Raw genomic sequence first — 55961 nt, 5'->3', positions numbered from 1 at the left:
TCGACGTCGCAGCCGATCGCCTCGGCGGCGCTCTCCAAGTTGAACCGCGTGTTGCGCCGCAGGTAGAGCAGCCACAGCGCGGTGCGCTCACGCGGGTCGAGCTCCTGGTAGTTGAGGTCGAAGCTGGGATAGATGTTGAAGTCGGTGGAGTTCAGCTCCTGCAGCCGCAGCTCCGGGTTGGCCAGCCTGCCGGCCAGGGTCCGCAGTGACAGCGTCGGCGACGCGGTCAGCCGTGCTCCGGCCGCGCGTACCGCCAGGGGCAGGCCCTCGCAGAAGCGCACCACGCTCTCGGCGTCGTTCCGCTCCTGTTCGACCCGTTGTTTGCCGGCCATCGCGCCCAGCAGCCGCACTCCTTCCTCTACGGACAACGGCGTCAGGTCGACTCGCTTGCGGCAGGAGAAGCCGTACAGGCCGGACCTGCTGGTGATGATCGTCGTACAGTGCTCGCTGCCGGGGAGCAGCGGGGCGATCTGGCCGGCCGAGGCGGCGTCGTCCAGGACGATCAGCACGCGGTGCGCCGAACACCAGCTCCGGAACAGCTTCGAGCGCTCTTCCGCGCTGTTCGGCAGCTTCTTGGGGTACATGTCGGTCGCGATCAGCCAGTTGTACAGGACCTCGCCCGGGTCCAGGGGCTCGCCGTCGCAGCCCCGCAGCCGGCAGTAGAGCTGCCCGTCGGGGAAGTGCTGCTTGATCAGGTGCGCGAGATGCACCGCCAGCGCGGTCTTGCCCACGCCGGGCATGCCGGTGATGAGCACGGTGGGCGGCGTGGTGGCCGACGGCTCGGTCATGGTGGCCGCGGCCACCAGGTCCTTGATGCCGGCCTGGCGTCCGGTGAAATCCCAGATGTCAGGGGGGAGCTGGGCAGGGACGAGGGTCCTGCTGAAGTTCCTCGGCCGCTCGGCGACGACCGTGTCCTGCCGGTCGGCGTGGGAAGGCGGCTCCGCCTTGGGCGGACGCGCGGAGGTCTCCTCGGACAGCAGCGACTGGTGCAGCCGCTGGGTCTCCGTGGACGGCTCGATGCCGACCTCCTCCACCAGGGTCGCCCGCAGCCGCTGGTAGACCTCCAGCGCCTCCCAGCGGCGGCCCGACCGGTGCAGCGCGTTCATGAGCTGGGCGTAGAAGGCCTCGTGGAGCGGATGCACCGAGACCAGGTGCTTGAGCTCGCCGACCACCTCGCGGTGCCGGCCCAGCCGCAGATCACTCTCGATGCGCAGCTCCAGCGCGCGCAGCCGGCTCTCCTCCAGGGAGGCCACATAGGCCGACAGCAGGCTTCCCGCCGCCACGTCGGCCAGTGCCAGGCCGCGCCACAGTGACAGCGCCTCGGCCAGGCTCTTCGCCGCCTTCTCGGTCTCGTTCCTCTTCAGTGCCGCGACCCCTTCGCTGAGCAGGCGCTCGAACTGGTTGAGATCGAGGTCGTCGTGCTCGACGGTCAGCATGTATCCCCACGACTGCGTCTGGAGGATCTCCTCCAGGGAGTCGACTCTGTCGTGGGAGAGGATCTTGCGGAGTTTGTAGATGTAGGTCTGCAGAGTGGACAGTGCGCTGCTGGGTGGGTTCTCACCCCAGAGTTCGTCGATGAGCTCGGTCGTTTGGACGATGTTGTTGCGCCGAAGCAAGAGAAACGTCAGTACTTGTCGCAATTTCGGCGCGGTTGGTGTAACTTCCCGGCCGCCGTCGAGTACTCTCAGGGTCCCAAGGACGCAGAATTTCATCTCGATCCCCAAACGTTAAGGCGAGGTCGATAACGCGGGCGCCGCAGGCACGGGGTCACCGTGCGATCGGCGAGGGTGTCTCGGGCATCGCGGTAGGGGGAGGACGGCCTCATGCGGCCGTCAGTGTCTCACCCCTTGAATTCACCGAACGTTGTGGGATTATGTGCGGAAGGAACTGTCCAGCGTGCTTCTCTCGGCATTTTTACCCCCGTTGTCGCGCCGTCTCTCGCGACTACGCGCCTTGTCTTGAACAAAGCAAAAACTTCGCTGTATGTCACTAATCGGGATCGTTTACCACTTCGCTAGATTCTGTCTAGAGGATCGATAGAAAGGCCGGTGGCCTGCGTCTCCCGCGCGCACTGGGACGCACGGGAGGGCGAGGTCACATCAGGGCCAGCTCCTCTTCCGCGGTGGGCGCCTTGGCCGGGTCGGGCCGCTTGGCGGCGAGGCTGAGCAGCCCGGCGACGATCACCACGCCGGCGCAGACCAGGAGGGTCCAGCGCAGAGCGCCGACGAAGGCTTGGTCGAAGGCCACCTGGGCCAGGTCGCGCATCTGCTGGGCGAGTTGGCCGCTGACGTCCGACGGCAGGCGCAGGTTGGCCGCGCCCGCCTCCAGGCCGCTCGACGCCGAGCCGACGGCGTCCACGAAGTCGTCGCGGTAGGGGGCGGGAAGCTGCGCCGCCTGACGCTCCGCCTCGCCGTGCAACTCGACGGTCAGGCGGTTCTGCAGCACGGCTCCCATGGCGGCGACCGCGATCAGGAAGCCGATCTGGCGGATGGCGTTGAAGGCGCCGGAAGCGGCTCCGGCGAACTCGGTCCGCACGTCCTGCATGGCCATGGTGACAGTCGGGGCGAAGGCGGCCGCCTGGCTGACGCCGGCCAGGATGAGTGGCGCGAGCAGCGACCACTGGCCCGCGTCGGTCCTGGCCATGACGCCGATGAGCACCAGGCTCACGGGGTAGAGCGCCAGGCCGCCGAGCAGCACGTACTTCCCGCCGACCTTGTCGATCAGCAAGCCGACGACAGGGAAGGCGAACATCATGGACAGCGCCGTCGGCGCGAGGGCGAGACCCGCCTGGAGCGCGCTGAGCCCGAGCACCTGCTGCAGATAGATCGTGAGGGTCAGTGACAGTCCCATCATCCCGAACGACACCGCGACGATCACGAAGCTCATCAGTGAGAAGCCCCGGTCCTTGAAGATCCCCAGCGGGAGCAGGGGCTCACGGGTGCGGGCCTGCGACATCAGGAACACCACCAGCAGCAGCAGGCCGATGCCGAAGACCAGCGGGATGCTGAGGAAGGAGTTGATCTGCCCCCACCCGTAGCGGTCGCCCTCCAGCAGCGCGTACGTGATCGCGCCGAGCGCGGCGCTGGCGAGGATCACCCCGGGCAGGTCCAGGCGGACCCGCTTGCCCTGGCGCAGGTTCGGGATGAGGGTGAGGGCCATGATGATGGTCACGATGCCGATCGGCACGTTCACGTAGAAGACCCAGCGCCACGTGCCCTCGGCGACCAGCAGCCCGCCGAGCGTCGGTCCCGCCAGCCCCGCCACGCCGGCCGTGATGCCCCAGACCGCGCTCGGCAGCCCCCGCTTCTCGGGAGGGAAGACCGCCGTCAGGATGGTCAGGGTCTGTGGAGTGATCAACGCGGCGCCCACGCCCTGCGCGGCCCTGGCGGCGATGAGCTGCCACGGCTCCTGAGCCGCACCGCAGATCGCCGAGGCCACGGTGAAGACGATCATGCCGGCGATGAAGACCGTGCGAGGCCCCACGATGTCGCCCAGCCGGCCCGCGGTGATCACAAGGACCGCGACGGCCAGGATATAGGCGCTCATCACCCACAGCACTTCGCTGATCGTCGCATCCAGGTCCTGGAGGATGTCGGGGATCGCGATGTTGACGATCGTGGTGTCCAGGATGGTCATGAAGAACCCGATGCAGAGCGTCACCATGATGATCCACGGGTTCCCTTGGCGCTGGCTCATCCTCGCACCTCCTTGGAGGGATCAGGTCCCGGGGTGCCACCGACTGAGAGGTCATGGGCCTAGGAGCGGGTGTACCGCCAGGATGAAAGATTGTATGATTTGACTATCAATAAGTCTAAAGGATCGATATTTCGAATGTCAAAGGATATTTGGAAGGCACTTGTCGACGAAGTCCAGGTCGCGGTCATGCAGTTGCAGAACGTGTCCGACGCTGTGGACGAGGCCGCGGCCACGCGCCTGGGCATCAACCGCACGGACATGCGCTGCATGGGGTGCGTGTTCGCGATGGGTCCGCTGACGGCCGGCGAACTGGCCGCGGCCGCTCGCCTGTCCCCGAGCGCGGCCACCATCGCCATCGACCGGCTGGCCCGCGCCGGCTACGCCGAGCGGGTGCGCGACGAGCACGACCGGCGACGGGTGACCGTGGTGCCGACCCCCAAGGCCGAGTACGTCGCCCGCATGGTGTGGGGCCAGCTCAGCGAGGAGGACGAGGCCGGGCTGGCCGATTACTCCGAGGAGCAGCTCATCCTCATCCGCGACTTCCTGCGGGCGACGGTCAGCCGCCACGCCCGCCAGGCCGACCGCATCAGGCAGGGGGAGGCCCTGACCGGAACGCTCGGCGAGGAGTCCACCGCGCCGTCGGCGGGGAGCGCACAAGCGTGAACGGCGGGGAGCGCACAAGCGTGAACGGCCCGCCGCGCCCTCCGGGGGAAGGTGCGACGAGCCGTTCGACGGCGCGGGCCCGGCCGGGGCCGCGCGTCACACCGTGACGCCCATGCGCCGGGCCAGCGACGGCAGCAGGCGCAACGCGTTGTCCCGCTCGATGGCGCGGTGCAGCCGGGGCTCGATGAGCGGGTCCTGGGTCAGTTGCTCGGTGACGTACCGGGTCGCCTCGGCCGTTCTCATGCTGTAGTCCGTTCCGTACAGCAGGTGCGTGTGGTCGGCCGCGCGCAGGAGCGTCGGCGTCGCGTACGGCGAGGTGGGCATCGCGGTGTCGTAGTAGAAACGGCGCACATAGGAACGCAGCCGCACCGGGTCGATCCCCTCCTCGTCATGGGAGCGCGAGTCGATCCGCGCCGCCATGTACGGCAGGAAACCGCCACCGTGGGACAGGATGATCGACAGATCCGGGTAGCGGTCCAGCGTCCCCCCGATCATGAGGCTCAGCGCCGCCCTGGTCGTGTCCAGCAGGAAGTCGCCCATGAAGTCGGGGATCCCGGGCGGAGTGCCGCCGGGAAGGAACTGCGGGTGGACGAAGAGCACGGCACGCCGCCGGTCCAGCTCGGAGAAGAGCGGCTCGAACGACTTGTCGCCGATGTACCTGCCGTTCACGTGGGTCAGCAGCAGCACACCCTCCGCCCCCAGCGTGTCCAGGGCGTACTCGGTCTCCGCCAGCGAGGCGTCCACGTCGGTCAGCGGCAGATAGGCGAAGAAGCCGAACCGCTTCGGCTGCTCCCTCACCAGGTCCGCCAGCGACTCGTTGATGACGCGGGCACCCGTCGCGACCTGCGCGGAGTCCGCGAAGACCTCGAACGGCGCGGGCGATGACGTGACCACCGCCGCCATCCGGTTCTGCTCCATCACCTCCTCCGTGGCCGCCTGGCTCCAGCGCGCCCAGGTCGGCCACTTCGACTGGTCGGGCGGGAGGATGCCGGAGCGGACGGCCCACTCCTGCATCTTGGGCGGAACGGCGTGGTTGTGCGTGTCGATGCGCCACGCGCCGCGTCCCACCTCCGTCGCGGGCGAAGTGGCGCCGGTCACGCCGCGCGTGCCGGCCAGGCTGCTCGCCATGGCCACGGCGCCCAGGGTGCGGATCATCCGGCGGCGCACCATGACCTCCGTCCACGCCGCCTTCAGCCAATTGCCGGCCACACTGCCTCCGTTCACTGACGCGTCATGAGGAAACTGGCGAAGTACGACGACGGCGGCGGCGACGCCAGCCGCTCGATCTTGAAGACATCGCCGAAGAGGTCGTACTCCTCGCCCGGCACCAGCTTCGGGTTGAGCCGCAGGAGGATGCCCTTGAGGTTGAGCGGCAGATTCCCGTCGTGGAAGACGCACCACAGGAAGTACAGGCTGCCCGGTCCCGACAACCGTTTGATCGTCCGGGCCATGGCCTCCCGGTCGGCTCCCTGGAGGTCGTCGAGCGTGCCCAGGTCGGTGACGAGGTCGAACGGCCCCTCCACACCGGGGATCTCCGAGGCGGTCAGGTCGCCCTTGACGAACCGGCAGCGGTCGGCCACGCCGGCTCGCACCGCCGCCTCCCTGGCCTCGCTCAGCGCGACGGAGGAGAAGTCCACCCCCACCACCTCGAAGCCGCGTTTGGCGAGAAATATCGCTGCCTCGCCGCGCCCGCAGCCAAGGTCGACGACCCGGGAATGCGTTTCCGGTGATATTCGGCCGGACGTCACGAGGTCTTTGAGCTCGAGTCCGAGGCGCCCCGCCCATCGGGCCATTCCGGTCCTGTACTGAAAGCTGTACGACCATGACTTAGGCATGCGATTCCTTTTTGCTGCGCTCGCCGTTTCGGATTGAGTTTCCGCCGTCGGGAGGACGGTGCACCACGGCGATCGTGGCAGCTCCCGCTAGCACCGGGAGCTACTTTCACTGGTGCCGCGATCGACTGCGGGGAGACCTGGAACGGGGTCGCTCGCGCGTATTTCCATCGGCATATTCTTCAATGTCGGGGACCGGTTCCGCGACAGAAGGCTTGTGAAAATGCAGATCGAACCACTCGGAATCGACGGTGCTTTCCTGATCAAGCCGGAGATTTTCCCGGACCATCGCGGGGAGTTTCTGGAGGTCTTCAGCGAGCCGGCCTTCGCCGAGGCCGTCGGCCATCCGCTGAAGGTGGCACAGGTCAATTGCTCCCGCTCACTGCGCGGCACGATCCGGGGCATCCACGCCTTCGGGCTGCCGCCCGGCCAGTCCCGCTACATCACCTGCCCGCAGGGCGAGATCGTGGACATCGTGGTGGACATCAGGGTCGGCTCGCCGACGTTCGGCGAGTGGCAGGCGGTCCGGCTCAACGACCGCGACCGGCACGCTCTCTACCTGGCCGAAGGCCATGGCCACGCGTTCGCGCCGGTGACCGACGAGGCGACCGTCGTCTACCTGGTCTCCAGCACGTACGCCCCGCGGAAGGAGATCCTCATCGACCCGCTCGACCCCGACCTCGCGCTGCCCTGGCAGGACGCCGACCAGCGGCGGCTGTCCGACAAGGACAGCAAGGCGCCCAGCCTGAGCGAGGCACTGAAGAGCGGGATACTGCCCGACTACGCCGAATGCCGGGCCCGCCAGGAGGAGCTCCGCCGCGAGGCGGCCGCCCTCGCCGGGAGGCCCGCATGATCCCCCTGATGCGCGTGCAGATGTCGCAGGCGGCGCCCGCCGGTGTCAGCCGCGTGCTCGGCAGCGGCATGATCGGCCAGGGGCCGGTGGTGGACGAGTTCGAGCAGGCGCTGCGCGAGCGCATCGGCAACCCCCACGTCGCCACGGTCAACAGCGGCACCTCCGGGCTGCACCTCGCCCTCCGGCTGGTCACCGACGCGGCGGGGACGGGACGGCACGACGACGGGGGCGAGGTGCTCACCACACCGCTGACCATGGTCGCCACCAACTGGACGATCCTCGCCAACGGCCTGCGCCCGCGATGGGTGGACGTCGATCCCGCCACGCTCAACGTGGACCTCGACGACCTGGCCAGGAAGATCACCCCGGCGACCCGCGCCATCGTCGTCGTGCACTTCGCCGGCTACCCGGTCGATCTGGCCAGGCTCTCCGCCATCCTGGACGAGGCGGAGGCCGTCCACGGGGTTCGCCCCGCCGTGATCGAGGACTGCGCGCACGCCTGGGGCGCCACGTACCGCGGCCTGCCGCTGGGCAACCACGGCAACATCGCGATCTACAGCTTCCAGGCGGTCAAACACTTCACGACCGGCGACGGCGGGCTGGTGGTCCTGCCCACCGCGGAGCTGAACGAGCGGGCCAGGCGGCTGCGCTGGTTCGGGATCGATCGCGAGGTGCCGAACCGCGGCCTGACCCGCGCCGACATTCCCGAGTGGGGTTACAAGTTCCACATGAACGACATCAACGCCGCCATCGGTCTGGCCAACCTGGCCGAGACCGACGACGTGCTGCGCCGCTACCGGGACAACGCCGCCTACTACGACCGCGAACTGACCGGCGTGGACGGCGTGCGGCTGACCGAGCGGGCGCCCGACAGGGAGTCGGCGTTCTGGGTGTATCCACTGCTGGTGGCGGAGAAGGACGCGTTCGTCAAGCACATGACCGACGCCGGCGTCATGGTGAGCCAGGTGCACGAGCGCAACGACCACCACACGGCGTTGCGGCCGTACCGTGCTCTGCTGCCGGGGCTCGACCGGGCCGTCGAACAACTCGTCTGCGTCCCCGTCGGAGGGTGGGTCTCCGACGAGGACCGCCGGCACATCGTGGAAACGATCAAGCAAGGTTGGTGATCAGTCGAGGGGCCCGCGCCACCACCAGGGGTTACGCCGGGCCCACTCGACCGTCCTGGCGATGCCCTCCCGCAGCGGAACCTCGCACTGCCAGCCGAGCACCGTGCGAGCCTTGGCCGTGTCGGGAATGCGCCGCTCGATGTCCTGGTACGCCGTGCCGAAGGCGGCACCGGTGTCCAGCACGTCGTTGTCCCCGGCGAACCCGGCCGCCTCCCGCACCAGCCCGATGACCTCCCCGACCGTGGTCTCCTGATGGGAGCCGATGTTGAACGCCTCGCCGATCGCGTCAGGGTGCGCCGCCGCGCGGACCGTGCCCTCGATCGCGTCGTCGATGTAGGTGAAGCAGCGGGTCTGGCGACCGGTGTCGTACACCTCCGGCGCCTGGCCGCTCAGCACGCGCTGGACGCTGCGGCTGACGACGTACGCGGGGCGCTGGCGCGGGCCGTACACGTTGAAGAAGCGCACCACCGTGGCCCGCAGCCCGTGCTCGCGCGTGAGGGCGAACGCCATGTGCTCGGCCAGCGCCTTGCTGGTGGAGTACGTCCACCGATCGGCCGAGGTGACCCCGAGCACCCGGTCGGAGTCCTCCGACCACGGCACCTGCGGGTTCTTGCCGTAGACCTCGCTGGTGCTGGCCACCACCACCCTGGCGCCGCTGTCCAGCGCCAGGCGCAGCACGTTCCGCGTGCCCAGCACGTTGACGTCGATCACGTCGAGCGGCTGCCGGAGATAGCGGTCCACGCCGACGAGCGCCGACAGGTGGTACACCACGTCCACGGCGGGAGTGATGACGGATGCCAGGGCGGACTCGCTGGTGACGTCTCCCTTGACGTGCCGCACTCCGGGCAGGATGTGCAGCGGCAGGTCGGGCGGCGGAGGCGCGGTGTCGTAGGCGACGATCTCGTGCCCGTCACGGGCCAGCCGCTCGACGAGGTGGCTGCCGATGAACCCGTTGCCTCCGGTGACCACGATCCTGGTCATTCTCACCGTCCGATCCCGCGGTAGCCGAAGCCGAGCCGCCGTAGTTCCTCGATGGTCTCTCGCGCGTAGTACGCCCTCCCGTCGAAGACCAGGCAGGGGGAGGCGACGCGCTTGCGCAACGCCGCGAAGTCGAGCTGCTGGAACGGCTCGTGGCCGGCCAGGACGGCCAGGCAGTTCGTGCCGGCCACGGCCTCGTCCAGGCTGGCCGACGGCTCGACGCCCATGAGCGCGCGCAGCTCGGCCTGGTCGGCGAGCGGATCGTGGAGCGCCACCTCGACGCCCGCGGCGAGCAGCCCGTCCACCACAGGCTTCACGGGCGTGCTCCGCAGGTCGCCGGTGTTGTTCTTGAACGCCGCGCCGAGCACGGTCACCTTGGCGCCGGCCGGCTCGCGGCCGGCCCGCGCCAGCTCCGCGCAGATCGTCTCGTGGGCGTACTCGGGCATCCGGTCGTTGACCTCGCGGATCGTCTCGACGGTCGCCAGGCGTACGCCTCGTTCCGACGCGGCGTTCCAGGTGATCCACGGGTCCTTCGTCAGGCAGTAACCGCCCACGCCGACGCTCGGCAGCAGGATGTTGACGTGCCCGCCGCCCTTGGGCAGCGAGTTGGCGCCGTTCCGCACTTCGAGGACGTCCACGCCGAAGGCGTCGCACAGCCGGGCCAGGTCGTTCGCCATCGCGATGTTGTGGTCGATCCACCAGTTGTCGGCCAGTTTGACGATCTCCGCCACCTCCGGGGAGGTGTACTCCCACGCAGGCACGTCGAGTGCGCGCTTCCAGAACTCCGTCGCCGCGTGAGTGCTCTCCTGGTCGCAGCCGCCCACGATGATGGGCAGCTCGCGCAGCTCGGCCAGCGCGTTGCCCTCCGACAACCGTTCAGGGCAGAACACCAGGCCGAAGTCCTCGCCCTGGACCAGCCCGCCGGCCTCCAGCAGGGGCCGGACGAGATCGCGGGTGGTGCCCGGCGCGACGGTGCTCTTCAGCATCACCAGCTGGCCACGGCGCAGCCGCGGCGCCAGCGACGCGCACACCTCTTCCAGTTGCCGGGTGACGAGCGCGCGGTCCGGGCCGATCGGCGTGCCCACCGCGATGATGATGACGTCCGCGTCCTCGATGGAGTCGTACTGTGTGCTGAACGTGAGACGCGCGGTGCCGTGCAGCCTCCGCATGGCCTCGGCGAGACCAGGCTCGGCGATGTGGCAACGCCCGGCTTCCAGCTGGGCGATCAGCCGCGCGTCGCGGTCGATGCCCGTGACGTAGAGGCCGTGTTCGGCCAGCGTGACGCCGAGGCAGCAGCCGACATAGCCGAAACCGACTATCGCCACCCTCGGCTCACGCGAGCCGGGAAGAAAACGCATGGGGTCTCCCTGCGGTCTGTGCGCGTTGACTACGGGGCGCTGTCAGCCGGAGTGTCGAAGATCCTGCTCCACGGTCGCTCGAAGACTCGTGGAGCACGGGCCGCCGCCGGGCGTGCCCCCTACAGCCGTAGACGAGTGGTCCTTGAGGGCTCCAGATCAAGCTGCTGGCGTGGGTGTGCAAACGGAGGCTTCCGAAGCGGCACCGTGGATCAGTTGTCCTGAGTGCCGTGAACTCGTCTACAGCAAGCGGCTCGCACGCGACCTGGGCGTCTGCCCGGCCTGCGGGGCGTACTCCCGCCTGGACGCTTCGCAGCGCGTGGCGCAACTGGTGGACGCCGGATCGGTGGTTCCCTTCGAGCCGCCGGTCACCGTCGAGGACCCCATCGGGTTCGCCGACTCGCTCCCCTACCGCGACCGGCTGCGGAACGCGCGCGAGCGCACCGGGGCCGACGAGGCCGTCACGTGCGTCACCGCCTCGGTGACCAACCATCCGGTGATCGTGGCCGTCATGGACTTCCGATTCCTCGGCGGCAGCCTCGGCGTCGGAGTCGGCGAGCGCATCGTGCGGGCCTGCGAGACCGCGCTGCGCACGCGTACGCCGTTGCTGCTGATCACCGCCTCGGGCGGCGCGCGCATGCAGGAGGGCGCCTTCGCCCTGATGCAGATGGCCAAGACCAGCCAGGCGATGGCCGAGCTCGACGAGGCCGGCATCCTGACCCTCTCGCTGGTCACCAATCCGACCTACGGGGGCGTGGCGGCGTCGTTCGCGACGCTCACCGACGTCATCCTGGCCGAGTCGGGAGCGCGCATCGGGTTCGCCGGGCCCCGGGTGATCCGGCAGACCATTCAGCAGGAGCTGCCCCCCGGCTTCCAGAGCGCCGAGTTCATGCAGGCCAAGGGCTTCGTGGACGCCGTGGTGCCGCGCCCCGCGCTGCGGCCCGTGCTGGGCGGGCTGCTCGGCATGGTCCGCCCGGACGGCGCGCCCGCCGCGACCAAGGCCACGCGGCTCATCCGCGACCCCGCGGAGCTGCCGGAACGCGATCCATGGGAGGTCGTGCGGCTGGCCAGGCACGGCGATCGGCCCACCACGCTCGACTACGTCTACCAGTTGCTCGACGACTTCCAAGAGTTGAAGGGCGACCGGCTCTCCGGCGACTGCCCGGCCATCGTGGGCGGCATCGGCCGCCTCGACGGACGCCCGATCGTGCTCATCGGCCACCAGAAGGGCCACGACACCGCCGAACGGGTCAGCCGCAACTTCGGCATGGCACTGCCTGAGGGCTACCGCAAGGCGGCCAGGCTGATGAGGCTGGCCGAGAAGCTCGGCCTGCCGGTCGTCACGCTCGTGGACACGCCGGGCGCACACCCCGGCATCGAGGCGGAGGAGCGCGGCCAGGCGTGGGCGATCGCGGAGAACCTGCGCCTGATGTCCGGGCTCAAGGTGCCGATCGTATCCGTGATCACCGGCGAGGGCGGCAGCGGCGGCGCGCTCGCCCTGGCCACCGCCGACCGGGTGCTCGCCTTCTCCAACGCCGTGTACTCGGTCATCAGCCCCGAGGGCTGCGCCGCGATCCTGTGGAAGGACCAGGCCGAGGCCCCTCGCGCGGCCGCGGCGCTGCGGCTCGACGCCCGTGAGCTGCTCCGCCACGGCATCGTCGACGCCGTCCTTCCGGAGCCGCGAGGCGGCGCTCACGAGAACCCCGCCGGGGCGGCCGAGACCCTGCGCGCGGCGCTGGGCGCGACCTTGCCGGAGCTGACCCGACTGAACCCCCGTGAGCTGGTGGAACGGCGCCGACGGCGCTTCCGCCGGTATGGCATCGAGGACGCGAGGAACACATGACCGACGATCACACCGGCCGGCGTGGCCTGGCCGAGCTCTGCCGACACGCCGGCGAGATCCTCACCACGGCCCCCGGCCCGCTCAAACGGGTACGGGTGCAGGTCGGCGACATGAGTGTCGAACTCGAATGGCCCGAGACGCCCGTGCACGCGGCTCCCGCGCCGCAGGCCGCCGATGCACCGCCGCGGAGCACGGCCGAGCTGCGGGACTCCCCGGACGCCCGCGTGATCGGGGCGCCGCTGGTCGGCACCTTCTACCGGGCGGTCTCGCCGGAGAGCAGGCCGTTCGTCGAGATCGGCGACATCGTCGAGGCCGGTCAGCAGGTCGCGATCATCGAGGCGATGAAGCTCATGAACGCGGTCCACGCCGAGGCGTCAGGCCGCGTGGTCGAGGTCCTCGCGAAGAACGGCGACCCGGTCGAGTACGGCGAGCCGCTGTTCGTCCTCGAACCCCACGACCCGCAGAGCGGCCACTAACGAGAGGAACGTATGTTCTCGACCGTTCTCATCGCCAACCGCGGCGAGATCGCGCTGCGTATCGCCCGTACCTGCCGTGAGCTCGGCATCCGGACCGTCGCGGTCTGTTCCGACAGCGACCGTCACTCCACGGTGGCCCGCTTCGCCGACGAGGCCGTGTGCATCGGCCCCTCGGAGGCTCGGCGCAGCTACCTCAACCCCGCCGCGCTGGTCACGGCGGCGCTCCAAGTGGGGGCCGACGCGGTGCATCCGGGTTACGGCTTCCTGTCCGAGGACGCCGACTTCGCCGAGATCTGCCAGGACGCGGGCCTGACCTTCATCGGTCCCACTCCGTCGCTGCTGGCCAGGCTCGGGGACAAGGCGGAGGCCCGCAACATCGCCCGCGCCGCGGGGCTGCCGGTGCTGCCCGGCAGCTCCAAGCCGCTGGCCACGCTGGCACAGGCCCGTTCGCTGGCCGCCGAGGTCGGCTACCCGGTCATCCTGAAGGCCGTCGCCGGCGGCGGCGGCCGGGGCATGCGCGTGGTACGGGACCCGCGGGACATGGCCCGCGAATACGCCCAGGCCAGGGCCGGCGCCCAGACGGCGTTCGGCGACTCCAGGGTCTACCTGGAGAAGTATCTGGACAACGCCCGGCACATCGAGGTGCAGATCCTCGGGGACGGCCAGGGCAACGTGATCCACCTCGGCGAGCGTGACTGCTCCGTGCAACGGCGGCGGCAGAAACTGGTCGAGGAGACCCCGGCGCCAGGGCTGCCCCGCCACCTGGCCGAGCGCATCTGCTCGGCCGCGGTGCGGGCCGCCGCGGCCGTCGGCTACGCGGGAGCCGGCACCTACGAGTTCCTCGTCGACGACGAGAACGGCTTCCACGCGATGGAGGTCAACTGCCGGATCCAGGTGGAGCACCCCGTCACCGAGATGGTGACCGGCGTCGACCTCGTCCGCGAGCAGTTGCACGTGGCCGCCGGCTACGGGCTGTCCCTCAAGCAGGAGGACATCGAGGCTCGCGGGGTCGCCATCGAGTGCCGGGTCAACGCGGAGGACCCCCGGCGCGGGTTCCTGCCCACGCCGGGAGTGGTCAAGGAGTTCCTGCAGCCGGCGGGGCCGTTCGTCCGGGTCGACACCCACGGCGAGCCCGGCATGCGGGTGACGCCGGACTACGACCCGCTGATCGCCAAGGTCGCCGTCTGGGCGCCGGACCGGCGCCAGGCCATCGCGCGCGCGGACCGGGCGCTGGAGGAGTTCCACATCGAGGGTCCGGGAGTGTGCACGACCCGGGACTTCCTGCGAGAGGTGCTGGAGCACCCCGTCTACCGGGCCGCCAAGCACACCACGGCGCTGATCGACGAGATGAGCGCCGTCCCGTCCTCAGTAGATCGGGATTGGAGATCTACATGACCGCCGACGGCCGGATCATCGTCAGCATTCTGCAACAAGGCGTCTGGGACATGCCCTTCGAGTCCATGCCCCTGGCGGCCGGATACCTCAAGTCCACCGCCTACACCGACCCCCGGATCGTGGCCGGGGCGGACATCAGGATCTGCAACTACCGGGGCGCTGTGACGCTCCCCATGATGGCCGCCGACCTGTTCAAGGACAGCATGCCGGACATCCTGGCCTGCTCGGTGCTGGGCTGGAACTACCGCGCCTTCGGCACGCTGGCCGAGACGTTCAAGCAGCTCAACCCCGACGGCTGGGTCGTCTTCGGCGGCACCCACGTCGCCAACCAGGCCGACCGGGTCTTCGGCATGTTCCCCGAGGTCGACGTCATCGTCAACGGAGAGGGTGAGCTGGTCTTCCGCGACCTGCTGAACGTCTACCTCGACGGCCGCTCGCGGCACGATCTCCACGAGGTGGAGGGCATCTCCTTCCGTGATCTCGCAGGCGCCACGGTGACGACCGCGGAGCGGGAGCGGATCAGCGACCTCGACATCATTCCGTCGCCCATGCTCACGGGGGCCATCGAGCTGACCGACGCCGAAGGCCGGTTCCGCTATGACGTGGCGTTGATGGAGACCAACCGCGGCTGCCCGTACAAGTGCTCCTTCTGCTACTGGGGAGGCGCGACCGGCCAGCGGGTGCGGGCGTTCTCCCGGGAGCGGCTGCGGGCCGAACTGGAGCTGCTGGCCAAGCTCCAGGTGCACACGATCGCGTTGTGCGACGCCAACTTCGGGCTGCTGCCCATCGATGAGGAGTTCGTGGACGACCTGCTCGAGATCCGCGAGCAGTACGGATATCCCAGGGCCCTGGAGAGCTCGTGGGCCAAGAACAAGTCGAAGGTCTTCTACTCGATCGTGCGCAAGATGAAGCAGGCCGGGCTGCGCAGCTCCTTCACCCTCGCCCTGCAGACGCTGAACGACACGGCCTTGCGCGAGATGAACAGAAAGAACATGAAGGTCAACGCGTGGGAGGACCTGGTCGCCTGGCTGAGCGAGGAAGGGCTCGAGTGCTACGCCGAGCTGCTCTGGGGCGCGCCGGGGGAGACCATCGAGACCTTCTTCGAGGGCTACGACCGGCTGGCGCGCAAGGTGTCGCGCATCGCCGTGTATCCGCTCCTGCTGCTGCCCAACACGCAGTACTCCGAGAAGAAGGCGGAGTACGGCATCGTCTCCATCCGCGGCGACACGGACGACTTCGAATACGTCCTCAGCCACGACACGATGACGTTCGACGAGAACGAGCGCATGCAGCGGTTCCTGTTCTGGGCCCGGCTCATGGCGGAGTACATGGTGCTGCGCCACACGTGGGTGCCGGCGCTGCAACTGGCGGGGCTCACGCAGTCGCAGATCCTGCGCGACTGGGAGTCGTGGGTCGAGAAGTGCGACGACCCGCGCGCCGTGCCGCTGCTGACCGCCCAGACGCTGGCCGCCGCGGATCAGCAGGCGTACGGCCCCGCACTCGGCTACCTGTACGGCAGCGCGGACGCCCGCGAACTGCTGCGCCAGTGGTGGACGGAGTCGATGAGCCCCACCCTGCCCGCCGAGGTGGCTCCCGTGCTCGACGAGATCTTCCGGTACGACCTCCTCACCATGCCGATCTACCGCAAGGAGGGGGAGCGGCAGGAGGGCGCGCCGCTGCCTCTGGTGGAGGTGGACGGGGAGCAGTACCACGTGCGGGCGGGCGTCGAGCTGCTCTATCCCGTGCCGGAGATCGTCGCCGAGCTGCGCGCGGACCGGGTCCCTGACCTGTCGCCCACGCCGACCACGGTGGACCTCTACTACAAGACCGGGTTCGAGAGCTTCGCCGAGACGACGAACCACGAGGAGATCGTCTACTTCATGGGCATGCTCCTGGACCAGGTGACGGCCGTGAAGGCCGCCACGACCGACGAAGGCGCGGTGGACGACGGCGGCGACCCGGCCCTGGGCCCCACCGAGCCCAGCCGTTTGCTGCCCATCCTCCGGGAGCACGGCGGCTGCTCGTGAGCCGCTGACGCCACAAAGATCCCTTCGACGCCGCCTGGAGGGCGACATGACTGCGAAGCCGGCCTTCGGCTATCCGCGATGGTTCACGACCATCTTCCTCACCGACATCTGGGAGCGGTTCAGCTTCTACGGGATGATGGCCATCCTCACCCTGTACGCCGCCTCCGACCGCAGCGAAGGCGGCCTGGGGCTGCCCGTGGCCCAGGCTTCGGCGCTGTTCGGCGCCTACATCGGCCTGGTCTTCGTACTGTCGCTGCCCGGCGGCTGGCTCGGTGACCGGGTGCTCGGCGCCTGGCGGGCGGTGTTGTGGGGCGGCGTGCTGATCGCGCTCGGCCACTACAGCATGGCCATCCCCGGAGACGTGGCGTCCTACACCGGCCTCATGCTCATCGCGCTGGGCACGGGTCTGCTCAAACCCAACATGTTCGCGTTGATCAGCGGTTTCTTCGGGGCGGGGGAGCGGGCCAGGCGCGAGGCCGCCTTCTCCATCCTCTACGTCAGCATCCAGATCAGCGCGCTGATCGCGCCCCTGGTGGTGGGCTTCCTCGGGGAGACCATGGGCTGGCACTGGGGCTTCGCGGCCGCGGGCGTCGGCATGACGCTCGGCGTCGCGCAGTTCGCGATGGGCCGCCGGCACTTCGGCGACGTGGGCCGGAGCGCACCGCATCCGGCCTCCGACGCGGAGCGGGCGAAGGTGTTCCGCCGGGCAGGTGCGGCCGTCGTGGTCCTCGCGGTGCTCATCACGGCGGATGTCCTGGCGGGCACCTTTGTCCCGATGCACCTCATCGGGATCTTCGGGCTCGTCGCGCTGACCGTGCCGTTCCTGTACTTCCGGGTGTTGTCGCGCAACCCCGCGCTGGAGGACGGCGGCCGGCGGCGGCTGCGCGCGTTCTTCTGGCTGCTGCTGTCGTTCTCGCTGTTCTGGATGCTGGCGGGGCAGGCCGGATCGATGCTCAACCTGTTCGCCAAGAACTCCACCGAGCGCGACCTGTTCGGCTTCGTGCTGCCGGGGAGCTGGTTCCAGTCCGCGATGCCGTTCTTCATCCTGGTCACCGCGCCGCTGTTCGCCTGGTTGTGGGTGCGCTACGACGCCAAGATCGGTTCGGCGGTCAAGTTCGGCATCGCGCTGGTCCTGGCCGGTAGCGGGTTCGTCCTCATGTCGGGCGCCGCAGCGGGGGCGGAAGGCGGGAACACCGTGTCGCCCCTGTGGCTGCTGTCGGTCTTCTTCCTGATCGCCTGCGGCGAGGTCATCATCGGGCCGGTGGGCATCGCGGCCGCCGCCGAGGTCACCTCCTCGACGTTCATCGGACGGACGATCGGGCTGGTCTGGCTCTTCAGCGCCCTGGGCGCCGGTTTGAGCAGCCAGGTCGTGCACCTCGCGGAGGTCATGCCGGACCAGTACTACTACCTGGGCGTCGGCGCGCTCGCCGTCTGCGCGGGGCTCCTGGTGGGCGGCTTCGGACGTCGCCTGCGCTTCACCCCCGCAGCCACCCAGGCCGCGGAGGCGGAGCAGCCCGTCGCCAACCCGGCGGGCTCGGCGTGAGCACGGGCACAGCCGTACGCAGGACCGCCCTGGTGACGGGGGCCAATCGCGGCCTCGGCCGGGCGGTCTGCGCCGCTCTCCTCGCGCGGGGACACCGGGTCGTCGTGGCCGGACGCGACGAGGAGGCCGCCGAGCGTGCCGCCGCCGACCTGGGCGGCGGCACGCTCGCCGCCGTGCTCGACGTCACCGACGACAAGAGCGTGCGCGACTGCCTGAACCAGGTGGGAACGGTGGACATCCTGGTCAACAACGCCGGCATCCTGGCCGACGGCGGGACGGCCCCCGACTCGGTGCCGCTCGACCTGGTGGAGTCGCACCTGCGGGTCAACACGCTCGGCGCCTGGCGGGTGAGCCAGGCGTTCCTGCCCGGCATGCTCGAACGCGGCTGGGGCCGGATCGTCATGGTGTCGAGCGGCGTGGGGGCGTTCAGCAACGGGCTGTTCGCCGGCGCGCCCGCCTACGCGGTCTCGAAGGCCGCGCTCAACGCCGTCACGGTGCTGCTCGCCCAGGTCGTACGCGACCGCGGCGTGCTGGTGAACGCCGTGAACCCCGGCAAGGTACGCACCCGCATGTACCCGAGCGCGGAACGCACTCCCGAGGAGGCGGCGGCGGACATCGCCTGGGCCGCCACCCTGCCGGAGGACGGCCCCACGGGCGCCTTCCTCCGAGGCCGCCGCCAGATCCCCTGGTGAGAGACCGCTGCTGAGCCGGAAACGGCGATGGCCGGCCGCCGGTCACGGGGAAACCGGCGGCCGGCCACGTCATGCGCGCCGGATCAGGCGACGACCTCACCCTCGGCGAGGTGCAGCACGCTGTCGGTCGGCGTCACTCCGCGGAAGCGCAGCCCGGCCCGCTCGAACACGGCCTTGTAGTCGCCTTCTGTCCGCTCACGCCCGCCCATGACCAGCAACATGTGCAGGTCCATGCTGGAGGCGAACGGGTGCACCGGAGGATCGGTCAGGAGCGGGTCGGCGATGACGACCCTGGCGCCCGGCGCCGCCGCCTGCGCGCAGTTGCGTAGCGCGGCGGCGACCTTCTCGTCGTCGTACATGTGCAGGGTGAGCTTGAACAGGTAGAGGTCGGCCGCGTGCTCGACCTTCTCGAAGAAGTCTCCGGACGCCAGCCGGCACCGGTTGGCCAGCTCGCCCGTTCTGAGGTCGTCCAGCACCACCCGCAGCGTCCGCTCGTCCTCGTAGAGCAGCCCTTCGATGTCCGGGTAGCGCTGGAGCACCATCCGCAGGAGCGCGCCCTTGCCGCCTCCCATGTCGGCGAACGTGCGCACCCCGTTGAGGTCCAGCGCGTCCACGATGCTCGGCAACATCTGGTCCGACCAGGCCGTCACCCCGGAGTAGATCATGTCCTGGGCCGCCGGATCGGCGTCGAGGTAGGAGAAGAAGTCGGTGCCGTACACCTTGTCGAAGGCGCACTCTCCGGTGCGGATGGCCTCGGGCAGCTTGCCCCACATCGTCCAGCCCCAGTCGCCGCCGGTCATCAGCCTGTCGTGCAGCCTGTCCGGGTGGTCGGTCCGCATGGCCAAGGACATGTCGGTATGGACGTACGTGGTGGGGTTCACCTGGCGGAAGATGCCGAACGCGGCCAGCGCGCGGAGCATCCTGGTCAGCGCGTCCGGATTGGCATCCAGCTTGGCCGCGATCTGCGCCACGGTCTCCGGCCCGGCGCCGACCGCGTCGGCGATCCGCAACCGGGCCGCCGCCAGCACGATCGCAGCGACGGACATGCCGTTGGACAGGCGGAAGACCGCTTCGGCAGGGGAGACGGCCTGCTGGGTTGATTCGATCAAAGCTGACACCCTTTCCGGTTCTGAGGCTTGCGGATCCGCGGCGTTGGCTTCAAGCGCGGACGAAGGCTTCGAGCTCCTTGACGGTCTCGGTCGGGGAGGGCTGCTGCTGGATCTCCTCCCGCAGCCGAAGCGCGGCCTCGCGGTAGGAGGGCTTGGTGACCAGCTCGGCCGTGCGTTCGGCGATGACGTCCGGATCGGCGTCCGGCGACACCGCGAGGCCGGCCCCGGAGGCGATGAGCGGCCGCGACTCCATCAGCTCGTCCGGCATCTGCGGCAGGACGAGTTGCGGCACGCCGTAGCTGAGCGCTGTCAGCATCGTGCTGATGCCGCTCTGGTGCAGCATCGCGCCGCACGACGGCATCAGCATGTGCAGCGGCAGCGACTCCACCACACGGGCGTTGCCCGGCAGCCCGCCCTCCGGCAGGTTCTTGCGGTCGGCGGCCGAGAGCGTCACGACCACTTCGACGTCCAGCTCGGACAGGGCCTTGACCAGCTCAGGCACCAGGAAACCGCGTCCCCGGTCCGACGCGCACAGGCCCCAGCTCACCCCGACCCGCAGCGGCGGCTCCGCCTCGACCAGCCAGTCCGGCATCGCGCCTGACCCGTTGTACGGCACGAAACGGGTCCTGATCCTGTTCACCCGCGACGGCAACTGCATGCTCGGCGGGCAGTTGTCGATCGTGGCCAGGCCGAGGATGTCGACGTCGCCGACGCCGAGCCGCTCCGCCAGCGGGCGCAGCACCGGCGGCACGATGTTGCGCGCCATGTAGATGACGTCCACGCCCAGCACGTGGCGAACCGCTGGAATGCCCATCGCCGCCCCGACCAGCGGAGCCACGAAGCTGGTCGGCTCGTACACGATCAGGTCGGGCCGCAACGCGCGAGCCTGCCGCAACACGTCGTCGGCCAGCTCGCCGGCGAGCGCGGCGAACATCGGGAAGGCCCGCCTGGAGACGTCCCGCCAGCTACTGTCCCACTCCTGCTGGGTCACCCCTTCCGGCGCGGTCCGCGGCCAGTCCGGCGGGTCCGCGATCACCCGCTTCATCAGCTCGCCCTGGTCGATGTCCCGGCTGGTCGGAACGGCGGTGGCCCCCGAACGCACGATCGTGTCGGCGAAGGAGGGCTCGCTGCTCACGTACACCTCGTGGCCGGAGGCGCGCATCGCCCAGACGAGGGGGACGAGATGGTAGTAGTGCGAGCCCCAGCTCGTGGTGACGAACAAGACGCGCATGGGCCACCTTCCCTCAGTCACGACTGCATGCCACGACTGCATGCATGGTCGCGCCCACGATCTCAGGGCCTGTTCGAGGATGGCTGGAGGCGACGGGCGGCACCTCCAGCGCTTCTCGGCCCGGCCTCAAGCAGCCCGCATGACGATGGGGCCGATGATCCGTCGCCGGATGCCGTCGTTGATGGGGAGACGATCCATGACATCCTCGCCGCTGAGGTTCCCGTTCTCCTGGCCCGCCACCGCGGAGCCGCCGGAGGAGCTCGCCACGCTGCGTGAGGAGCCGGTCGTGCGGGCGACGCTTCCCAGCGGCGACGAGGCGTTCCTCGTGACGCGGTACGAGGACATCCGGCGGGTGCTGTCCGACCCTCGCGTGAGCCGCAACCGGGACAGGCCCGGAGCGGCGCGGATGACGGTGCAGAAGACGAAGGTCTTCCAGAACCCCAAGATCGACCGCGACCCGCCCGAGCACACCCGCATGCGGCGGCTGATGGCCAAGGCGTTCACCGCCACCCGCGTCGAAGGGCTGCGCCCGCACGTGCGGCAGGTCGCCGATGACCTGGTCACCGACCTGATCAAGCGGGAGCCGCCGGCGGACCTGCACGAGGCGTACGCAGTGCCGCTCACCCTCCAGGTCATCTGCGGCCTGCTCGGGGTGCCGCCGGAGGACCAGGCGCGGTTCCGCGGCTCGCTGGGGGAGGCCTGGCAGTACATGGGCGAGCTGATCGAGGCCAAGCGCCACGAGCCGGGCGATGACCTGATCAGCGCCCTGATCGGGGTGCACGACGAGAACGACGGCCGGCTCAGCGCCCACGAGTTGCACGTGTGGTGCGTGATCCTGCTGCTGGCAGGGTTCGAGACCACCGCGTCGCAGCTGGGCAGCAGCGTGGTCCTGCTGCTGACCCGGCCGGAGCAGCTCGGGTTGCTGCGCGAGGACCCGTCACTGATCCCCGAGGCGGTGGAGGAGCTGCTGCGCTGCCAGATCGCCGGCCACTCGCTGTCGATGCTGCGCTACGTCACCGACGACATCGAGGTCGGCGGTGTGACGATACCCCGGGGCTCCGGGCTGATCCCGGTGCTGGAGTCGGCCGGCTTCGACGAGTCGGTCTTTCCCGACCCGATGCGCCTGGACATCACCCGGGAGAACAAGCAGCACCTCGTCTTCAGCGCCGGCCCCCACTTCTGCATGGGGGCGGCGCTGGCCAGGCTGGAGCTGCAGGTGGCGCTGGACGCGCTGATCCGCAGGGTGCCGACACTGCGCCTGGCCGTGCCCCCGAGCGCGCTACGCCACCACGACAGCCCGCTCGACCTGGGCTTGCGCGAGGTCCCCGTCGCGTGGTGAACCATCAAGAGAGGCAGGCAGCCGTGAACGCCAACCCCCTTCCTTACCCGTTCCGCCGGCCGGGGCCGCTGGCCGTCCCCAAGGAGCTGGGCACCATCCACGACGAGCCCGTGTGGCGGGTGATCCTCCCCAGCGGGGACGAGGCCTACCTGGTGACCCGGTACGACGACGTCAGGAGCGTGCTGACCGACCCGAGGGTCAGCCGTAACCTGAACCGCCCGGACGCGCCGAAGGTGTCCAAGAACAACAGCATGTTTCAGGACCCGAAGATGGACCCCGACCCGCCGGAGCACACCAGGGTGCGGCGGCTGGTGATGAAGGCGTTCACCGCGACCCGGGTGGAGCGGCTGCGCCCCCGCGTGCAGGAGATCACCGACGAGCTGCTCGACGCGATGGCGGCGAAGAAGCCGCCGGTGAGCGTGTCGGAGGCGCTGGCGTTCCCGCTCAGCATCCGGGTCATCTGCGACCTGCTGGGCGTGCCGCCGGAGGAGCAGGGCCGCTTCCGCCGCTGGACCGACCATTTCCTGTCGACCGGCAAATACACCAGGGAAGAGATCCACGGCGCGCTGGGCGAGCTGAACGCGTACATGAGCGCGCTGATCGCGGCCAAACGCGAGCGGCCGGCCGACGACCTGGTCAGCGCGTTGATCCAGGTGCACGATGAGGACGACACCCGGCTGAGCGAGTACGAGCTGCACTGGTGGTGCCGGCTGCTGCTGCTCGTCGGGTACGAGACCACCGCCAGCCAGCTCGGCCTGACCGTGGCCAAGCTCCTGTCGGAGCCCGACCAGCTCGAACGCCTGCGGGCCGACGAGTCGCTGCTGCCGGGCGCCGTCGAGGAGCTGTTGCGCTGGAAGCTGATGAGCGGCTCGCTGTCGATGCTGCGTTACGTCACCGAGGACATCGAGGTCGGCGGCGTGACGATACCCCGGGGTTCCGGGGTCATCCCCGCGGTGGAGGCGGCCAACTGGGACGGCCGGGTGTTCGAGCGGCCCGACGACCTCGACATCGCCCGTGCCGACAACCCGCACATCACCTTCAGCGTGGGCCCGCACTTCTGCATCGGCGCCGCGCTGGCCAGGGTCGAGCTGGAGATCGCGCTGAGCACCCTGCTGCGCAGGTTCCCCGGGCTGCGGCTGGCGGTGCCGGCGGACGAGCTGCGGCGTACGGAGGGCACTCTCATCGAGGGCCTCGTCGAGATCCCGATCGCCTGGTGAGCGGCATGCGCGTCACCGTGGACCCCGACAAGTGCTGCAGCAGCGGGTTGTGCGCGCTGTCCGTGCCCGAGGTGTTCGGGCAGGACGAGGAGGAATGCGTCGTACGGGTGATCGTCGCCGAGCCGCCGGCCGGGCTGCACGACAAGGTGCGCGCCGCCGCGAGGCGCTGCCCCACGGGAACGATCCGCCTGGAGGACTGACGCCTCCCTGCGGCCGTCTCTCTACGGCCGTCTCTCTACGGCCAGGACGACCGTTCGCGCATACGCTCGGCGTTGCGCCGCTGCTGCGCCACCTGGCCCTGGACGAACTCGATGAGAAGGGCGAGCTGCTCGTCGGTGTAGGAGGCGAACTGCGCCTCGGCCTCCTTCACCGCCTGCCCCCAGGCGTGCTGCGCGACGTATCGCGCCTTGTCGGTGGGACGGATCAGCACCCGCCGCCGGTCGGTCACGTCACGCACCCGCTCGGCGAACCCGGCCTTCTCCAGCCGGTCGACGGCCACGGTCAGCGAGCCAGGAGTGAGACCCGCCAGCTCCGCGAGCTCCCCCGAGGCCATCGGCCCGCGGGTGATCAGATATGCCACGCACCGGGCGTCGGTGCGGTTGAGCCCTAGACTCTCCGAGATGGCCGCGTCGGCCATCTCGGAGGCGTTCTGCAGGTCGGTCAGAGCCAGCATGAGCTCGTCGGTGAGTTGCTGGCGCATGCGGGCAGCTTAGCGGAAATCCTCCACGTGCTCAGCCACCCATTCGCGGAAAGTGAGCGGGCGCCTGCCCGTGACGTGATAGACCGTGCTGGTCACCGTGGTCGGCTTCCCCACGGTCTCGGCCAGCCGTCCCAGCAGGGCGTCGACGATCTCCACCGGCGCGAACCGCGCCATCCGCTCGCGCACGGCGGCCGCCGGGAGCTCCTCGAACTCCAGCTTCCGCCCGAGCACCGACGCGATGTGCCCGAGCTGCTCGCGGTGGGTCATCGCCTCCGGCCCGGTGAGCACCAGCTTCGCGCCGTGGAACCGGTCGTCCACGAGGGCCCGCACCGCCGCTGCCGCGACATCGCGCTCGTGGATCGGAGCCGACCAGGCATCGCCGTACGGGGCGCGTACGACGTCGCCCGCCTTGACCTGGTCCGCCCACTGCAGGACGTTGCCGGCGAACTCGTTGGGGCGCAGGAACGTCCAGAGCATGCCCGAGCGCTGGATGGCGTCCTCGAACGCGGCGTGCCTGGCCGCGATCGCGCCCGGCTGCTCGTCGGTGTCGTCCAGCACCTCGCTGGTCGACAGGAACACGACCGTGCTGACCCCGTTGTCGGCCAGCGTCTGAGCCACCTCGTACGGGTTGTCGCCCATCGCGATGAGGTACGCCGTGGTGACGCCGTCCAGTGGCAGGTGCTCAGGGGCGGACAGGTCACCCTCGACCACCTCCACCGCCGCCGGCAGGCCGGCCGTGGCGGGGTTCCTGGTTACAGCCCGCACGAACTGTCCTTCTTTCAGCAGCCCGTCGACGACGTGACGGCCGACGCTGCCTGTGGCACCCGTGACAAGGATCATGGCTCCGTGATCTCCCTTCGCCTGAAGCTTTGATACTCAAATACTCTAATCGCTGTAAGATTTGAATGTCAAAGGAAATCGCGCGGACCGATCCCCGCGGGGCGAAGCGATCCGGAATCCAGCGGTCAACCGCTGGCGAAACACTGATCTCGCGGTACAGACGGCCGTAATCCGTGGAAACCGGGCCCGGCCGCCCCCGTCCAGCCACCATTCCCCTTCCCCTTGCACGACTGCTTGCCTGGCGGGTTCGGTGCCGCCGGCCCGTCCCGGCTGGTCTGGGCCACTCTGACGTGGCTGGCAGGCATCTCGTCCCGGGCTACGACTCATGATCTGCGGCACCCGGGATCTTCTCCCAGCACGGTGTCAAGGCCGAGTTACGCTGACCCAACCGCCCCACTCCGCACACGACGCGGGCCGGATGCACGCTGATCCCACGGAAAGGAATCCCCCAACTGATGGCGCGCCGGAAAGCCTCCGAGGATCGCCCCGACCACTTGGCAGCCTTACGCGAATGCCTCATCCATACCTACGGCGACCTCGCCAACCCGACCTGGCACTTCGTCACGGAGATGGCGGCGCGTCAGCCCTACGCGGACGTCCTGCGGACCCTGAGAGCGAACGGCGAGGTCACCGACGACACCGACGTCAACTGCGACGTGTCGTTCACCTACATCGCCAGACGCAAGAGGTACTTGACCGTGCGCCTGTCCATGGTCGGACCGTACGCGGCCATCCTGTCGTCCGGCGAGGACGGGCACGGCCCCTTCCAGGTCATCTCGAAGCCCGACCAGTGCGTGGACGCCTCCGAACGAATGATCTTCGATGTGGTGGACCAGCGCGGATTCGAGATCCTCTCCCGAGGCGAGCTTCGAGCGGGAACGCCCATCACCCTGCGCGAGACCGGCCAGGCGAGCACGGTCTACGCGGCGTTCTTCGAGCCCGACGGGCACATCTGACTCCCGCCCGAACCAGCCAAGCCAGGGCGGCGCCGGCCGCGTTCATCGCGAAACGACTCATAGGCCGTCACCTACCGTACAGCGGGGACCAGGGATCACCCCGAGTCCGTACTGACGCGCGGCCGGCAACGCCTCCACTCCCGCACCGCACCGACGACGCGCCGCTGCTCGCCGCGTGCCTGTCCGCCGAGTTCATCCGTGAACTGCTGCCGTGCGCGACGGGCAAGCAAGCCGCAGCTGACGACCTGCCGGGGATCTCGCGAGAGACCCTCCAGGACATCGACGCGCCCATGGAGGTCCTGGGCCGCAGCCGGCAGGTGCTACTCCGCTACCTGGGCGCCGATGAGATCCTGCCCGATGGTCGCCGCACCCGGTGCCTGTGCAGTGGAAGCGGGGCAGCAAGGGAAACCCGGTCACGTCCGGACACAGGAAGGACAAGCCGGGGGTCGGCCTGGATCTCACGACGATGGTCAGCGTGTCGCGAAGGCCATGCGATTTGACCCGGGGAACGAGAAAGGCCGCTTCCGATGGTCGGAAGTGGCCTTCTAGCTGGGTCGGGGTGGCGGGATTTGAACCCACGGTCTCTTCGTCCCGAACGGGCACGAGGCGTTCATCCGACCCTCTGACCATCTCGATAATCCTCCGTTGAATCGCAGGTAGGCCTAGCTTCTGACGTACCAACCGCTGACCACCAGTCCCCATCGGTGACGGCGAGTATGACGGTCAAACGATCAAAGAGGTGATCTGGAAGCGCGGGCTACTCGCGGAAGCGGGCGGGCAAGGACGGAAAGGTTCGCTACACCGCCTACTACTGGGACATGAAGGGGCTGGAGAAGTCAGCGGGCACCTTCTCCAACAAAAAGACGGCCGACAAGGCATGGCAGAACGCCGAGTCCAAGGTCGCGGAAGGACGGCTGGAAGATCCCGGGCGTGGACGGCAGACGTTCAAGCGCTACGTACTGGAGCCGTGGCTGCCAAACCACGAGATCGAGGCCACCACTCGGCAGAGCTACACGTACGTCATCCACAAGCATCTGATCCCCGAGTTCGGCGAGATGCGGATGATCGGCATTCTTCCCGAACATGTACGGGAATGGGTGGCGGCCCTGAAGAAGATGTCTTCTCGCCTTTACTGCGGAGATATGGCTGTGAGCCTGACGGTTCTCCCGGGCGGCTCTGGCGCTATGGCCTACTCGCCGTTCAGTTTGGTGACGATTTCGGTCTGGCGGCTCTCTACCGCAGTCTTGATCACGGTCACTAGCCCAAGAGCCACTCCGGCGATGATGGCGGTGATGATCACCCATTCCACAGCTGATGCCCCCCGGCTCGGAACGGTGCGGGCATGCCGGATTCGCATGCTCAGAAATGCCTGCAAACGGACCACCGAGGGACGCTTCATGACCATCCAGCACTTGGCGAAGTTGATTGATTACTTAAAGTTAGCCTCTCTGATCCGCGAAAACCAGGAGACGGGAGAACGAATGGTAGGACGGACATGCACGGTTACCACCATGCTGGCAGGTGCCCTGGCGCTGGCACCGGCGGCATACGCAGGGACCGCTGCCGGCTGGCAGACCAGCAGCGGCGACGGCAAGGTGACCGTGCCACCAGACCGATCAACGGTCAAGGTCTGCGATGCGAAGACCGGCGGTCGCGTCTACAAAGCGGTCTGGATGAACGACAACAAGCTCGACGCGCGCGGACCATTCGAGGTGCGCGCACCCCAGGGCGGCTGCAAGACCGACAGTTCGGTCCTGGGCGACGTGTGGGTGTTCAGACCTGCTGGGGGCATCTGGATGCCAACCGGCACGTGGTCTGGGACAAGTGCGGGGCGCCGGTGTGGGCCAAGCCCAGTCTGACCACGTGAAGTAGAGAGCGCGAGGGGCGGGTGGCCCCCTCGTGGTTTCCTCCCTCGTGACCGATGGCCCTGCCGGGAGCCGGTGAGCTGGTATCTCGTCCTTCTCGGCGGAACCGTGGGCTGACCAGCGAGTATCCGTTCTCGCAGTAGGTGGGGAAGCTTCCTCGCAGTGCGCCGAGTGCCGCCTGCACGCGCCGCCACACATAGGGCCGCAGGAGGCCGGCCATCTCAGTTGGAGCAGCGAATCGGAAGTCCTGCAGTTCGGAGTCCACGATGTGCAGATCCGCGATCTGGGCGGGCTCAAGCACTCCACCGTCGAAGATGAACATCAAGGAGTCGTCCCGGGGGGCCGTGTGGCGGCACCCAGTCGACCACGAGAGCACTACGGATCTCGAGGTCGAGTCCCAGTTCCTCCTTGACCTCGCGCCGTGCGGCGGCGGCCGGCGGTTCGTTGTTCTCCGCCATGCCACCGGGGAGATCCCAGTCGGGCTTGTAGACGGGGTCCACAAGCAGGACTCGGCCGTGCTCGTCCCGAATGAGCGCATCGGTGCCGACGCGCTTACGGGCCTGGCGGGCGTTGCCTTCGGCCAGGTAGGCGTTCCATGCTTCAGGATCACGTTCGTAGAGCGGAGCGTCGGAGCTCACGGGGCGCCTCCTTACTGGTACAACCAGCATCGCTCGCGATGTGCGTCTTCCAGGACGTCGAGGCAGTCAGCGGCCCCTTGGTGACCGTGGTGCGCCTGTAGCTGGGCTCGGAGCTCAGTGAGGTGCCGGGTCACGACGAGCGAACTCAACGAACGGGTGTTGTGCACCGCTTCGGTGATCAACACGCAGGCCTCGTCGAGTTGATTCTGCTGGAGCAGAGCGCTGGTCAGATCGTTGACGAGCGGCCATCTCCATGTGAGGCCCGTTACAAGATCGCGACAACGACAAGCAGTGCTAGGAACTCCCGCTGGCCCCAGCCTGATGCAGGGCGCGGGCGGAACGTCCTCAAGGGGCTAGATGTCGGTGCACCGTGGCATGATCCCCGGGCATGACGAACTTCGCCGACCTCGCCCGAGCCCATCTGCCCGCCGACACAGCTGACCGACTGCTCGCGTTGTTGCGTCCGGCGATCCAGCTGTCGATCGCCAAGGATGACCAGCTGGTGGTCGGGCGACTGGGCGGAGCCGCGGACCTACCGGAAGGTGCGCCTTGGCCGGTCGGTCCGAGTTCGCGGCCGCTGTCGCTCGTCGCCACCCTCGACTGCGCGCGACTGGCCGCGTATGAGGTCGACATCGAGCTACCCGGGGACGGCGCGCTGCTGTTCTTCGTCGAGTTCGAGGGTGACGGCGATGCCGTGATCTATGTGCCTGCTGGGACGCCCACGCTTCGGCAGTCCGAAGGCTGGGTTCATCCGGAGGAGTTGCTTACCGCGCGAACGGTGCTCACCTGGCCGGACAATGTCCAGCCGGAGCTCGCGGAAGCCTTTGGCGGCGACTCGGCGGTGGTTGCGGCGGTGTGGAGGCATGTGTCGGCCGGACGTGAATTCATGGAAGTGGTCGGCGAGTACGGGCATCGCCACCATGGCTCACGGCACCAGGTCGGCGGCCACGCCATGGTTCTGCAGTCGCCGTTCGAGGCCGTCGCCGCCGAAGCTCAGGGTGCGGGCTGGTACGGCGAGGAGTCGTTCTATGCCGAAGCCCGCCAGTGGGTGCTACTCCTGCAACTGGACGAGACGGACCACATGATCTGGGGCGACGGGGCACACATCATCTGGGGCATACGCCGGGACCACCTCGCTACCCGCGACTTCTCCAAGACCGTCTTCGACGTCCAGGGCCACTGACGTCCCGCCCAGACTCGGCATCACCCTGCGTAGCTGATCATCGAAAGCGAGCCAGAGCCGGTTCTTGGCAGTGGCTGGCGACAAGTTGATGTCAGTGAGGGTGACATTCCGTCACCATGCTTCTGATGAAGCAACTGGCCATCCGCGACGAACACAAGGAGGTAGTGCCCTCAGGGTCGCTGGGTGATGATGTACGGCCATGGAGGTCTCCGATTGGATCGCCCTCGCTGGCTCGTTCGTCGCTTCGGTCGCGGTCGGCGTCGCCGTATGGCAGACCCGGGCCGCGTGGGCGCAGGCACGCAGCGCGAAAGAATCGGCGACCGCGGCCCGCCAAGCGGCGGAGCTCGCTGAGCGACAGGCGAGAGCGGCCGAGGAACAGGTCCGGTTACAACGCCAGCAGATGACGGAGAGCCGGCACGAACGGGCAGAAGCCGCGCGTCAGGAAAGGCTGGCTCTGGCGCGCCGGGTGGTCGTAGTTGCCGAGGAGACGCATACCGAGTTTCACAACCTCTTCGCCAGGGCTGATCTGAACGTTGGCATGTCCGCCGAGACGCTGGCGGCTGCCCTTGAGGCCGCCAAGCCGAGAATACTCGCCATGATCAACCTGACATCCGAGGCCCTGGAGACAGTGGACAACGAGGCGACGCGGAGTGCCATCCTCGCCTTCCTGGATCAATGGAACAGGTTCAGGGACAAGGGGCTCGGCGCCTTCACAAGTGCCGCCGGACCCTTCTGGTTCGGCAGGGCAGTACGGTTTCGATCCGACCAGATGAAGGTCGCTCAGGCAGAGTTGGACCAACTGAACGCCCCGATCAGGGCACTCCGGAGAGCGATCAGTGAATGGGCAATCGAGGAACCCGAGGGACCCGACCGCGGCTGACCGAGGAAGCGTAGTGAGGGAGTGTCGCCCTCACTACCCTTCTGGAGGCGAAACCGGGTGGCGTGTTGCCCGGAAGCCGTCTTGCGGTGCATGGGTGTCGGCCGGTGCGCTGGGCCGGTGGTCGAGGCTGAAGCGGACATCATCGCCGTCGTGGCGGACTGGGCCGTAGAAGGAAGCGGGTCACGGGCCCAAACAGCGTCGATCTTGCAGCTCACCGGCCTCAGAACTCCGAGCGGAAGCCGGCTGACCGCCGGAAAGTGACGCGGAGCGGTTTTTTTTGAACGTGCGATCCAGATAAGCTACGGTAGGGGTCATGGCAAGGACCCGGGAGTTCGACACGGAGGCGGCGGTGAGCCGCGCGATGGAGCTGTTCTGGACGCGCGGCTACGAGGCGACCGCCGTGCGCGACCTGACCCAGCTCTTGGGCATCGGGCAGGGCTCCCTGTACGCGGCGTTCGGCGACAAGAACGGCCTTTACCGGGCAGCGCTGGAGCACTACCGCACCACGCTCGCGGCGGCCGCCCTGCGCGACCTGCAAGAGGGGGCGGACGCCCGGTCGGCGATCCGTACGATGCTGGCGGGGCGCGTCCGCATCGCCGTCGAGCGGGAGGGCCGGGGCTGCCTGGCGGTCAACGCCGCGTGCGAGCGCCTGCCGGAGGACGCTTCGATCAGGCGCATCGTGCGCGACATGCAGGACGCCAGCCGCGACGCGATCGCCGAGGTGCTGCGGGTCGCGGCGGAACGGGGCGAGATCGCGGCGCGGCACGATCCGCACACGCTAGCCGCGTTCCTCGTCACCTTCCTCAACGGCCTGCTGGTCTCGGCGAAGGTCACGCCGGACGCCCGTGCCCTCGAGTCGCTCGTGGAGGTGGCGCTGGCCACCCTCGACTGAGTTTTTTACGCCCGAAATCTGTATCAAGCGATCCATAATTTGGAGTGACCCATGATGTTCGACCACGATGGAAACCTCGTCCGCACCGGCCGCGCCGCCGTCAACGGGACGAGCCTGCACTACCGCACAGCCGGCTCCGGGCCGGCCGTGGTGCTGCTGCACGGCGTGCCGAAGACCGGCTACCACTGGCGTCACCTCGTCCCGAAGCTGACGCCCCACTACACCGTGGTCGTTCCCGACCTGCGCGGCCTCGGTGACTCCGCCCGGCCCGCGGGCGGATACGACTCCGCGACGATGAGCGACGACATCGCCGAGCTGATGAGCGCTCTGGGCCACGAGCGCTACGCGGTGATCGGCGAGGACTGGGGGGCGGTGATCGGCTACCAGCTCGCCGCCCGGCACCGCGGCCGCGTCACCTCCCTGGTGTTCGCCGAGGCGCTGTTCCCCGGGTTCGGCTTCGAGGACCACACCGCGCTCACCGTCGAGAACGTCTCCAGCGGCATGCACCTGTGGCATCTGGGCTTCTACTTCCAGCCGGACGTGCCGGAGATGCTGATCGCCGGCCACGAGCGGGAGGTGATCACGTACATGATCAAATTCGAGCGCAGCCGGCCGGACAGCGCGACGCCGGACGCGATCGAGGAGTACGTGCGCTGCTACTCCATGCCCGGTGGCATCCGCGCGATGCTCTCGATCTACCGGGCGATGCTCGTCGACGCCGAGCAGAACCGGCAGTCCTCACGGCACAAGCTGGACATCCCGGTGCTGGCACTCGGCGGGTCGGCCTTCATCGGCGAGCGCAACGAGTCGCAGATGCGGTTCATGGCCGACGACGTCACCGGTCACGTCTTCGACGCCGGCCACGACCTGGCCGAGGAGGTGCCCGAGGAAATGGCTGCCGTGGTCCTGCCGTTCCTGGCCCGCGTCCCCGTGACCGCCGGGGCCGCCTGACGCCGCCGAGGCGTCCCGGCGGTGTCCCCCGAACACGGACGTTGTCACTCCGGGCAACTCCGGGGACCTAGCGCCTGCCCGGCGTGGGGGTAGGCAGATCATGGTGCCCTGCGAAACCTGTTTGAACCCGTCAGTGCCCCCGGACGGTCAAACGACGGTCAAATGATCAAGGGCCTGGTTCTCGATCTTGAGAACCAGGCCCTTGACCTGTGATTCGGCTGTCGGGGTGGCGGGATTTGAACCCACGACCTCTTCGTCCCGAACGAAGCGCGCTGCCAAGCTGCGCTACACCCCGGTGCACACACCCGTCGTGTGCGTGCTTGAAAAGTCTAGCGGACTCTCAAGGTGCTTGTGACCGCCTTTATCTCCGGGGCACCAGCGTCAGCAACGTCGCCTCAGGGAAGCAGGCGAACCGCACAGGCGCGTACGGCGAGGTGCCGAGCCCGGCGGACACGTGCAGCCAGGCGGAGTCGTGCCTGCTGAGCCCCTTCACGCGGGCCCGGTCGATGCCGCAGTTGGTGACGAGGGCGCCGTAGAACGGGATGCAGAGCTGCCCGCCGTGGGTGTGGCCGGCCAGCAGGAGCTGGTAGCCGTCGGCGGCGAAGCGGGTCATGTTGCGGGGTTCGGGGGAGTGCATGACGCCGAGGCGGAGGTCGGCGTCGGCGGGGGCGGGGCCGGCGACGAGGTCGTAGCGGTCGCGGGAGATGTGGGAGTCGTGGATGCCGGCGACGGCCACGTCGAGGTCGCCGACCTTGACGCGGGCGGTGGTGTTGTTCATGTCGAGCCAGCCCTCGGCCGCCATGCCGGCCCCCAGCTCCTCCCAGGGCAGGGAGGGCACGTGCTGGCGATGGTCGTTCTTGGACGTGCGCCACAGGTAGCGGGCCGGGTTCTTGGGCACGGGGGCGTAGAGGTCGTTGGAGCCGTAGACGAACAGGCCGGGACGCGACAGCAGGGGCTCCAGGGCGTGCAGGAGCGCGGGGACGGCCTCGGGGTGGGCGATGGAGTCGCCGGTGTTGACGACGAGATCGGGCTCCAGGGCGCCGAGCGAGCGGACCCAGTTGATCAGCATCGTGCGGCGCGGCGTCAGGTGCAGGTCCGACAGGTGGAGGACGCGCACGGGACGCTGGCCGCGCTCCAGGACGGGCACGTCGAAGCGGCGCAGGCGGAACCAGTTGCGCTCCACCACGGAGGCGTAACCCAGCCCGGCCAGGCCGAGACCGAGCATGGACAGGGGTACTGCGACGGCTTTCCTCACCTCTTCATGATGCCCGACTTCCGGCGCGACATCGGCCGGACCGCGACGGACGGGTCCGCGCAGGCGGCAAGATGGAGCGCATGAGCGCATTGAAGGACAAGCTGAAGGCCGACTTGACGGCCTCTCTGAAGAGCAAGGACGAGGTACGGCTGCGGACGGTCCGCATGGCACTGGCCGCGATCAACGTGGAGGAGGTCGCGGGCAAGGAGGCCAGGCAGCTCTCCGACGACGAGGTCATCAAGGTCCTCACGAAGGAGGCCAAGAAGCGGCGCGAGGCGGCCGAGGCGTTCGGCAACGCGGGCCGCAAGGAGCAGGCGGAGGCGGAGCTGGCCGAGCAGGCGGTGCTGGAGGAGTACCTTCCCGCGCAGCTCTCGGACGAGGAGCTGGCCGAGCTGGTGGAGGCGGCCGTGGCCGAGACGGGCGCCGCGGGGCCGCAGGCGATGGGGCAGGTCATGAAGGCGGTCAACCCGAAGGTCGCGGGCCGGGCCGAGGGCGGCCGGGTGGCCGCCGCCGTCAAGGCCCGCCTGGCCAAGTAAGGCCTCAGCCCGCCTGGCCAAGCAAGGCCTCAGCCCGCCTGGCCAAGCAAGGCCTCAGCCCGCCTGGCCAAGCAAGGCCTCAGCCCGCCTGGCCAAGCAAGGCCTCAGCCCGCCTGGCCAAACTAGGCCGCGGTAAGCCCAGGAGCGCTTGTCTGCGCCCTCTGAGGGCCTCTCAGCGCCCTCAGGAGCCCGAGGCCTCCCCCCACGACCCCGCGACTTCCGGGACGTGAGCGGAGGCCTCAGCGCCTCTCAGCCGCCGGGCGTGATGATCGGCCCCGCGTCGCCGGCGCCGCGCCCGCCGCGTCCGCCGCCCGGCCCGTCGTCGTCACCGCCGCCGCGCCCGTCGAACGGGCCGTCGCCGTTGTTGCCGGGGTCGAAGATGTCGAACGGGTCGTCGGGCCCGTCCTCGTCCTTCTTCTTCTTGGGCTTGGGCGCGCAGTTGTCGGTGCAGCCGCCGAAGCGCGAGGTGTCGACCGAGCGGAAATCGACCGGCTCGACGCCCTTCAGGGCCTGGAGCATGGAGTCCTTCCAGATCCGCCCCGAGATGGACGATCCGTACACGTACGGGTAGTAGCGCCCGCCGATGGTGATCCCGATCAGCTTGTGCGCCGAGGTGCCGCGCGGGTCGCCCAGGCTGACGGCGGAGGACATGTTCGGGGTGTAACCGGCGAACCAGGCCGACATGTAGTTGTCGGTGGTGCCCGTCTTGCCGGCCGCGTCGCGCCCGATGCCGCCGACGTCCGTCATGGTGCCCTTGGTGAACACGCCGGACAGGATGCCGCTGACCGCGTCGGCGACCTCCTCCTCCAGCACCTGCGAGCACTTCGGCTTGTACTGCTTGGCCTTGCCGAAGCGGTCCTTGATCTCGGTGATGGCCAGCGGCTTGCAGTACTGGCCGCGTGAGGCGAAGACGGCGTACGAGCTGGCGATCGTGACGGGGTCGACCTCGTTGACCCCCAGCGTGAACGTCTCGACCTCGGACAGCTTCTGCCCGTCGGCCCGCTTGACGCCGAGCTTCTTGGCCATCTTGACCGTGTCGCAGAGCCCGACCTTCTCCTGCAGCTTGATGAAGAACGTGTTCACCGAGCCCCAGGTGCCGGTCTGCAGGGTCTTGAAGCCGCCGCCGCCCTCGCTGGAGTTGCGCACGGTGTGCGTCGGGTCGCCGACGTTCTGGTTCTTGCAGTTCTTGAACGAGCTGTAGCCGCTGGCGGTGTAGCCGGCGGGGGAGGGGAAGCCGTCGCCGTACTTGAGGCCCTCCTCCAGCGCGGCGGCCAGCGTGTAGACCTTGGCGGTCGAGCCCTGCTGGAACCCGCGGCCGCCGCCGTGTGCGGCGTCGGCCACGATGTTGTAGCTCATCTCGTTCTTCTTCTTGCTGCCGCCGAACTTGCGGGAGGCGGCCATCGCCTTGATCTCGCCGGTGCCGGGCACCACCATGGCCTGCGAGGCCACGGGCTTGTCCTTGGTGCTGACGTACCTCTTGATCGCCTTCTCGGCGGCCTCCTGCATCTTCGGGTCGATCGTGGTCTTGATCCGCAGGCCGCCGCGCTGGAGCAGCTTCCTGCGCTCGTCCTGGTTCTTCCCGAAGTCCTCGTTGTTGAGGATCTCGTACTGGACGTAGAGGCAGAAGTACGGATACTTGCTGGCTTCGCAGCCGCCGGGCACCTTGACGTCCTTGTAGCCCAGCTTCTTCTCCTTGGCGGCCGCGGCCTCCTCTGCGGAGATCTTCTTCAGCTCGGCCATCCGGTCGAGCACGGTGTTGCGCCGCTCCAGCAGCCGCTGGCGGGACTCGGGGCCGACGTTGGGGTCGGTCCTGGCCGGGTTCTGCACGGCGCCGGCGAGCGTGGCGGACTCGACGAGGTTGAGGTCGGCGGCCGACTTGTTGAAGAAACGCTTGGCGGCGGCCTGGATGCCGTGGGCGCCGGCACCGAAGTAGGCGATGTTGAGATATTTCTCGAGAATCTGGTTCTTCGAGTACTTCTTCTCGATCGCCATGGCGTTGCGCAACTCGGACAGCTTCCTGGAGACGGTCGGCGCGATCGCGGCGGCCTGCTCCTCCGGCGTCTCGGCCTTGTTGACCAGCACCTGCTTGACGTACTGCTGGGTGATCGAAGATCCACCCTGCATGACGCCGCCGCTGCTCACATTCTTCAGCAGCGCTCTGACCGTTCCCTCCACATCGATCGGCCCGTGCTGGTAGAAACGGAAGTCCTCGATCGCGATCAGCGCCGTCTGCATGATCGGGGCGACCTTGTCGAGGGTCACGGACTGCCGGTTCTCGAAGTAGAACTGGGCGATCTTCTTGCCGTCGGCATCAAAGATCTCGGTGCGTTCGGACAGAGGAGGTTCGTCGAGCTCTTCCGGCTTGAGGTTGAGTGCGTCCACCGCGCTCCTGGTGGACATGCCCGCCCCGCCGACGGCGGGCAGGGCAACGGCAGCCGCGAGCACCCCCGCAGCCGCGCCTGCGATGACGAGCCGCAGGACGTTGAGCACGGGGTTGGAGCGATCTTTGCGCTGCGCTTGCACGCTACCAAGAGTACGCGGAAACACTGACCGAATCGGTAGCACGACACCATTTCGCCTTGACTGACGGGGGTGACTAGTCATTCCCGGTCAAGATGGCGGCGAGAAATTGGTCCTCTGGGGTCTGTCGGCCCGAACGTGTAGTTGCGTACGTTCTCCCTGCGGCAACTGAATACGGAGGCTCGGCGCCCGCGCCCGTCGGCCCCAAATGACGACTGACCACCTAAGGGGAGTGGGGTCGAAAAATGTGGATCACGGATTGGACCTCCCGTGCCGCCTGTAAGGGTGCGGATCCGGATGCCCTGTTCGTGCAGGGCGCCGCGCAGAACAGGGCCAAGCTCATCTGCCGTGGCTGCCCGGTCCGTACTGAATGCCTCGCCGATGCGTTGGACAACCGCATCGAGTTCGGGGTGTGGGGCGGCATGACCGAACGGGAACGACGTGCGCTGCTTCGACGGCGGCCCGACGTGGACTCGTGGCGAGAGCTGCTCGAGTCGGCCAAGGAAGAGTACGAACGAACCAACGAGCTGATCGCCGGCTGACCCCAGCCCGGCGACCGCGTACGGCCGGCGCCGCCGCCGGCCGTACTTCTATGCGGTGGCCAGCAGGTTCCCGATCTCCCGCAACCCGGCGAGATCGTGGACGTCCTCGGACATGGCGCGGACCTGCACCACGGGCACCGTGGGGTGGGCCGAGACGAAATGCTCCTGCTCGCGGCTTTCGCGAGCGGCGAGCTGCATTCGCCCGGCGTGCAGCCGCAGCACGGCCGCGGTGAGCTCGTGCTCGCCCCTCGACTCCAAGTCCTCCGCGGCGGCGGCGCTGCGGGCGGCGGAGAGCCCTGACGCGGGAGCCACGTGCACCCGGTTGACGACGAGCCCGGCCAGGGGCATGCGCTCCTCGGCCAGGCGCTCGACGAAGTAGGACGCCTCGCGCATCGCGTCGCGCTCGGGCGCGGCCACGACCACGAAGGCCGTGCCCGGCGCCTGCAGCAGCCGGTACGTCATCTCGGCCCGCTGCCTGAACCCGCCGAACACCGCGTCCAGCGCTGACACGAACGTCTGCAGATCCTTGATCACCTGAGCGCCCAGCAGCTTGGTCATCGCTCCGGCCATCAACCCGAATCCGGCGTTGAGCAGCCGGAACGCGCTGCGCCCTCCCGCCTTGGCGGGCGCGGTCAGCAGCTTGATGAACCGGCCGTCGAGGAAGCGCCCGAGCCGCTCGGGCGCGTCGAGGAAGTCGAGCGCCGAGCGCGAGGGCGGCGTGTCGACGATGATCAGATCCCACTCGTCGGAGCGGCGGAGCTGGCCCAGCTTCTCCATCGCCATGTACTCCTGCGTGCCGGAGAAGCTGGAGGACAGCGACTGGTAGAAGGGGTTCGACAGGATCTGGCGGGCCCGCACCGGGTCGGCGTGCGCCTCGATGATCTCGTCGAACGTGCGCTTCATGTCGAGCATCATCGCGTAGAGCTGGCCGCCGCCCTCGGGCGAGCTGACCAGGCGCGGGGTGTTGTCCAGCTCGGTCAGCCCCATCGACTGGGCCAGCCGCCTGGCCGGGTCGACCGTCAGCACGACGACGCACCTGCCGCGCTCGGCGGCCCGCAGGCCGAGCGCCGCCGCGGTCGTGGTCTTGCCCACGCCGCCGGCGCCGCAGCAGACGATGATGCGGGTGCCCGTGTCGTCGAGGATGGCGTCGACGTCGAGCCTGGCGGGCTTCTTCACGCTGCTCCCTGGGTGCGCATGTTCTCGGCCAGCTCGTACAGGCCGGCGAGGTCCACGCCGTCGGCCAGGAGCGGCAGCTCGTACCTCGTCAGACCGGCCCCGGCCAGCGTCTCGCGCTCGGCGCGCTCCAGCTCGGTGCGGTGGGCGTGCTCCACGACCTCCTCGGCCAGCGCCCCGGCCAGCGCGTCGGCCTGCGAGCCGTCGGTGATGCCCGCCGCCTTGAGGCCCAGCGCGAGCTCCTCCGGGTCGAACCGGCCCTTGACAGCCGTGTCAAGAGCGGCCTGCGGCAGCAGGGACCGGCGCACCATGTTGATGAAGATCCCACCCGCGGGCAGGCCCGCGGCGCGCAGCTCGGCGATGCCGTCGAGGGTCTCCTGCACCGGCATCTCCTCCAGCAGCGTGACGAAGTGCACAGCCGTCTCGGGGGACTTCACGACGCCGCTGACCAGGTCGGAGTGGTTCTTGATGGGCCCGACCCTGGCCAGGCCCGCGACCTCCTTGGTGACGTTCAGGAAGCGCGTGATGCGGCCGGTGGGCGGCGCGTCGAGCACGACGGCGTCGTAGACGCGGCGGCCGTTCTTGCCCCGCCTGCGCACGGCCTCGGTGGTCTTGCCGGTGACGAGCACGTCGCGGAAGCCGGGGGCCACGGTGGTGGCGAAGTCGACGATGCCCATCTTGGTCAGCGCCCGGCCCGCCCTGCGCATCCCGTAGAACATCTCCATGTACTCGAGCATGGCCTCCTCGGGATCGATGGCCAGCGCGTACACGTCGCCGCCCGACGGCGCGACCGCGATCCTGCGCTCCTCGTACGGGAGGGGCGGCAGATCGAAGATCTGCGCGATGCCCTGCCTGCCCTCGACCTCCACCAGCAGCACCTTGCGGCCGCCGGAGGCCAGCGCGAGCGCGAGAGCGGCGGCGACGGTCGTCTTGCCGGTGCCGCCCTTGCCGGTGACGACGTGCAGTCGTACGTCGGTCCAATCAGTGTCCGGAGACTCCACGCTTCCACGCTACCGAACGGTCACTTGTCGTCAGTCTGCGACCAACCTTTGAGATTGCTCACACTAATGTGATCCCCATGAAGAAATGGGAGTACCTCACGGCACCCGTGCTGATCCACAACACGAAGATGATTCTCGACAACTTCGGCGCCGACGGCTGGGAGCTGGTCCAGATCGTCCAGGGCGCCACGCCCGAGCAGCTCGTCGCCTACTTCAAGCGGGAGAAGCAGTGACGACGCCCGAGCAGCGAGTCGAGGAGCTGGGGTTCACCCTGCCGTCGCCCGCCAAGCCCGCGGGCTCCTACCTGCCCGTCGTCCGCACCGGTGACCTGCTCTACACCTCGGGCCAGGTGCCGATGATCGAGGGCAAGCTGCACCAGACCGGCAAGCTCGGCGTCGACCTGGGCGTCGACGAGGGCAAGGCGCAGGCCCGCATCTGCGTGCTGAACGCGCTGGCCGCGCTGAAGGCCGAGCTGGGCGAGCTGTCCCGGGTGCGGCGGATCGTCAAGGTCGTGGTCTTCGTCGCCAGCGCCCCCGACTTCACCGAGCAGCCGCAGGTGGCCAACGGCGCGAGCGACCTGCTCGCCGAGGTGTTCGGTGACCAGGGCAGGCACGCGCGCAGCGCCGTGGGCGTCGCCGCCCTGCCGCTGGACGCGCCCGTCGAGGTGGAGCTGATCGCCGAAGTCGGCTGAGCGGGCATATGTCACCATGACCGAGTGATGTTCTAGGAGGAGGTCATGTGACCGGATTGCCGCTTCCAGCCGAGCTCGCCGACCGGGCGCGGGACGTCCTGTCCGGCCGGGTCCAGCCGGTGCCGGCGCGGGACGCCGCCACGGTGGTGCTCCTGCGCCCGGGGCCGGAGGTCTATCTGCTGCGGCGCAAGGCGACGATGGCCTTCGCCGCGGGCGCCTACGTCTTCCCCGGCGGATCCGTGGACGTGCGCGACACCGACCAGGCGGTCGCCTGGGCCGGGCCGTCCCCCGCGGAGTGGGGCGAGGTCTTCAAGGCCGGCGAACGGCTGGCGCGCGGGCTCGTGTGCGCGGCCGTGCGCGAGACGTTCGAGGAGTCAGGCGTGCTCCTCGCGGGCCCAGGGCCCGACTCCGTGGTCGCCGACACGACGGGGGACGACTGGGAGTCCGACAGGCTGGCGCTCATCGACCGCAGCCTCGGCTTCGCCGACTTCCTCGCCAGGCGCGGGCTGGTGCTCCGCGCCGACCTGCTCAAGGCCTGGGCCCACTGGATCACCCCCGAGATCGAGCGCAAGCGCTTCGACACGCGCTTCTTCGTCGCCGTGCTGCCCGAGGGGCAGCGCACGCGCGACGTGGGCGGAGAGGCCGACAGGGTGGTGTGGCGGAGCCCCGGTGAGGCGCTGAACGGCGAGTTCTTCCTGATGCCGCCCACCCACGCCACACTGACCGAGCTGAGCGCGTACGACAGCGTGGCCGACGTCCTGGCCGCGCCCCGCGAGATCGAGACGATCATGCCAAGGGCCGTGGAGATCGAGGGGGAGATGCGGCTGGTGACGCGATGAGCGGCCTGCACATCCCGATCGGCACGCCCGACGGCTCCCGTACGGAACACGCCGAGAACCTGCTCGCCCCCAACCCGTCGGCGATGACCCTCGACGGCACCAACACGTGGATGATCGGCACCGGCGAGGAGGTGATCGTCGTCGATCCGGGGCCGGACGACCAGGCGCACCTCAGCCGCGTACGCGACCACCTCGGCGAGCGCCGCGTCACCCAGATCCTGCTCACCCACGGCCACTTCGACCACAGCGGCGGCGCGCGCCGCTTCGCCCGCATGGTGGACGCGCCCGTACGCGCCCTCGACCCCCGCCACCGGCTGGGCGAGGAGGGCCTCGGCGACGGCGACGTGGTCACCGTGGGCGGCCTGGAGATCCACGTCTACGGCACGCCGGGGCACTCGTTCGACTCGCTGTGCTTCTGGCTGCCCGCCGACCGCGCGATGCTGACCGGCGACACCGTGCTCGGCAGGGGCACCACCATCATCGCCCGCGACGGCGGCCTGGCCGACTACCTGCGCAGCCTCGACCGGCTCAGGGCCGCGGCGGAGAACCTGGAGGCGCGGGCGCTGCTGCCCGGCCACGGGCCGGTGCTGCCCGACCCGATCGGCGCGCTCGACGGCTACATCGCGCACCGGCGTCAGCGGCTCGACCAGATCAGGGCGGCACGCGCGCAGGGCGCCCGCACGCCGCGCCAGATCGTCAAGATCGTGTACGCCGACGTCGACCGCTCACTCTGGCCGGCCGCCGAGATGTCGGTGGCGGCCCAGCTCGACTACCTCGATCGGTTGTAGAGCCGGTCCATGTCCAGGATCACCACGGCCTTGGCCTCGATCCGCAGCCACCCCCGCTGCGCGAAGTCGGCCAGCGCCTTGTTGACCGTCTCCCGCGAGGCGCCGACGAGCTGCGCCAGCTCCTCCTGGGTCAGGTCGTGGTGCACCCGCAGCCCGTCGTCCGTCTTCGTGCCGAACCGCTCGGCCAGGTCGAGCAACTGCTTGGCCACCCGCCCGGGCACGTCGGTGAAGACCAGGTCGGCCAGCACGTCGTTGGTGCGGCGCAACCGCTGCGCCAGCGCGCGCAACAGGTGCAACGCCACCTCGGGCCGGCCGGTCAGCCAGGGCCGCAGGTCGTCGTGGCCCAGCCCGGCCAGCCGCACCTCGGTCAGCGCCGTCGCCGTGGCCGTGCGCGGCCGCGGGTCGAACAACGACAACTCGCCGAACATCTCGCTCGGCCCCAGCACGCTCAGCAGGTTCTCCCGGCCGTCCGGCGAGGTGCGGGAAAGCTTGATCTTCCCCTCCAGCACCACGTAGAGCCGGTCGCCCGTCTCGTTCTCGTGGAAGAGCGTCTGCCCCTTCGACAGCTGGACCTCGGTGATGCTCGTGCGCAGCGCCGCGGCGCTCTCGCGGTCCAGCGCGGCGAACAGGGGGGCCTTGCCCAGCACATCTTCGGTGTTCACTCTGCCTCCTCTGCTGCCATTGTGACTCACCCCACTCTGGGCAGCACACACAGGTTATGGGAATGCCGGAGTGTTCTGGGCTTGCCCGGGTGCGTGGAGCCCCGGGGGAAAGGTACCGGACCGTCGTTTCCGTACTGTGACCGGACCTGGCCCTGGGCTCAACTCGCCTGCGACAGCAGGTCGTCCACGGAGGCGACCGCCGCTGCCATGGATCGGCTGAGCAGGACGCGGAGCACGTCCGCCGACTTCGGCCGCGCCGCCGGATCGGGCAGCCGGCACTGCTGGATCGCGATGCGCAGCGCGGGCGTCAGCACGCGGAGGTCGCCGTCCTCCGAGCCGGTGGCCGCGAACACGACCAGGTCGGCCCAGGCCCGTACGTCCTCGGCCTCCGGCAGGTCGCCGGCGGCGGGCGCGGTCTGCCAGCCGATGAGCACCTGCCCCCGCGCCCCCAGCGCCACGCTCTCCTTGCCGGGCCTGATCCCGGCGGTGCCGCGCGCGTGCAGCTTGGCCAGGGCGGCCACGCAGCTCACGGCCAGCCGGTGCAGCGCCTGCCCGCGCAGCGGCCCGGTCTGCTTGACGAACTCCGCCAGAGTGGAGCCTTGGTCACCCATGTCGCCGTCCCCTTCCGTCGCGCCAGGTTGTACGCGGTCGGGTTCGTCTTGGGTTCAACCGTTCCCGGGAGCTTCTACTCTTGCGGCATGGCGACGAACGCGGCGGGGCGCAAGCCGGAGACCCAGCTCGCACTGGTCCGGCGGGCGCGCAAGATGAACCGCATCCTCGCGGAGACCTACCCTGACGCGCACTGCGAGCTCGACTTCCGCAACCCGTTGGAGCTGCTGGTCGCGACCATCCTCTCCGCGCAGTGCACGGACAAGCGGGTCAACATGGTCACCCCCATCCTCTTCGCGAAATATCCGACGGTGGAGGACTACGCCGCCGCGGACCGGGAGGAGATGGAGGAGATCATCCGCTCGACCGGCTTCTTCCGTGCGAAGACCAACAGCATCATCGGCATGGCGCAGACGGTCTGCGACCGGTACGGCGGCGAGGTGCCCGCCAAGCTGAAAGACCTGGTCACGCTGCCGGGCGTGGGCCGCAAGACGGCCAACGTGGTGCTGGGCAACGCCTTCGACGTGCCGGGCCTGACCGTCGACACCCACTTCCAGCGGCTCGTGCGCCGCTTCGGCTGGACCGAGGAGACCGACCCCGTCAAGATCGAGCACGTCGTGGCCGAGCTGCTGCCCAAGCGCGACTGGACGATCTTCTCCCACCGGGTGATCTGGCACGGCCGCCGCATCTGCCACGCCCGGCGGCCCGCGTGCGGCGTGTGCCCGCTGGCGGCGCTCTGCCCCTCGTACGGCACCGGCCCGACAGGCGAGGCCGAGGCGCGCAAGCTCGTCAGGTCCGGCCCGTTCTCCTGATCAGGGAAGTCATTCGCGCCCCGGCGTGTTGGAGGATGCGTGACCCAAGTGCCCGACTGGCTGGAGAGACTGGCGGCGCAAGCGCAGCGGATCCGCGTTCCCGTACCCCTCCGGCCCCCGGACGGGCGCGGGCGCGAGGCCGCGGTGCTGATGTTGTTCGGCGAGGGGCCGCACGGCCCTGACGTGCTGCTCATCCAGCGCAGCACGCGCGGGCGCAGGCACGCCGGGCAGCCGGCCTTCCCGGGCGGCGGCGTGGATCCCGAGGACGCCGGGCCGATCGAGGCCGCGCTGCGGGAGGCCGAGGAGGAGACCGGGGCCGACCCGCGCGGGGTGCACGTGATCTGCACGATGCCCGAGCTGTACCTGCCCTACAGCGACAACCGGGTCACGCCCGTGATCGCCTGGTGGCGCGAGCCGTCCGCGGTGCACGCGGCCTCGCCCGACGAGGTCGACTCGGTCGAGCGGGTGCCGATCGCCGAGCTGGTCGATCCGGTGAACCGGGTGACGCTGCGGCATCCGCGTGGCACGGCCGGGCCCGCGTTCCGGGTGCGCGGGATGCTGGTGTGGGGGTTCACGGCGATGATTCTGGACACTGTGCTGCGCGAGGGCGGGCTCGAACGTCCGTGGGACCCTGAGCGCATGGAGGACCTGCCGCCCGACGTGGTGCGGCTCGCCTCACGTACCGGTTAGTGAGCCGACCTCAGCGCGACCCCGAGCGAGGCCCATCCGGCCACGTCGGCGTCGCTGTCGGTGGCCAGCGTGCGCAGCGTCGCGAGTCCCGCCCTGTCGGGCGGATCCCCGAGCACGTGCTGCAGCGCGTACGCGGCCCCGTACCGCACCCGCGGGTCGATGTGACGGGCCAGGTCGATCACGGACGGCAGCGACCGCGGGTCGGCCAGATGACCGAACGCGATCAGCACCGAGTACAGCACCATGGCGTCGTCCTCGCTGGCGGCCAGGTAGCGCAGCACCGGCAGCGTCCGGTCCACGAAGGGCCGCAACATGCCCATGATGTCCACGCCGAGCAGCCGCTCGGCGACGGTGTCGGCGGCGCACAGCCGCCTGGCCTCGATGAACGACTCCAGGTCGCCCCGCTGACGCAGCAACGAGATGACGTGCCAGCGCAGTGGGCCGTCAGGATCGGTGTCGCGCAGCGCAGCCTGGATGAGTTCGCGCACTGTTCCCTCGTCCGGCGGCATACCGCTCAAGATAGCCAGGTGAGTGACGCCGTCCTGATCGAAGACGTGCACACTTGACCGTATCGCTGGTTACCTTTGAAGCGTGCGCGGTGATCTGCTTGACCTCATCTTGATCGGCCTCGTGATCGCCTTCGGCATCTCGGGTTACCGGCAGGGTTTCATCATCGGGGCGATGAGCTTCGTGGGGTTCGTGGGCGGTGCCGTGCTGGGCGTCTTCATCGCGCCTCCCGTGTCCAAGGCGGTCGTCGACGGTGACACGCCGCAGGCGCTGCTGGCCATCGTGATCGTGTTCCTGTCGGCCACCATCGGGCAGTTCGCCTCCTCCACGCTGGGCGCCGTGGTGCGCAGCCACGTCACGTGGGAGCCGGCCAAGATGGCCGACGCGATCGGCGGCACGTTCGCCAGCGCGCTGTCGGTGCTGGTGATCGCCTGGCTGATCGGCTCGCTGATCGTCTCGACCGCGTTCGCCCCGCTCGTCGACCAGGTGAAGAACTCCGCGCTGCTCACCACGGTCGACGACGCGATCCCGCAGGCGGCGCGCAACTGGCAGCAGCCGTTCAAGAAGTTCATCGACCGCTCGGAGTTCCCGCCGGTCTTCGACGCGATCGGGGCGGGCACGCTGATCGACGTGCAGCCGCCCGACCAGAGCGTGCTGCAGGGCGCCAAGCTGGGCCGGGCCAGGCAGGCGATCGTGAAGGTGCAGGGCAACGCCGAGAGCTGCAACAAGCACATCGAGGGCACCGGCTTCGTCTACTCGCGCGGCCGCATCATGACCAACGCGCACGTGGTCGCCGGCGTCACCCGCGACCTCCAGGTGATCGACTACAACGGCGACCGCCACGCGGCCACGGTCGTGCGTTACAACCCGCGCCGCGACATCGCCGTCCTCTACGTGCCGGGCCTCGACCTGCCGCAGCTCGCGTTCGACGGCGAGGGCAGCCGCGGCGACAACGCGATCATCGCCGGCTTCCCGAAGGGCAAGGGGTTCACCGCCGAGCCGGCCAGGATCGGCGGCCAGGTGGAGGCCGAGGGCCCCGACATCTACCGCGAGAACACGGTCAGGCGGAAGGTGTACGCGATCCGCGGCCAGGTGCTGCCGGGCAACTCGGGCGGCCCGCTGCTCACGGTGGACGGCCAGGTCTACGGCGTGATCTTCGCCGCCGCCGTCAACGAGGAGCAGACCGGCTACGTGCTGACGGCCGAGGAGGTCGGCCCCGACGCCTCGGCGGGCCGCAACGACACGACGCCGGCCAGCACGCAGGAGTGCGACTGATCTCCATCCTGATGGGCTCCTTCTTTCGCATGCCTCAATGTGATAGCTTCTCACAATGTGAAAGCAAATCACATGGAGAGAAGACTGGGAAAGACCGACATCGAGATCACCCCCGTCGGCCTGGGCTGCATGCAGTTCGCCGGCACGGCCAACATGACGCGCTGGATGGTCAGGCCCATCGGCCAGGACACGGCCACCGCCGTCGTGCGCGCCGCGCTCGACGGCGGGGTGAACTGGTTCGACACCGCCGAGATGTACGGCAACGGCCACTCGGAGCGGCTGCTGGCCACCGCGCTGAAGGAGTGCGGCGTCGCGCCGGGGCAGGTGACGGTGGCCACCAAGTGGGCGCCGCTGGGCCGCACCGCCGCCAGCATCACCAAAACGATCGGCGACCGCCTGCGCCACCTTGGCGGCTTCCCCGTGGACCTGCACCAGATCCACATGCCCACCGGCTCCCTGTCGAGCATTCCCGCCCAGCTCAAAGCCATGGCAGGGCTGCTCAAGGCAGGGCGGATCCGCTCGGTAGGGGTGAGCAACTTCTCCGCCCGCCAGCTCGAACTGGCGCACCGCGTGCTGGCCGCGGAAGGCATCACGCTCGCCGCCAACCAGGTGCGGATCAACCTGGTGCACAGGAACGTCGAGCGCGACGGCGTCCTCGACACCGCCCGGCGGCTGGGCGTCACGCTCATCGCGTACTCGCCGCTGGAAGGCGGCCTGCTCACCGGACGCTTCCACGACGACCCCTCGCTGGCCGGGTCGGCGCCGATCATGCGCAGGTTCTTCGGCCGCCGCGAGCTGAGCGCGCAGGGGCTGGCCCGCACCAGGCCGCTGATCGACGAGCTGCGCGCGATCGGCTCGGCGTACGGCGTCTCGATCTCGCAGGTGGCCGTCAACTGGGTCATCACCCGGTACGGCGACACGGTCGTGGTCATCCCCGGCGCCTCCAAGCCCCGCCAGGCGGCAGAAGCGGCGGCCGCCATGGGCTTCCGGCTCACGGAGGCCGAGATCGGCAGGCTGAACGCCCTGTCGCTAACCTGATGCGGTGCCCCGTACCACCAGACGCGACAGCTACCATCACGGCGACCTGCGCGCCGCGCTCATCGACACCGCGATGGAGCTGATCGTCGAGCAGGGGGCGCAGGGGTTCTCGCTGGCGGAGGCGAGCAGGCGGCTCGGCGTCGCGGTCAGCGCCCCCTACCGGCACTTCGCCGACCGCGACGAGCTGCTGGCCGCGGTCGGGGTACGCACCGGTGAGCTGCTGGTCGCGGCCGTGACGGCGGAACGCGGCGGCGACTCGCCCGAGGAGCGGCTGGTGGCGGTCGTGCGAGGGTACGTGCGCTTCGCCGCCACGCGCCAGGCCCTGTTCGAGACGCTGCTGAGCACGATCACTCCGGCGGCGGACCGCGCGATGCAGCCGGTCAAGGCGGCCTTCCACGACGCCGCCACCGCCCTGTCAGGCGGCGACCCGGAGGCCACGCAGGCCCTGGCCATGGCCGTCGTCGCCACCGCGCACGGGCACGCGGGACTGCTGCACCTGGGGACGTTCGGCGCGGGCGAGGAGGCCGTGGAGACGGCGGTGCGGGGAGCGGCGGCGGCCACGCTCGCGCTGATCGCCGGTCGCGCGGCACTGACCCCTTAGCGGGGGAGCTTGTCCAGAATCAGGGCCACGGCCTCGTCAGGCTCGGTGTCCTGCGTGAGCGCGGAGGCCGCCTTGCCGACGGGGTCGTACGCGCCGCCGTACGACTGCGCCTTGGCCGCCCCCCGGCTGAACAGCGTCACCGCCCCGCGCCCGTTGCCCCGCTGCAGGTGCGTCAGCCCGACGCAGATCTGCGCCAGCCCCTGCCACAGCTCCCGCTCCTCCTCAGGAGCGCACTTCCACCGCCCCTCGAACACCTCGTGCGCGTTGAACGGCAGCCCCTCCTCCAGGAACCGCCGCCCGTCGGCCAGCGCCTGCTCGGTGCTGGGGGCGTAGTCGTCGGGCACTCTGGGCATGCCGGGGGACCCGTAGGGCAGCGGCCGGCCGTAGGCGTCGCGCGGCCGGGCGTTGCGCGGCCTGCCCTCGGTGTCGCGGTCTCTCATCGGTCGGGCTCCGGATCGGTCAGCCAGCCGAGCAGCTCGGTGTCGAACACGTCGGGGATCTCCTCGTGGGGGAAGTGGCCGGCTCCCTCGAACAGCCGCCACCTGTAAGGTGCCGCCACGTAGCGGCTCGAACCCTGTGCCGTACGCGGCAGGACGCTCGGGTCGAGCGCCCCGTGCAGGTGCAGCGTGGGCGCCTCCACTTCGGTGCGCATGGCGCGCGCGAAGCGCCGCCCGTCGGGCCTGAATTGGGAGCGGCCGAACCAGCGGTGGTACTCCAGCGCGCAGTGCGCCACGGTGGGGATGCTGAACGCCTCCCGGTACGTACGCGACTCCTCGGGCTCCGGCCACCCGGGCCGCGACCGCTCCTCCAGCAGCCGCCCCACCATCGCCGCGTCGTGCCGGGTGAGCCGGCGCTCAGGCAGCAGCGGGAGCTGGTAGCCGATCGTCCTGCGACTGGCCTTGAGCTGCCCGAACGGGTCGGTCAGCAGGGCGTTGCGCAGCCGCAGCGGGTGCGGCGCGGAGACGGCGACGAGCCGGCGCACGCACTTGGGGTCGAGCACGGCCATCGTCCAGGCCAGCAGGCCGCCCCAGTCGTGGCCCACCACGATCGCCCCGGTCTCGCCCAGCGCCCTGATCAGCCCGGTCGCGTCGGCGGCCAGCGTGGGCAGGTCGTAGCCGCGCGGCGGCTTGTCGCTGCCGCCGTAGCCGCGCAGGTCGACCGCGACGGCCCGGTAGCCGGCCGCGGACAGCGAGACGAGCTGGTGCCGCCAGGTCCACCAGAACTGCGGGAACCCGTGCAGCAGCAGGACCAGCGGGCCCGTCCCCGCCTCGACGACGTGGAAGCGGGTGCCGCCCGCGTGCACCGCGCGGTGCGTCCACGGCCCCTCGATGTGGACGACCGACTCGTCAGGTGCCATCGCGGGTCACCGGCTCGCGATCCGGGTTGAGCGCGGGCAGCGCCTGCTCCTCAGGCGTGGCGATCTCCTTCAGGTCCTTGATGGAACGGGTCGTCCGCTTCATCCCGGCCAGCCCCTTGAGCCGGCGGGTGCCGACCCACACCAGGAAGCTCGCGACCACCAGGTAGAACAGGGTCACGATGAGGAAGGCCAGCCAGGTCGGCAGCCACTCGGCCAGCGCGAACCCGATCGCGAACGAGGCGAGGATCAGGCACAGGTGCGCCATGAAGGCGGCCGCGGCGAACAGCCCCGCCGCCGTGCCGACCCGTTTGGCGTCGAACCTGAACTCGGCCTTGGCCAGCTCGATCTCCGAGCGGATCAGGTCCGAGATGTGGCTGCTCGCCTGGGCGACCAGCGAGCCCAGGGATTCTTCCTCGGGAGTCTGCGGCATGAACGTCTCCTATCGAGGCCTGGTGGCCGTGTCAAACATCATCCAGCGCATTGCGACGCTTGCGTACCCTCATGTTGAGCAGCACCGCCGCCAGGATCGACGCGATGACGCTCGCCGCGAGGATCCCGGTGGTGACGGCCTCGGCGCGCTGCCGGTCGTCACCGTACGCCAGGTCGGCGATCAGCAGTGACACCGTGAACCCGATCCCGGCCAGCAGTGACACCGCCGCCATGTCCCGCCAGTGCAGCTCCTCCGACAGTCTCGCCAGGCCGAGCCGCACTGACAGCCAGGCACCGCCGAACACTCCGAGGAACTTACCGAGTACGAGTCCCGCTATCACTCCCAGAACTACCCGATCGGAAAAGATAGCGCCGAGGCTTGATCCGTCCAGCTTCACCCCCGCCGACACGAACGCGAAGGCGGGCACGGCCACACCCGCAGAAACGGGGCGGAAGTAGTGATCGGCGGCCTCGGCCGGGGAGCGCGTCTCGCCGTCGGCCGTGGTGACCCTGGTCATCAGGCCGAGCGCGACGCCCGCGACGGTGGCGTGCACGCCGCTGGCCTCCACGGCGTACCAGGCGGCGACGGCGAGCGGCAGGAGCAGCCACGGGCTGGTGACGTGGCGGCGCTGGGCCAGCCCGTACGCGGCCACGAGCGCCGCGCCGAGCAGCAGCAGGGCGACGTTCACGTGCTCGGTGTAGAAGACGGCGATGACCGCGATGGCGCCCAGGTCGTCCACGACGGCGCAGGTCAGCAGGAACGCGCGGAGCGCGGCGGGCATCGCGCCGGCCGTGACGGCGAGTACGGCCAGCGCGAAGGCGATGTCGGTGGCGGTGGGGATGGCCCAGCCCTTGGCGGCGTCCTCCGCACCCCAGCTCACCAGCAGGAACACGACGGCGGGCAGCACCATGCCGGCCAGCGAGGCGATGATCGGGAGGGCGGCCTTGCGCGGGTTGGACAGCTCGCCGTGGACGAACTCCTCCTTGACCTCCAGCCCCGCCACGAAGAAGAAGATCGTCAGCAGGCCGTGCTGGACCCACTGGTACAGCTCCATGGGGCCGAGCGTGGCGTGGCGCAGCGCCTCGTAGCCGTCCATGGAGACGTTCGCCCAGATCAGGGCGACGACGGCGGCGACGAGCATGATGATGCCGCCGATCGTCTCCGTGCGCAGGGCCTCGGCGAGGGCGCGGGCATAGCGGGCGCCGGTGGGGAAGGGCCACTGTTCGATACGCACGGAACTCCTGGGGTCGGATCGGCACGAAGCCTGCATGCCTTGCTTGTTCGCCGACCAGACTTCCCGGCACACCTGCCCCCAAGCGTACCTATATAAGGCCGCATGACCCACTTTGTGGGGACATGCGGCCTTATGAGGGGGTTCTCAGTCCTCCGACTTGGCGCTCGGCAGCTTCTCCGAGATCAGGTTCATCACGGTGCTGTCGGCCAGCGTGGTGACGTCACCGATGCTGCGGTTCTCCGCCACGTCGCGCAGGAGGCGGCGCATGATCTTGCCGGAGCGGGTCTTGGGCAGCTCGGGCACCACCAGGATCTGACGCGGCTTGGCGATCGGGCCGAGCGTCTTGGCCACGTGGTCGCGCAGCTCGGCGGCGATGTCCGGGCTCTCCTCCGCCGTGCCGCGCAGGATCACGAACGACACGATGGCCTGGCCCGTCAGCGGGTCGGTCGCGCCGACCACGGCCGCCTCGGCCACCTTCGGGTGACTGACCAGCGCGCTCTCCACCTCGGTGGTGGAGATGTTGTGGCCGGAGACCAGCATGACGTCGTCCACGCGGCCGAGCAGCCACAGGTCGCCGTCCTCGTCCTTCTTGGCGCCGTCGCCGGGGAAGTACATGCCCTCGAAACGGCTCCAGTAGGTGTCGATGTAGCGCTGGTCGTCGCCCCAGATCGTGCGCAGCATGGACGGCCACGGCTCGCGCACGGCCAGGAAGCCGCCGCCGCCGTTCGGCACGGCGTTGCCCTGGTCGTCCACCACGTCGGCGACGATGCCGGGCAGCGGGCGCATGGCCGCGCCCGGCTTGGCGGCGGTCACGCCGGGCAGCGGGCTGATCATGATGGCGCCGGTCTCGGTCTGCCACCAGGTGTCCACGACGGGGCAGCGCTCGCCGCCGATGTGCTCGCGGTACCAGACGTAGGCCTCGGGGTTGATCGGCTCGCCGACCGAACCCAGGATGCGCAGGCTGGACATGTCGTACTTGGCGGGGATGTCGTCGCCCCACTTCATGAACGTCCGGATCGCCGTCGGGGCGGTGTACAGGATCGTGATCTTGTACTTCTGGACGATCTCCCAGAACCGGCCGCGGTGCGGCGTGTCCGGGGTGCCCTCGTAGATGACGCTCGTCGCGCCGTTGGCGAGGGGGCCGTACACGATGTAGGAGTGGCCCGTCACCCAGCCGATGTCGGCCGTGCACCAGTAGATGTCGGTCTCCGGCTTGAGGTCGAAGACCGCGTGGTGCGTCCAGGCCGTCTGCGTCAGGTAGCCGCCGGTGGTGTGCAGGATGCCCTTCGGCTTACCGGTGGTGCCGCTGGTGTAGAGGATGTACAGCGGGTCCTCGGCGCCGTGCGGCTCCGCGGTGTGCTGGTCGCTCTGGCGCTCCACCAGATCGTGCCACCAGACGTCCTTGCCGTTGGTGGCGACGTCCTCGCCGGTACGCCGTACGACGAGGACGTGCTCCACCTGCGGACACTCGGCGACGGCCTCGTCCACCGTCGGCTTGAGCGCCGACGGCTTGCCCCTGCGGTAGCCGCCGTCGGCCGTGATGACCAGCTTGGCGTCGGCGTCGTCGATCCGGCTCTTCAGCGCGCTCGCCGAGAACCCGCCGAACACCACCGAGTGGATCGCCCCGATGCGGGCGCAGGCCAGCATCGCGATCGGCAGCTCGGGGATCATCGGCATGTAGATGGCGACCCGGTCGCCCTTGCTCACGCCCAGCTCCGCCAGGGCGTTGGCGGCCTTGCTGACCTCGCGCTTGAGGTCGCTGTAGGTCAGGGTGCGGGTGTCGCCGTCGGGCTCGCCCTCCCAGTGGTAGGCGACCTTGTCGCCGCGCCCCTCCTCCACGTGACGGTCGACGCAGTTGTAGGCGACGTTCAGCTCGCCGCCCACGAACCACTTGGCGAACGGCGCCTTCCACTCCAGCGTCGTGTCCCACCGCTTGGCCCAGGTCAGCCGCTCGGCCGCACGCTCCCAGAAGGCCAGGCGGTCGGCGGCGGCCTCGTTGTAGGCGGCTTCGGTCACGTTCGCGGCCGCCGCCAGGTCGGCCGGCGGTGCGAACCGGCGGTTCTCCTTCAGCAGGTTGGACAGCGCCTGGGGCTCATTGCCAGCGGTCTCCGGGGCCACCATCGTGCTCCTTCTATGGCCAGATTGGTCAGGTTCGTGTCCCACTTCACCAGCTCATGACCGTCGTACACAAGAGGTCTAGACAGGTCTGTACCGAGTGGGTGGGGGCGGGTGATGATTATCCGTGCGCATGACAAACGCTATTGAAATGTTGTCATCCTGAAATCTTGAGAATATGCGGTGGGGGGATGAGGGGTGCTTTATGGGCCCCGTCCGTGCTGGTTTTTCTGGCGTACGTGGGGGAGCGGCGGTCACGCTGCGCCATCTACCACCCACCAAGCGTCAGCTCGGTTGGGGGATGTGTGGGTTCGGCCCAGGGGCGCGGGGGCCAAGCCTCTGACCGCCCGGGCATGGGGCGCGGGGGGCCGAGCCTCTGACCGCCCGGGCATGGGGCGCGGGGGGCCGAGCCTCTGACCGCCCGGGCATGGGGCGCCGGGGGCCAAGCCTCTGACCGCCCCGGCCGCTCTAGCCGCCGCTGTCGCCTCTGGCGCCCCGGCCGCCCAGGCTGGTGGCCGCCCTGTCCGCTGGCCGCCTACCGCGCCGCCTACCGCGCCGCCTACCGTGCCGACGCGCTGCTGACGGCACACCAGGTCAGCTCCACCCACCACCTGACCAGCCCCACCCGAGGTCGCCTCGCTCCTGACGGTCACGGTCCGCCCGCTCGGTCAGGCAGCCACGAACGCGCGGGTAAGGTCGGATCCTGTGAGTGACCCAGACCCGTTGGCCGTCGTCGCCCAGCTCCCCGGCGTCCCGGAGGCGGTGGACGAGGCCCGGCAGGCCGTAGACCGGCTCTACCGCCACCGTGTCCTGCGCCGGGCCAGCCCGGCGGTGTCCACCGAGTCGTCCCTGCGCGGCGCGCGCGCCTCGGCCGCCGTCGAGGGCGTGGACGTGCCCTTGGACGCCCTGCGCCGCGACGAGGTGCACGACCCGCTCGTCCAGGGGGCGCTGCGCGCGTCGGCGGAGATGGGCAGGATGGGCTCGACCTGGCGGAAGGCGCCCAGGCAGGTGCTCGCCCGGCTGCACGCCGTCGCCGCCGCCGGCCTCGCGCCGCAGGAGGCGCTCGGCCGTCCCCGCACCTCCGACGAGGCCCCCGACCTGCTCTCCCTAGGCCCGGCCCCAGGCGCGGCCGACACGGTGGCCCGTATGGAAGGCCTGCTAGACCTCCTCGAACGCCCCACGAAGGCCCCCGCGATCGTGCTGGCCGCAGTGGTGCACGCCGAGCTCGCGGTGCTACGGCCGTTCGGCACGGCGGACGGGATCGTGGCCCGCTCGGCGGGGCGGCTCACGCTCGTCGAGTACGGCCTGGATCCGAAGTCGCTGGTGGCGGTGGAGGTGGGGCACCTGGAGCTGCCGTACGCGGACGCGCTGCGCGCCTACCTTGAGGGCTCGGCAGAGGGCGTCGCCGCCTGGGTACAACACTGTGCCTCCGCGGTAACCCTCGGCGTGCGCGAGACGACTGCGATCTGTGAGGCCCTGCAGCGCGGCTAACCCTCCGGCAGCGAGGCGACCCTCCGGCGCTGCTGACATAGCTGACGGCGTCCCAGTCATGGAACGCCGTCTGCCGGTGCATCACACCGGGTTACCAAGCGTGCACCTCAATCCGTCGGAGCGGGTCAAGCCCGTCACGACGCGCCTCCCGCGGCTGGTCGCGCGTGGGTGCCCGGCTGATGCACCCGGACAAGTGGTCCGTGTCACCTTTCTACGACGGATCCGCCCTGATGGGAACCCCTCGCACCAAGACCTTTACCCGCGCGTGGGATGGCGCTCCAGCGCGTGGGCGGCCCGTAGGTTGGAGTACCCGGTTACCAAGCTGTGACTATTACTCTACGTGATCGGCTTTATGTGATCGTTATCCGGTGACGAAAAAACTTGGCGAAAATGCGAGATTGCTCCTCGACGAAACTCGCGTCGATCGGGCAGCATACGGTGGTATCGCCCGAACTGGAGCGCCGTTGCACGGGATAGGTTTGCAAGTCCCTTGCCAGGCTCCGGTGTAGTGATGAAAGCTTTCTTCTGAAACGGGACCGGCTCTACCCCCCCGGAGCCGGACCGATCAGGCGACCCCCGCTCTCCCCCCCGGCGGGGGTCGCCCCTTTTCCCCACCTGTTCAGCCGGTCTTCACCCGCTGCCAACAAGTCGGGGCCCCTGGTCCCGAACCGGCGTGCCTGGCCGTCGCCCTGACGCCACACTGTTGACCGCGGCCATCGCCTGTCGTTCTTCGACTTTGGATTGCACACCATTCGAGGGACCACGCGATGGCCGTCACCATTGCATCCCCCTGACACCCGGCCCGCCCGCCCCTGGCACTCACCGCCCTTCCGGGGCTGGCTCGCCCTTGGCACCTACCGCCTCCCGGGGCTGGCCCACTTGGCACCTACCGCCCCGCAGGGCTGGCCCGCCCCTGGCACCTACCGCCCCCAGAGTCGGCCCGCCTGGGTTCCGCTCGCCTCCTGGCCCGCTCGCCGCGCCTCCTGAGCTCGCTATCCTCCTGCCGGTTCGCCTTCTGAGGCCCGTTGGCGCCCAACCTCTGAGGCCCCTCGCCCCCCAGCCCCCTGAACCTCGCGCTCACCGCCTCCAACCCCCTCGCGCCCGGCTTCCTCCCACTCGGCGCCTCACTCCAGCTTCTGCCGCCATGCGCGTCCTTTGACGCCCACACCTCGGCCTTGCTCGCCGTCGCCGCCCGCCACCCGCCGTCGTCCTCGGCCTCCAGCAGCCAGCCTGCACACCCGCACACCGCGCATGCTCACGCCCGCAAGCCCACCACACCCGTACATCCAGCAGGTGACATCAGCGCCCAGCACGTTATCCACAGCCTCGGCCACCCCCAGGCACCCTCATCCCCAGAACCCCGTTCGGCCCCACCCTCCCCACCCCCCCCCCCCCCACCCCCCCCCCCCCCCCCCCCCCCCACCCCAACCCCCCCCCCCCCCCCCCCGCACCCCGCCCCCGCCCCCACACCGCACGCCTGACGTGCCCGCCCCTCGCCCCTGCGCCCGCAGCGC

The 55961-nt window shown here is 69.5% G+C and carries 53 protein-coding genes and 1 tRNA gene (1 of these 54 running past the window's edge); 30 read left to right on the top strand and 24 right to left on the bottom strand.

Features of this window, described 5'->3' with window-relative positions; translation table 11 throughout:
* Together FXF51_RS30590 and FXF51_RS30585 are read right to left on the bottom strand one after the other, a co-directional pair.
* Positions 1-1712: the 5' portion of an AfsR/SARP family transcriptional regulator gene (locus tag FXF51_RS30590; RefSeq protein WP_148438156.1), read on the bottom strand. It extends 247 nt beyond the left edge of the window; 1712 of the gene's 1959 nt are visible here — the first part of the coding sequence; its start codon is at positions 1710-1712; its stop codon lies beyond the left edge, outside the window.
* Between the two features lie 382 nt (positions 1713-2094).
* Positions 2095-3696 (bottom strand): DHA2 family efflux MFS transporter permease subunit, encoded by a 1602-nt coding sequence (locus tag FXF51_RS30585; protein WP_148438155.1) that lies wholly within the window; start codon positions 3694-3696, stop codon positions 2095-2097.
* Positions 3697-3831: 135 nt separating this feature from the next.
* Between FXF51_RS30585 and FXF51_RS30580 the strand changes: the two genes are divergently transcribed.
* A complete protein-coding gene (locus tag FXF51_RS30580) occupies positions 3832-4359 on the top strand; it encodes a MarR family winged helix-turn-helix transcriptional regulator (RefSeq protein ID WP_148438154.1) in 528 nt (175 codons plus the stop codon).
* 96 nt (positions 4360-4455) lie between these two features.
* On the opposite strand, the gene FXF51_RS30575 is transcribed toward FXF51_RS30580, so the two are convergent.
* Together FXF51_RS30575 and FXF51_RS30570 are read right to left on the bottom strand one after the other, a co-directional pair.
* A complete protein-coding gene (locus tag FXF51_RS30575) occupies positions 4456-5568 on the bottom strand; it encodes an amidohydrolase family protein (RefSeq protein WP_148438153.1) in 1113 nt (370 codons plus the stop codon).
* 11 nt (positions 5569-5579) lie between these two features.
* Complete coding sequence (locus FXF51_RS30570; protein WP_262379941.1) at positions 5580-6152, bottom strand: class I SAM-dependent methyltransferase; 573 nt, start codon at positions 6150-6152, stop codon at positions 5580-5582.
* A gap of 262 nt (positions 6153-6414) precedes the next feature.
* On the opposite strand from FXF51_RS30570, the gene FXF51_RS30565 reads away from it, so the two are divergent.
* Entirely contained in the window at positions 6415-7044 is a 630-nt protein-coding gene (locus FXF51_RS30565) for a dTDP-4-dehydrorhamnose 3,5-epimerase family protein (protein WP_148438151.1), read from the top strand.
* Positions 7041-8171, top strand: a complete 1131-nt coding sequence (locus FXF51_RS30560; protein ID WP_148438150.1) for a DegT/DnrJ/EryC1/StrS family aminotransferase — start codon at positions 7041-7043, stop codon at positions 8169-8171. The genes FXF51_RS30565 and FXF51_RS30560 overlap by 4 nt, the downstream gene beginning before the upstream one ends.
* Here the strand turns inward: FXF51_RS30560 and FXF51_RS30555 are convergent, their stop codons facing one another.
* Positions 8172-9152 carry an NAD-dependent epimerase/dehydratase family protein gene (locus FXF51_RS30555; protein ID WP_148438301.1) on the bottom strand — a complete coding sequence of 327 codons (981 nt, stop codon included), beginning with the start codon at positions 9150-9152 and terminating at the stop codon, positions 8172-8174.
* A 2-nt stretch (positions 9153-9154) separates the two neighbouring features.
* A complete protein-coding gene (locus FXF51_RS30550) occupies positions 9155-10507 on the bottom strand; it encodes a nucleotide sugar dehydrogenase (protein ID WP_148438149.1) in 1353 nt (450 codons plus the stop codon).
* Positions 10508-10676: 169 nt separating this feature from the next.
* Here FXF51_RS30550 and FXF51_RS30545 point away from each other — a divergent pair, with 169 nt between their 5' ends.
* From FXF51_RS30545 to FXF51_RS30520, 6 genes are read left to right on the top strand one after another with little or no spacing between them, the layout of a single operon-like run.
* Complete coding sequence (locus tag FXF51_RS30545) at positions 10677-12347, top strand: acetyl-CoA carboxylase carboxyltransferase subunit alpha (protein ID WP_262379940.1); 1671 nt, start codon at positions 10677-10679, stop codon at positions 12345-12347.
* Positions 12344-12823 (top strand): acetyl-CoA carboxylase biotin carboxyl carrier protein, encoded by a 480-nt coding sequence (locus FXF51_RS30540; RefSeq protein ID WP_148438147.1) that lies wholly within the window; start codon positions 12344-12346, stop codon positions 12821-12823. The genes FXF51_RS30545 and FXF51_RS30540 overlap by 4 nt, the downstream gene beginning before the upstream one ends.
* A 12-nt stretch (positions 12824-12835) precedes the next feature.
* Positions 12836-14218 carry an acetyl/propionyl/methylcrotonyl-CoA carboxylase subunit alpha gene (locus tag FXF51_RS30535; RefSeq protein ID WP_148438146.1) on the top strand — a complete coding sequence of 461 codons (1383 nt, stop codon included), beginning with the start codon at positions 12836-12838 and terminating at the stop codon, positions 14216-14218.
* Positions 14215-16245 (top strand): KedN5 family methylcobalamin-dependent radical SAM C-methyltransferase, encoded by a 2031-nt coding sequence (locus FXF51_RS30530; RefSeq protein ID WP_148438145.1) that lies wholly within the window; start codon positions 14215-14217, stop codon positions 16243-16245. The genes FXF51_RS30535 and FXF51_RS30530 overlap by 4 nt, the downstream gene beginning before the upstream one ends.
* A gap of 46 nt (positions 16246-16291) precedes the next feature.
* A complete protein-coding gene (locus tag FXF51_RS30525) occupies positions 16292-17788 on the top strand; it encodes a peptide MFS transporter (RefSeq protein ID WP_148438144.1) in 1497 nt (498 codons plus the stop codon).
* Positions 17785-18480, top strand: a complete 696-nt coding sequence (locus FXF51_RS30520; protein ID WP_148438143.1) for an SDR family NAD(P)-dependent oxidoreductase — start codon at positions 17785-17787, stop codon at positions 18478-18480. Before FXF51_RS30525 ends, FXF51_RS30520 begins: the two co-directional genes overlap by 4 nt.
* Before the next feature lie 83 nt (positions 18481-18563).
* Here the strand turns inward: FXF51_RS30520 and FXF51_RS30515 are convergent, their stop codons facing one another.
* Positions 18564-19589, bottom strand: a complete 1026-nt coding sequence (locus tag FXF51_RS30515) for a methyltransferase (protein WP_148438142.1) — start codon at positions 19587-19589, stop codon at positions 18564-18566.
* 49 nt (positions 19590-19638) lie between these two features.
* Entirely contained in the window at positions 19639-20820 is a 1182-nt protein-coding gene (locus FXF51_RS30510) for a nucleotide disphospho-sugar-binding domain-containing protein (protein ID WP_148438141.1), read from the bottom strand.
* A 196-nt stretch (positions 20821-21016) separates the two neighbouring features.
* On the opposite strand from FXF51_RS30510, the gene FXF51_RS30505 reads away from it, so the two are divergent.
* Genes FXF51_RS30505 through FXF51_RS30495 form a run of 3 tightly spaced genes read left to right on the top strand, consistent with a single transcriptional unit; the run spans position 21017 to position 23576 of the window.
* Positions 21017-22159 carry a cytochrome P450 gene (locus FXF51_RS30505; RefSeq protein ID WP_148438140.1) on the top strand — a complete coding sequence of 381 codons (1143 nt, stop codon included), beginning with the start codon at positions 21017-21019 and terminating at the stop codon, positions 22157-22159.
* Between the two features lie 23 nt (positions 22160-22182).
* A complete protein-coding gene (locus tag FXF51_RS30500) occupies positions 22183-23376 on the top strand; it encodes a cytochrome P450 (RefSeq protein ID WP_148438139.1) in 1194 nt (397 codons plus the stop codon).
* Positions 23377-23381: 5 nt separating this feature from the next.
* A complete protein-coding gene (locus tag FXF51_RS30495; protein WP_148438138.1) occupies positions 23382-23576 on the top strand; it encodes a ferredoxin in 195 nt (64 codons plus the stop codon).
* Positions 23577-23611: 35 nt separating this feature from the next.
* Here the strand turns inward: FXF51_RS30495 and FXF51_RS30490 are convergent, their stop codons facing one another.
* Together FXF51_RS30490 and FXF51_RS30485 are read right to left on the bottom strand one after the other, a co-directional pair.
* On the bottom strand, positions 23612-24076 hold the full coding sequence (locus tag FXF51_RS30490; protein ID WP_148438137.1) for a MarR family transcriptional regulator: 465 nt from the start codon (positions 24074-24076) through the stop codon (positions 23612-23614).
* Between the two features lie 9 nt (positions 24077-24085).
* Positions 24086-24916: an SDR family oxidoreductase gene (locus tag FXF51_RS30485; RefSeq protein ID WP_148438136.1), complete on the bottom strand. Its 831-nt coding sequence runs from the start codon at positions 24914-24916 to the stop codon at positions 24086-24088.
* A gap of 494 nt (positions 24917-25410) precedes the next feature.
* Between FXF51_RS30485 and FXF51_RS30480 the strand changes: the two genes are divergently transcribed.
* The gene (locus FXF51_RS30480; protein ID WP_148438135.1) at positions 25411-25872 is read left to right on the top strand and encodes a hypothetical protein; all 462 of its coding nucleotides are present in this window, start codon (positions 25411-25413) and stop codon (positions 25870-25872) included.
* A gap of 818 nt (positions 25873-26690) precedes the next feature.
* Positions 26691-27731 (top strand): N-terminal phage integrase SAM-like domain-containing protein, encoded by a 1041-nt coding sequence (locus FXF51_RS62835; protein ID WP_262379939.1) that lies wholly within the window; start codon positions 26691-26693, stop codon positions 27729-27731.
* Between the two features lie 299 nt (positions 27732-28030).
* Here FXF51_RS62835 and FXF51_RS62830 read toward each other — a convergent pair whose 3' ends face one another.
* Positions 28031-28375 (bottom strand): NUDIX domain-containing protein, encoded by a 345-nt coding sequence (locus tag FXF51_RS62830; RefSeq protein WP_262379938.1) that lies wholly within the window; start codon positions 28373-28375, stop codon positions 28031-28033.
* Between the two features lie 388 nt (positions 28376-28763).
* Between FXF51_RS62830 and FXF51_RS30460 the strand changes: the two genes are divergently transcribed.
* The 4 genes from FXF51_RS30460 to FXF51_RS30445 all read left to right on the top strand — a co-directional run bounded on the left by FXF51_RS30460 (position 28764) and on the right by FXF51_RS30445 (position 32281).
* Entirely contained in the window at positions 28764-29558 is a 795-nt protein-coding gene (locus FXF51_RS30460; RefSeq protein WP_148438134.1) for a YwqG family protein, read from the top strand.
* A gap of 199 nt (positions 29559-29757) precedes the next feature.
* A complete protein-coding gene (locus FXF51_RS30455; protein ID WP_148438133.1) occupies positions 29758-30438 on the top strand; it encodes a hypothetical protein in 681 nt (226 codons plus the stop codon).
* Positions 30439-30751: 313 nt separating this feature from the next.
* On the top strand, positions 30752-31330 hold the full coding sequence (locus FXF51_RS30450; RefSeq protein WP_148438132.1) for a TetR/AcrR family transcriptional regulator: 579 nt from the start codon (positions 30752-30754) through the stop codon (positions 31328-31330).
* 51 nt (positions 31331-31381) lie between these two features.
* A complete protein-coding gene (locus FXF51_RS30445) occupies positions 31382-32281 on the top strand; it encodes an alpha/beta fold hydrolase (RefSeq protein ID WP_187414651.1) in 900 nt (299 codons plus the stop codon).
* A 221-nt stretch (positions 32282-32502) separates the two neighbouring features.
* Here FXF51_RS30445 and FXF51_RS30440 read toward each other — a convergent pair.
* Positions 32503-32576, bottom strand: a tRNA-Pro gene (locus FXF51_RS30440).
* Between the two features lie 66 nt (positions 32577-32642).
* A complete protein-coding gene (locus tag FXF51_RS30435; protein ID WP_148438298.1) occupies positions 32643-33506 on the bottom strand; it encodes a metallophosphoesterase in 864 nt (287 codons plus the stop codon).
* Between the two features lie 110 nt (positions 33507-33616).
* Here FXF51_RS30435 and FXF51_RS30430 point away from each other — a divergent pair, with 110 nt between their 5' ends.
* A complete protein-coding gene (locus FXF51_RS30430; protein WP_148438131.1) occupies positions 33617-34072 on the top strand; it encodes a GatB/YqeY domain-containing protein in 456 nt (151 codons plus the stop codon).
* A gap of 249 nt (positions 34073-34321) precedes the next feature.
* Here the strand turns inward: FXF51_RS30430 and FXF51_RS30425 are convergent, their stop codons facing one another.
* The gene (locus FXF51_RS30425; protein ID WP_262379937.1) at positions 34322-36595 is read right to left on the bottom strand and encodes a transglycosylase domain-containing protein; all 2274 of its coding nucleotides are present in this window, start codon (positions 36593-36595) and stop codon (positions 34322-34324) included.
* 242 nt (positions 36596-36837) lie between these two features.
* Between FXF51_RS30425 and FXF51_RS30420 the strand changes: the two genes are divergently transcribed.
* Positions 36838-37134, top strand: a complete 297-nt coding sequence (locus FXF51_RS30420) for a WhiB family transcriptional regulator (RefSeq protein ID WP_020542548.1) — start codon at positions 36838-36840, stop codon at positions 37132-37134.
* A 48-nt stretch (positions 37135-37182) separates the two neighbouring features.
* Here FXF51_RS30420 and FXF51_RS30415 read toward each other — a convergent pair whose 3' ends face one another.
* Together FXF51_RS30415 and FXF51_RS30410 are read right to left on the bottom strand one after the other, a co-directional pair.
* Positions 37183-38310, bottom strand: a complete 1128-nt coding sequence (locus FXF51_RS30415) for an ArsA family ATPase (RefSeq protein WP_148438129.1) — start codon at positions 38308-38310, stop codon at positions 37183-37185.
* A complete protein-coding gene (locus FXF51_RS30410) occupies positions 38307-39308 on the bottom strand; it encodes an ArsA-related P-loop ATPase (RefSeq protein ID WP_148438128.1) in 1002 nt (333 codons plus the stop codon). The genes FXF51_RS30415 and FXF51_RS30410 overlap by 4 nt, the downstream gene beginning before the upstream one ends.
* 77 nt (positions 39309-39385) lie before the next feature.
* On the opposite strand from FXF51_RS30410, the gene FXF51_RS30405 reads away from it, so the two are divergent.
* The 4 genes from FXF51_RS30405 to FXF51_RS30390 are packed head-to-tail and all read left to right on the top strand — an operon-like array spanning position 39386 to position 41626.
* On the top strand, positions 39386-39541 hold the full coding sequence (locus FXF51_RS30405) for a DUF4177 domain-containing protein (RefSeq protein ID WP_148438127.1): 156 nt from the start codon (positions 39386-39388) through the stop codon (positions 39539-39541).
* The gene (locus tag FXF51_RS30400; protein WP_148438126.1) at positions 39538-39999 is read left to right on the top strand and encodes a RidA family protein; all 462 of its coding nucleotides are present in this window, start codon (positions 39538-39540) and stop codon (positions 39997-39999) included. Before FXF51_RS30405 ends, FXF51_RS30400 begins: the two co-directional genes overlap by 4 nt.
* Before the next feature lie 56 nt (positions 40000-40055).
* Positions 40056-40838, top strand: coding sequence for an NUDIX hydrolase (locus FXF51_RS30395; RefSeq protein ID WP_148438297.1), 783 nt, complete (start codon positions 40056-40058; stop codon positions 40836-40838).
* A complete protein-coding gene (locus FXF51_RS30390) occupies positions 40835-41626 on the top strand; it encodes an MBL fold metallo-hydrolase (RefSeq protein ID WP_148438125.1) in 792 nt (263 codons plus the stop codon). The genes FXF51_RS30395 and FXF51_RS30390 overlap by 4 nt, the downstream gene beginning before the upstream one ends.
* On the opposite strand, the gene FXF51_RS30385 is transcribed toward FXF51_RS30390, so the two are convergent.
* Positions 41608-42288, bottom strand: a complete 681-nt coding sequence (locus tag FXF51_RS30385; RefSeq protein ID WP_043629901.1) for a Crp/Fnr family transcriptional regulator — start codon at positions 42286-42288, stop codon at positions 41608-41610. The two genes, FXF51_RS30390 and FXF51_RS30385, sit on opposite strands and share 19 nt — an antisense overlap.
* 158 nt (positions 42289-42446) lie before the next feature.
* On the bottom strand, positions 42447-42899 hold the full coding sequence (locus FXF51_RS30380) for a hypothetical protein (RefSeq protein ID WP_148438124.1): 453 nt from the start codon (positions 42897-42899) through the stop codon (positions 42447-42449).
* Between the two features lie 87 nt (positions 42900-42986).
* Between FXF51_RS30380 and nth the strand changes: the two genes are divergently transcribed.
* Together nth and FXF51_RS30370 are read left to right on the top strand one after the other, a co-directional pair.
* The gene (gene nth / locus FXF51_RS30375) at positions 42987-43709 is read left to right on the top strand and encodes an endonuclease III (protein ID WP_148438123.1); all 723 of its coding nucleotides are present in this window, start codon (positions 42987-42989) and stop codon (positions 43707-43709) included.
* Between the two features lie 39 nt (positions 43710-43748).
* The gene (locus FXF51_RS30370; RefSeq protein ID WP_148438122.1) at positions 43749-44399 is read left to right on the top strand and encodes an NUDIX hydrolase; all 651 of its coding nucleotides are present in this window, start codon (positions 43749-43751) and stop codon (positions 44397-44399) included.
* Here the strand turns inward: FXF51_RS30370 and FXF51_RS30365 are convergent.
* Entirely contained in the window at positions 44396-44908 is a 513-nt protein-coding gene (locus tag FXF51_RS30365) for a HEAT repeat domain-containing protein (protein WP_148438121.1), read from the bottom strand. The two genes, FXF51_RS30370 and FXF51_RS30365, sit on opposite strands and share 4 nt — an antisense overlap.
* A gap of 82 nt (positions 44909-44990) precedes the next feature.
* Between FXF51_RS30365 and FXF51_RS30360 the strand changes: the two genes are divergently transcribed.
* The 3 genes from FXF51_RS30360 (at position 44991) to FXF51_RS30350 (ending at position 47820) form a co-directional block, all read left to right on the top strand.
* Positions 44991-46181 carry a MarP family serine protease gene (locus tag FXF51_RS30360; protein WP_148438120.1) on the top strand — a complete coding sequence of 397 codons (1191 nt, stop codon included), beginning with the start codon at positions 44991-44993 and terminating at the stop codon, positions 46179-46181.
* Between the two features lie 72 nt (positions 46182-46253).
* Positions 46254-47219, top strand: a complete 966-nt coding sequence (locus FXF51_RS30355; protein WP_148438119.1) for an aldo/keto reductase — start codon at positions 46254-46256, stop codon at positions 47217-47219.
* A gap of 4 nt (positions 47220-47223) precedes the next feature.
* On the top strand, positions 47224-47820 hold the full coding sequence (locus tag FXF51_RS30350; protein ID WP_148438118.1) for a TetR/AcrR family transcriptional regulator: 597 nt from the start codon (positions 47224-47226) through the stop codon (positions 47818-47820).
* On the opposite strand, the gene FXF51_RS30345 is transcribed toward FXF51_RS30350, so the two are convergent.
* The 5 genes from FXF51_RS30345 to acs all read right to left on the bottom strand — a co-directional run bounded on the left by FXF51_RS30345 (position 47817) and on the right by acs (position 52962).
* Positions 47817-48260 carry a DUF309 domain-containing protein gene (locus FXF51_RS30345; protein WP_148438117.1) on the bottom strand — a complete coding sequence of 148 codons (444 nt, stop codon included), beginning with the start codon at positions 48258-48260 and terminating at the stop codon, positions 47817-47819. The genes FXF51_RS30350 and FXF51_RS30345 overlap by 4 nt on opposite strands.
* Entirely contained in the window at positions 48257-49177 is a 921-nt protein-coding gene (locus FXF51_RS30340) for an alpha/beta fold hydrolase (RefSeq protein ID WP_148438116.1), read from the bottom strand. Before FXF51_RS30340 ends, FXF51_RS30345 begins: the two co-directional genes overlap by 4 nt.
* A complete protein-coding gene (locus FXF51_RS30335; RefSeq protein ID WP_148438115.1) occupies positions 49167-49607 on the bottom strand; it encodes a phage holin family protein in 441 nt (146 codons plus the stop codon). The genes FXF51_RS30340 and FXF51_RS30335 overlap by 11 nt, the downstream gene beginning before the upstream one ends.
* 31 nt (positions 49608-49638) lie before the next feature.
* Entirely contained in the window at positions 49639-50841 is a 1203-nt protein-coding gene (gene nhaA, locus FXF51_RS30330; protein ID WP_262379935.1) for a Na+/H+ antiporter NhaA, read from the bottom strand.
* Between the two features lie 144 nt (positions 50842-50985).
* Positions 50986-52962: an acetate--CoA ligase gene (gene acs, locus FXF51_RS30325; protein ID WP_148438113.1), complete on the bottom strand. Its 1977-nt coding sequence runs from the start codon at positions 52960-52962 to the stop codon at positions 50986-50988.
* 699 nt (positions 52963-53661) lie between these two features.
* Between acs and FXF51_RS30320 the strand changes: the two genes are divergently transcribed.
* Positions 53662-54447 (top strand): oxidoreductase, encoded by a 786-nt coding sequence (locus FXF51_RS30320; protein WP_148438112.1) that lies wholly within the window; start codon positions 53662-53664, stop codon positions 54445-54447.
* Positions 54448-55961: the final 1514 nt, after the last annotated feature.

This window comes from Nonomuraea sp. PA05 (assembly GCF_008086045.1).
Taxonomy (GTDB): domain Bacteria; phylum Actinomycetota; class Actinomycetes; order Streptosporangiales; family Streptosporangiaceae; genus Nonomuraea; species Nonomuraea monospora.
This window is presented reverse-complemented; position numbering and strand designations above follow the sequence as displayed.

Excerpts from the sequence above, each read along its gene's own strand:
- FXF51_RS30585 (WP_148438155.1), bottom strand. The coding sequence starts at position 3,696 with ATGAGCCAGCGCCAAGGGAACCCGTGGATCATCATGGTGACGCTCTGC.
- FXF51_RS30580 (WP_148438154.1), top strand. The coding sequence starts at position 3,832 with ATGTCAAAGGATATTTGGAAGGCACTTGTCGACGAAGTCCAGGTCGCG.
- FXF51_RS30570 (WP_262379941.1), bottom strand. The coding sequence starts at position 6,152 with ATGGCCCGATGGGCGGGGCGCCTCGGACTCGAGCTCAAAGACCTCGTG.
- FXF51_RS30565 (WP_148438151.1), top strand. The coding sequence starts at position 6,415 with ATGCAGATCGAACCACTCGGAATCGACGGTGCTTTCCTGATCAAGCCG.
- FXF51_RS30560 (WP_148438150.1), top strand. The coding sequence starts at position 7,041 with ATGATCCCCCTGATGCGCGTGCAGATGTCGCAGGCGGCGCCCGCCGGT.
- FXF51_RS30555 (WP_148438301.1), bottom strand. The coding sequence starts at position 9,152 with ATGACCAGGATCGTGGTCACCGGAGGCAACGGGTTCATCGGCAGCCAC.
- FXF51_RS30550 (WP_148438149.1), bottom strand. The coding sequence starts at position 10,507 with ATGCGTTTTCTTCCCGGCTCGCGTGAGCCGAGGGTGGCGATAGTCGGT.
- FXF51_RS30540 (WP_148438147.1), top strand. The coding sequence starts at position 12,344 with ATGACCGACGATCACACCGGCCGGCGTGGCCTGGCCGAGCTCTGCCGA.
- FXF51_RS30535 (WP_148438146.1), top strand. The coding sequence starts at position 12,836 with ATGTTCTCGACCGTTCTCATCGCCAACCGCGGCGAGATCGCGCTGCGT.
- FXF51_RS30530 (WP_148438145.1), top strand. The coding sequence starts at position 14,215 with ATGACCGCCGACGGCCGGATCATCGTCAGCATTCTGCAACAAGGCGTC.
- FXF51_RS30525 (WP_148438144.1), top strand. The coding sequence starts at position 16,292 with ATGACTGCGAAGCCGGCCTTCGGCTATCCGCGATGGTTCACGACCATC.
- FXF51_RS30510 (WP_148438141.1), bottom strand. The coding sequence starts at position 20,820 with ATGCGCGTCTTGTTCGTCACCACGAGCTGGGGCTCGCACTACTACCAT.
- FXF51_RS30505 (WP_148438140.1), top strand. The coding sequence starts at position 21,017 with ATGACATCCTCGCCGCTGAGGTTCCCGTTCTCCTGGCCCGCCACCGCG.
- FXF51_RS30495 (WP_148438138.1), top strand. The coding sequence starts at position 23,382 with ATGCGCGTCACCGTGGACCCCGACAAGTGCTGCAGCAGCGGGTTGTGC.
- FXF51_RS30490 (WP_148438137.1), bottom strand. The coding sequence starts at position 24,076 with ATGCGCCAGCAACTCACCGACGAGCTCATGCTGGCTCTGACCGACCTG.
- FXF51_RS30485 (WP_148438136.1), bottom strand. The coding sequence starts at position 24,916 with ATGATCCTTGTCACGGGTGCCACAGGCAGCGTCGGCCGTCACGTCGTC.
- FXF51_RS62835 (WP_262379939.1), top strand. The coding sequence starts at position 26,691 with ATGAAGGGGCTGGAGAAGTCAGCGGGCACCTTCTCCAACAAAAAGACG.
- FXF51_RS30460 (WP_148438134.1), top strand. The coding sequence starts at position 28,764 with ATGACGAACTTCGCCGACCTCGCCCGAGCCCATCTGCCCGCCGACACA.
- FXF51_RS30455 (WP_148438133.1), top strand. The coding sequence starts at position 29,758 with ATGGAGGTCTCCGATTGGATCGCCCTCGCTGGCTCGTTCGTCGCTTCG.
- FXF51_RS30450 (WP_148438132.1), top strand. The coding sequence starts at position 30,752 with ATGGCAAGGACCCGGGAGTTCGACACGGAGGCGGCGGTGAGCCGCGCG.
- FXF51_RS30445 (WP_187414651.1), top strand. The coding sequence starts at position 31,382 with ATGATGTTCGACCACGATGGAAACCTCGTCCGCACCGGCCGCGCCGCC.
- FXF51_RS30435 (WP_148438298.1), bottom strand. The coding sequence starts at position 33,506 with ATGCTCGGTCTCGGCCTGGCCGGGCTGGGTTACGCCTCCGTGGTGGAG.
- FXF51_RS30430 (WP_148438131.1), top strand. The coding sequence starts at position 33,617 with ATGAGCGCATTGAAGGACAAGCTGAAGGCCGACTTGACGGCCTCTCTG.
- FXF51_RS30420 (WP_020542548.1), top strand. The coding sequence starts at position 36,838 with ATGTGGATCACGGATTGGACCTCCCGTGCCGCCTGTAAGGGTGCGGAT.
- FXF51_RS30405 (WP_148438127.1), top strand. The coding sequence starts at position 39,386 with ATGAAGAAATGGGAGTACCTCACGGCACCCGTGCTGATCCACAACACG.
- FXF51_RS30390 (WP_148438125.1), top strand. The coding sequence starts at position 40,835 with ATGAGCGGCCTGCACATCCCGATCGGCACGCCCGACGGCTCCCGTACG.
- FXF51_RS30380 (WP_148438124.1), bottom strand. The coding sequence starts at position 42,899 with ATGGGTGACCAAGGCTCCACTCTGGCGGAGTTCGTCAAGCAGACCGGG.
- nth (WP_148438123.1), top strand. The coding sequence starts at position 42,987 with ATGGCGACGAACGCGGCGGGGCGCAAGCCGGAGACCCAGCTCGCACTG.
- FXF51_RS30365 (WP_148438121.1), bottom strand. The coding sequence starts at position 44,908 with ATGCCGCCGGACGAGGGAACAGTGCGCGAACTCATCCAGGCTGCGCTG.
- FXF51_RS30355 (WP_148438119.1), top strand. The coding sequence starts at position 46,254 with ATGGAGAGAAGACTGGGAAAGACCGACATCGAGATCACCCCCGTCGGC.
- FXF51_RS30345 (WP_148438117.1), bottom strand. The coding sequence starts at position 48,260 with ATGAGAGACCGCGACACCGAGGGCAGGCCGCGCAACGCCCGGCCGCGC.
- FXF51_RS30340 (WP_148438116.1), bottom strand. The coding sequence starts at position 49,177 with ATGGCACCTGACGAGTCGGTCGTCCACATCGAGGGGCCGTGGACGCAC.
- FXF51_RS30335 (WP_148438115.1), bottom strand. The coding sequence starts at position 49,607 with ATGCCGCAGACTCCCGAGGAAGAATCCCTGGGCTCGCTGGTCGCCCAG.
- acs (WP_148438113.1), bottom strand. The coding sequence starts at position 52,962 with ATGGTGGCCCCGGAGACCGCTGGCAATGAGCCCCAGGCGCTGTCCAAC.